Raw genomic sequence first — 57,671 nt, forward strand, 5'->3', positions numbered from 1 at the left:
AGGAGCTAGAAAAAAAAGAAAACAATCATCAATTCCTAGAGTTATTTGGTCAAACCAAACTTTCAGGAAAAAGAAAACTTGCTGGATATATTCATCGGCAAACTGGCGTATTAGTTGATCCTTCAAGCTTATTTGATGTCCAAGTTAAACGAATCCATCAATACAAACGTCAACACCTCAATGCATTGCAAGTAATAACCCAATATCTTCGAATTAAAAATGGATTAGATGAAAATATTGCACCTAGAACTGTAATTTTTGGAGGCAAAGCTGCGCCTGGGTATTTCATGGCAAAGTTGATGATTCGTTTTATTAATGGCATTGCTGAAGTTGTTAATGCTGACCCTGATATGGATGGTCGGTTAAGAGTAGTATTTTTGCCCGATTACAATGTGAAGCTTGGAGAACAAGTTTATTCAGCAACTGATCTATCAGAACAAATTTCTACTGCTGGAAAAGAAGCCTCAGGAACAGGGAATATGAAATTTGCAATGAATGGTGCTCTAACCATTGGGACACTTGATGGTGCCAACATTGAAATTAGAGATCGTGTAGGTGCAGAAAATTTCTTCTTATTTGGTAAAACTGAAAGTGAAATAATGAAATTAAGAAAAACGGGATATGACCCTAACAGATATATTAAAAACTGCCCAGAATTATCAGAAGCTTTGCGATTAGTTGAGGTTGGACACTTTAGTAATGGTGACAATGAGTTATTTCTACCATTAATCGATAGTCTAACTGGAGATGATCCATTCTTTGTCATGGCTGATTTTGAAGATTATCTTCGTGCACAAGATAAAGTTAACCAAGCCTGGAAAAATCCACAGGAATGGAATCGTATGGCACTATTAAACACTGCAAGATCAGGTTTTTTCTCTTCTGATAGATCTATTCGCGAATATTGCAAATCTATTTGGAAGGTAAATCCTTTAAACGTTGAGATCTCTTGCGATATAAATTAATTAAGTCTGATTTTTGTCGGGCAAATCAGGGGTTTGATGCAAAAGACGATTAAGTCTTAAGCGATCAGGGTTTAAAGGGTCAGGTGCCAACTCTCCAGCCAACTCTTTAAACTTGTCTTCTATAGTTTCAGGCACTCTTACATCAAATATTTTCTCCATCAATACTTCAATTGAAAAAAGATGAGCATTTATATTCTCTAAATCCGTTAAAGCTTGTTGCAATTCTTCAGAGGCTGGTTGATCAGTAGACAAATCATCTTTGCTCATTTCAAGAGCTAATTGATTAGATTTCAACCCATATTGCTTCTGAAAATCATCTAAGACTCTTCCTGCCAATGTTCTAAAAGACTGTAAAGCTGCCCAATTAAGCTCTTGCTGCTGACGGAGAGTAGGGAACTCTCGCACCATACGATCATGTTCTCTATAGAACCTTTGACAGTCAGGGCATTGGCATGGATCGTCTGACACTATTATCTATCCCAATATCTAATCTCTATAATGGCATCTTAAAGGGCATTAATTACAAAAAGTCCGAGAAATTCTCAAGCCTCTTCTAATTCAGCTCTATTTTCGGGTATTGGAACTTCAATACTCGTTACAACTTGAATCACATCTCTCAATCTCATTGAATCTGCAAACCAACCCATAGCTTGTTCTGTATCACCTCTAGTTTCTGCTTCACTTGCTTGATCTTCATGTGCTTCTGCCAATAATGCCAACCAGCAAAGACATCTTGCTTGGACTACAGAAAGATCTAAATCTGTTGGCTGAGATTTAGCAATTTGCTCACTCTCCTGCTGTACCAGGAGTTGAAGCCTTAAATCGTGAAGCTGAGTCATCTAACCTCGTTTCATAACAACACGCTAGCGAGAGAGTGGTGGTTTTGGCCACCCACTACATATAGGTTATCAACTATTTTTAGCAATTACGGGGCTGGCGGGATTCGAACCCACGACCTACGGTTTAGGAAACCGTCGCTCTATCCGACTGAGCTACAGCCCCACTGGAAGAATTGAACTCTTCAAGGCATTATGGAATATGAAAGCAGGAGAGGTGATCGCAATCGAGAATTGTCGAAATTCGACAATAAATACTCGGTTGAGGAAAGTCCGGGCTCCCATATGGTCGAACTTGCTGGGTAATTCCCAGTGCGGGTGACCGTGAGGATAGTGCCACAGAAACACACCGCCGATGACTTTTATGAAGAGCAATGCTCTGAAAAGAGGACAGGCAAGGGTGCAAAGGTGCGGTAAGAGCGCACCAGCAGTATCGAGAGGTGCTGGCTTGGTAAACCCCGGTTGGGTGCAAGGCAAAGGTTTTAGGATGACCATTTTACCTATCTCCTAATTGAAAGCCGCTAGAGGTTGTTGGAAACAACAATCCCAGATAGATGATCACCCACCATCAAACTTGATAGTGAACAGAACCCGGCTTACGACCTGCTTTCCCATAATTACTTTGTAAAAGACCAATAAAAACTATTGAAAAAGAAGCAAATGACCAGGAAGAAAACCCCCGTAATTAGTTCAGAAAGGGCCGAAAATATTTATAGATTGCTAATAAGAAGTAAATTAGAAGCTTCAGACCTTACAATCATTAAAAATAATGAATCTCAATACCTAGAAATATTAAATGAAGCCTTAACACATACTTCCAAAAGCTTATCAATTAATCATGAACGATTGGAATTTCATGGTGATGCAGTATTAAGACTTGCTGCAACTGAATACATTCAAGCTAATTTCCCATCATTAAAAGTCGGAGAAAGATCAGCTTTAAGAGCGCAGTTGGTAAGTGACGAATGGCTTGCAAAAATTGGAAAAAGAATTGGTATTACTGAAAGTATGCTTATAGCTCCAAAGTCTTTAAAGGATATAGCGGCAAAGGAAACAATTTGTGCAGAAGGCACTGAAGCATTAATAGGAGCACTATATGAATGTCTGAAAAGCATCGAATCCATTCATTTGTGGCTGAAAACATATTGGGATAAGGAAAGCAAAGAAATTCTCGCTGATCCATATAAACAAAATGCAAAATCAGCACTACAAGAATGGAGCCAAAGCCAAGGGTTTAATCAGCCTATTTACGAAGTAGAAGAAATTTCAAAGCAACATGGAGACACAAAAAGGTTCTATTGCAAAGTAATCATTCAAAACGATTCTTTTGGGGAAGGATGGGGAAGTTCAAGAAAAAAAGCGGAAAAAGAAGCTGCCAAAACTGCACTAAATAATTTAAAAACTAAATTATCTCAAGATCTTTTATAGGGATAGTCAATAACTTATCCCAATTGCCTCCTTCAAACAGAACAGCAGCTTTATTTTCAGTAATTCGCTGAACAAACCCTTTGTATCCATTGTAAATAGAACTTGGATTAGCAACTATGACGGATGAGCCAGGAAGGATAATACATTCTGAAGTATTCAAGATTAAAACCAACTCATTTAATTATTTTAAGTCTCTCCTAACTAAACATGTGTGAAAAAATTATTTGGTTAACCATTGGGAAGATTGTTGCACCTCAAGGCCTTAATGGTGCAGTAAGAATCAATCCTAGTAGCGATTTCCCCGAGCGATTTCTTAACCCTGGCAGAAGATGGCTACAAAAAGAAAATGAAGAACCTACAAAAATTGAATTAGCCTCTGGCAGACAAATACCTGGGAAATCTATTTATGTAGTTTCTTTTAAAGGAATAAACAATAGAGAAGAAGCGAAGTCATTAGTAGGCAAAAGCTTATTAATCAATTCAAACCAACGTCCTAAACTCAAAGAAGGCGAATTCCACCTTTTGGATCTAGTAGGGCTAAAAGTAAAACTTGCAGAGGACGGAAAAGAAATTGGTGAGATAACAAATCTAACAAGTGCGGGGAATGACTTATTAGAAGTAGAGTTATTAACAGGGAAAAAAATTTTAGTGCCCTTTGTAAAAGAAATTGTTCCAGAGATAAAGCTAAAGGAAGGCTGGGCGATAGTCTCGCCACCTCCAGGCCTATTAGATCTATAACTAAAAAAATGAACTTCTTAAAACAAAGAAATTTATGACTGAGGAAAACCAGTGATTAAAAGTTCATTAATTCCAGTAATCCTCTGCGGTGGATCAGGTACAAGGCTGTGGCCCTTATCTAGAGAAAGTTATCCAAAACAGTTTTGGGCACTGCATCATGAAAGCAATCTCACATTGCTTCAACAAACTCAAAAACGTATAGAAAACATTAAAGGACTGCAAAACCCTTTTTTAATCTGCAACGAAGAACATAGATTCATAGTTGCGGAACAAATGCGAGAGATAAATATCAAAGCAAAAGCCATTTTTCTGGAGCCTATAGGGAGAAATACAGCGCCAGCAATAACAATTGCCGCACTAAAAGCACTAGAAGAAGGCCAAGATCCCTTGCTTCTTGTTCTATCAGCTGATCATATTATCTCTAAACCTAAAAACTTTTTAGAAGCTATAAATGCTGGTATAAATGCTGCTGAAAAAGGAAAACTTGTAACTTTTGGGATTAAACCTACCTCTCCAGAAACTGGTTATGGCTATATAGAGTCAAGCGAAAAAGCAGGTGAATCTGCTAAAGAATCTGATATCAAAAGGTTTATAGAAAAACCTAATAAAGAAACTGCTGAGCAATTTCTAAACGACAGTCGCTTTACTTGGAATAGCGGGATATTTCTTTTTAAAGCAAGTGCAATTATTGCTGAATTAGAAAAGTTCTCTCCTAAAATCATTAGTTGCTGTAAAAAAGCTCTTAAAGGAAATAAAGAAGATCTTGATTTTCTAAGACTTGATAGTCATTCATTTCGTCAATGTCCAAGCATCTCAATTGATGTAGCAGTAATGGAAAGAACAAAGCTAGGTGCAGTAATTGCAATGAATGCTGGGTGGAATGATATAGGCAACTGGCAATCCATTTGGGAAGAAGAAAAAAAAGATTGTGATGGCAATGTATTGCATGGAAAAGTCATGGTAGAAAATAGTTTGAGCTGCTACTTCCGAAGTGAGCACCGTCTAGTAGTTGGACTTGGATTAAAAGATTTAATTGTTGTAGAAACGGATGATGCTGTTCTCATTGCAGATAAAAACGAATGTCAAAACGTAAAAACAATCGTTGAAAAGCTAAAGCAAGCAAAAAGAGAAGAAGCTAAATCACATAAAAAAATTCACCGGCCTTGGGGACATTACACATCTATAGTTCAAGGGAAAAAATGGCAAGTCAAAAAAATTGAAGTGAAGCCAGGTGCAAGTCTTTCTCTACAAATGCACCAACATCGAGCAGAACATTGGGTTGTTGTAAAAGGGATTGCTTTAGTAGAACGTGATTCAGAAAAAGAATTACTAAAAGAAAATCAAAGTACTTATATACCTCTTCGATCAAAACATCGGCTTAGTAATCCAGGTGAAATACCTTTAGAATTAATAGAAATACAAAGTGGAGAATACATTGGAGAAGATGATATTATAAGACTTGATGATAAATATGGGCGGCAAAAATAACTCAAATAATCTGAAATATCACTTACTCTACTGTTACACTTTTTGCTAAATTTCTTGGTTGATCTACATCTAAACCTCTTCTAGCAGCAATGTGATAACTCAATAATTGCAAGGGAATCACTGTTAATAATGGGCTAATCAATTCATTAACTTCAGGGATAGGTAACAAGTGATCGAAGATTTTTGTATCTGTTGATATTGGTGCTACGCCAATTAAAGATGCATCTCTAGCTTTAGCTTCTTGGGCATTACTTAATACTTTATCAAAAACAATACCTTTAGTTGCGATTGAGATAACTGGAACTTGCTTGTCCAATAAAGCAATCGGACCATGCTTCAACTCTCCAGCAGGGTAACCTTCAGCATGAATATAACTAATCTCTTTTAATTTCAAGGCAGCCTCCAGTGCTATCGGATAATTAATCCCTCTACCCAGAAAAATTACATCTTTTGTTTCAGAAAATTGTTGTGATAATTTTTCACTTAATTGATCATGGGTATTAATAAGATCCTTAATTTGATTTGGGATTAATCTTAATTGGCTACACAAATCAACTATTTCTTCTGTGGAACGACTTTTCCTACGGGCTGCAAACATTAAAGCTAAACCATAAAAAGTCAATAATTGTCCAAGAAAAGTTTTAGTAGCCGCAACTCCAACTTCCATCCCTGCTCCTATATCAATAACATTAGAAACTTGTCTTGATAAAGAACTTTCTGGCCGATTAGTTATCCCTAATTGTAAAGGAGCAGAGTTATCTTGATCACTAGAACATCGTCTTTGATATTCCATAGCTAATGCTGCAAGAGTATCTGCTGTCTCACCAGATTGAGTAACTCCAATGGTCAAAATATTTTTAGCCAAAGGTGGTGGAGCATAGCGAAATTCACTTGCAAAATAAACTGTTGATGGAATGCCAGAAAACTGTTCTAAAAGGTAAGCACCAACCATTGCTGCATGACGACTAGTTCCACAAGCTAAAATTTGAATTTTTTCGACAGAGTCATAAATTGAATCTTCAAACGGAAACGCAACTGGTGCTGAAGGTGGCAATTCATGCGGTAAATATCTTGCTATCCATTCGGCTGCAGTATCTGATTGTTCAAATATCTCTTTAAGCATGAAATGTCTAAATTGACCTTTATCAATATCACTTTCATATCCAGTAATTATTGAAGGTGTTCTATGTTGACGCTCTCCTAAAGAGTTATAGATTTCTACACCCAATGGAGTAAGTAAAGCCACCTCTTTATCTTCCAAAGACAATACTGTTCTAGAAAAACCTGCAAAAGCTGGGGTATCACTAGCACAGAGAAATTCCCCTTCTCCAAAACCTATCAATAAAGGTGCTTTACGCTTTGCAACTATCAAAGTATCTGGCGTTTCAGCCCATATCACAGCAAGTGCATATGACCCCTCCAATACATCTAAAACCTGCTGGACTGCTGAAAGAAGAAGTGAGCCACTAGATTGATGTCCATCTTTCTTTAATCGTTTTAAGTTTTGAGAAATTAAATGAGGAATAACCTCAGTGTCAGTATCAGATCTAAATTGGACACCCTTCTTCTCAAGTTCCTCTCTCAATGAAGTGTGATTTTCAATAATTCCATTTTGAACAACAGCTACTTTTTCTAAAGAATCAAGATGCGGATGCGCATTATGAACCTCAGGTTTTCCATGTGTAGCCCATCGAGTATGGCCAATCCCTACATTTCCTGGGGCTCCATCTTTTTCAATCAAACGCAAAAGGTTAAATAATTTCCCTTTCGCCCTTTTACAACTAATAACAGCATCTTTGACGCCTGGGGAGGGGCTAACTGTTGCTAAGCCAGCTGAGTCATAGCCCCTATATTCAAGCTTTTTAAGGCCATCTAAAAGAATTGGAGATGCTTCTCGAGAGCCAACTAACGCAACTATTCCACACATATATAAAAGTATGAACTTAAATCCATGGATTTTTAGGCTCTTTAGAACCTAACTCAAAACCTAATACTACAAAAGATTCAGTAAGCCAATCCCATACTTCTAGTAGTTTCATCCCCTAAATAAACCCTAATACTTAAGAAATCTGTAGGACATGCAGTCTCACAGCGCTTACATCCAACACAGTCTTCTGTTCGTGGAGAAGACGCAATCTGACCGGCTTTACAGCCATCCCATGGAACCATCTCGAGCACATCCAGTGGACAGGCTCGTACACATTGAGTACATCCAATGCATGTGTCGTAGATCTTTACTGCGTGGGACATAAAGCCCTATGGATAACGTTGCATGTAAAAAACTTTACTCAATTTGGTTCAACAAAAAGAAATTAATGCATCTGGCTTCACTCTTGTTAACTCGCGGGCATGAGCCGTAGGATAAGAACAAATATCCAGAATTATGTCTCAGGAAGCAATTCTCGAAAAAGTTCGTTCTATCGTTGCTGAGCAACTTAGCGTTGACGCAGGCGAAATTAAACCAGATTCGAACTTCCAGAACGACCTTGGAGCAGACTCTCTTGACACAGTTGAGTTAGTTATGGCTCTTGAAGAAGCATTCGACATCGAGATTCCAGACGAGGCAGCCGAAGGCATAGCCACCGTGGGAGATGCCGTGAAATACATAGAAGAAAAATCCTGAGGACCTAATGATGGAGCACCTCCATCGAGTTGTAATAACTGGTCTTGGCGCTATTACCCCAATCGGCAATACCGTCGAAGATTATTTCGTTGGATTAAAGTCTGGCCTAAATGGGGTTGGACCTATTTCCCTGTTTGATGCTTCAAATCACGCTTGTAGGTTCGCTGCGGAAGTATCAGATTTTGATCCAACTGGAATCCTCGAACCAAAAGAATCCAAAAGATGGGATCGTTTCTCAAAATTTGGAGTAGTTGCTGCAAAAGAAGCACTTAGAGATTCAGGCCTAATTATTGATGAAACCAATTCTCAACGTGTTGGCGTGATTATTGGCTCTGGTGTTGGTGGACTACTGACCATGGAAACTCAAGCGCAAGTTCTAAACAACAGAGGACCAGGAAGAGTTAGTCCTTTTACTGTTCCAATGATGATTCCAAATATGGCAACTGGCCTTACAGCTATTGCTCTTGGTGCGAAAGGACCCAGCTCAGCAGTTGCAACAGCATGTGCTGCCGGCTCAAATGCAATCGGCGATTCATTTAGATTGCTTCAACTTGGAAAAGCTGATGCAATGATATGCGGTGGGGCAGAGGCAAGCATTACTCCTCTTGGAGTAGCAGGTTTTTCTAGTGCGAAAGCACTTTCATTTCGCAATGAAGATCCTTCTAAAGCAAGCAGACCTTTTGATGCAGAGCGTGATGGTTTCGTAATTGGAGAAGGTTCAGGGGTACTAATACTTGAAACACTTGAACATGCTAAAAAACGTAATGCAGAAATTTATGCAGAATTAATTGGCTATGGAGCAACATGTGATGCTCACCACATAACAGCACCATCTCCAGGAGGTATAGGAGGGGCAAAAGCAATCAGAGAAACTATTGACGATGGAGCAATCGATATACAAAAAGTTGATTACATTAATGCTCACGGAACAAGTACAGCTGCCAATGACAAAAATGAAACTTCTGCCATAAAGACTGCCCTTGGGGAACGAGCTAACAAAATCCCTGTAAGCTCAACTAAATCAATGACAGGTCACCTTCTAGGAGGATCTGGAGGCATTGAAGCAGTAGCATGTGTGCTTTCTATCAAGCATGGGGTAATTCCACCAACAATTAATTACGCAAACCCAGATCCTGACTGTGATCTGGATTATGTACCTAACACTGCTAGAGAAAGTAAGTTAAATATTGTGCTTTCAAACTCCTTTGGTTTTGGGGGTCACAATGTTTGTCTCGCATTCCGAAAGATGACCTAAAGGTCCTTCTCTCCCCTCCATCAGTCATAATCTTTTAATCACCAACAAATAAAATGGTCGCTGCGCCCGCTTCCCTTGAATCACTTTGCATCAATAGCATCAGAATGCTTGCGGTTGATGCAGTAAATAAATCTAATAGTGGTCATCCTGGTCTGCCAATGGGATGCGCGCCTATGGGCTACACACTATGGGACAAATTCCTTAGTCATAATCCTAAAAATCCAAAATGGTTTAATCGAGATCGTTTTGTTCTATCTGCCGGTCATGGTTGCATGCTCCTTTATGCACTTTTACACCTAACTGGTTACGACTCAGTAACAATTGAAGATATTAAGCAATTCAGGCAATGGGGAGCTAAAACACCTGGTCACCCAGAAACTTTCGAAACTCCAGGAGTTGAGGTTACAGCTGGGCCTTTAGGTGCAGGAATATCAAATGCAGTTGGGCTTGCGATAGCAGAAGCTCATTTAGGAGCAAAATTCAATAAACCAGATTCCAAAATTATTGATCACTTTACTTATGTGATCATGGGCGATGGTTGTAATCAAGAAGGAGTTGCATCAGAAGCATGTTCTCTTGCTGGACACCTAAAACTTGGAAAACTTATTGCTCTCTATGATGATAATCACATAACAATTGATGGAAGAACCGATGTATCTTTCACTGAGGATGTTTTAAAAAGATATGAAGCATATGGTTGGCATGTTCAACATGTTCCTAATGGGAATACTGATGTAAATGCTATTGCCAAAGCAATCGAGTTAGCCAAAGCAGTTGAAGACAAACCATCAATAATTAAAATCACTACAACTATTGGCTATGGTTCTCCAAATAAATCTGATACGGCCGGTGTTCACGGTGCGCCTCTAGGAGAAGATGAAGCAAAGTTAACAAGAGAATCACTCAATTGGTCATACGGTCCTTTCGAAATTCCTCATGAAGCCTATGAGCAGTTCAGGCAAGCTATTGATAGAGGGGCAAAACTAGAAAGTGATTGGAATGAGCAATTAAAGATTTATCGAGCAAAATATCCAAAAGAAGCTGCAGAACTTGAACGTTCATTAAGAGGAGAGCTTCCAGAAAACTGGGATAAAGATTTACCAGCATATACATCTGATGACAAAGGATTAGCTACAAGAAAACATTCCCAAATCTGTTTAGGAGCACTAGGTCCAAATCTACCTGAGTTAATTGGTGGTTCAGCCGATTTAACGCATTCCAACTACACCGACATCAAGGGAGAAGTAGGATCCTTCCAACCCGAAACACCTGAAAAAAGGTATTTGCATTTCGGAGTAAGAGAACATGCAATGGCCGCGATACTGAATGGAATCGCTTATCACGACAGTGGATTAATTCCATATGGAGGTACATTTCTTGTCTTTGCTGACTACATGAGAGGGTCAATGAGGTTATCGGCCTTAAGTGAACTCGGAGTAATTTATGTACTAACACATGACTCAATTGGCGTTGGAGAAGATGGACCAACTCATCAACCAATAGAAACTATTCCTTCATTAAGAGCAATGCCAAATATGCTTGTTTTCAGGCCAGGTGATGGCAATGAGACAAGTGGGGCATATAAGCTTGCCATACAAAATCGCAAACGTCCTAGCTCTCTTTGTTTAAGTAGGCAAGGCATGCCTAATCAGGCAAATTCTTCAATAGAAAAAGTATCTTTTGGTGGATATATACTTGAAGATTGTTCAGGAACCCCTGAATTAATTTTCATAGGTACTGGTAGCGAGCTGAATTTATGTGTAGAAGCAGCCAAAGCGTTAACGAAACAAGGTAAAAACGTCAGAGTCGTTTCCATGCCATGTGTAGAACTTTTTGAAGAGCAAAGTGATTCTTATAAAGAAGAAGTGCTACCTTCTGCTGTTAGGAAACGCCTTGTTGTCGAAGCTGCAGAAACATTTGGGTGGCACAAATATATAGGTCTGGATGGAGATAGTGTAACTATGAATAGCTTTGGAGCATCTGCACCTGGAGGAACTTGTATGGATAAATTTGGGTTTACAGTGGAAAACGTTTTGAATAAAGCAAACAATCTACTTAAATCTGCATAAACATAAGTTGTAAATAAAAAACAAATAAAAGAACAATGGTTTAATTTAGCTTTTGTGAGCTATTTGAGAAGATTTTCCTTGTGAAGAAAGAACATCTTCTAATTGCTCTAGTTCTTTTTCAGTGATTTTTGTTTGCATTGGGCAATGCTTTGGACCACACATTGAACAAAATTCTGCTTGCTTATAAATATCTGCAGGAAGAGTTTCATCATGATATTCCCTTGCTCTCTCAGGATCCAAAGACAATTCAAACTGCTTATTCCAATCAAAAGCATATCTAGCTTTACTCAACTCATCATCTCTATCTCTTGAACCAGAGCGATGCCTAGCTACATCTGCCGCATGAGCAGCAATCTTATAGGCAATTAATCCTTCTCGAACATCCTCCGGATTAGGTAAGCCTAAATGCTCTTTTGGGGTGACATAGCAAAGCATTGCTGTTCCATACCAACCAGCCATTGCAGCACCAATAGCACTAGTAATATGGTCATAACCCGGAGCAATATCTGTAACTAATGGACCTAAAACATAAAAAGGCGCTTCTGAACAATCTTCCATTTGCTTGCGAACATTGAATTCAATCTGATCCATAGGAACATGCCCAGGCCCTTCAACCATTACCTGCACATCATGCTTCCAAGCACGTTTTGTAAGTTCTCCTAATGTTTTCAATTCTGCTAATTGAGCCTCATCTGATGCATCATGTAAACAGCCAGGTCTCAAAGAATCGCCTAAAGAAAAACTGCAATCATAACGTTTGAAGATTTCACAAATATCATCAAAACGAGTAAATAAAGGGTTCTGTTTATGGTGATAAAGCATCCACTGAGCAAGTATCCCGCCTCCTCTACTAACAATGCCCGTTAATCTCCCTTTAACTTTTGGCAAATGCTCAATCAATAAACCAGCATGTATCGTCTGATAATCGACTCCTTGCTGACAATGCTTTTCAATGATGTGCAGAAAATCATCTTCTGATAATTTCTCTATAGATCCATGAACACTTTCTAAAGCTTGATAGACAGGAACTGTCCCTATTGGAACAGGAGAGTCCTTGATAATCGCAATTCGAACATCATCTAGATTTACTCCACCTGTAGAAAGGTCCATGACAGTATCTGCACCATATTTGACAGCAAGCTGTAATTTCTTCAGCTCTTCATTAACATCACTTGCATTAGGGGAAGCACCAATATTTGCATTCACTTTGCACCTAGAGGCAATGCCAATTGCCATAGGTTCAAGATTAAGGTGATTAATATTTGCAGGAATAATCATTCTTCCTCTTGCCACTTCTTCCATAATTAAAGATTCAGGAAGGTTTTCCCTCTTGGCCACAAAAGCCATTTCTTCTGTTATCACTTCCTTTCGAGCAAAATACATTTGAGAAACATTGCTCAAACCACTTCTAGAAGCAACCCATGAAGTTCGCATAACCACAAAAAGTATGAAGAAACTGGGGAAATTTATGCCACGTAAGATCACTCTCTTTCACTTTCCTTCACCGGTACAAACCGTATCAGGTTCAGAGGGTGTGATCTCAGCCAAAAGCAATAGCTTTTTATGGCACCCCTAGTGATATTTATAAAATAGCTATCTTTCGACTAATAAGCTTTTATCTATTAAATCAAATTATTGATTCAAGCGATTATTTTTGCCACGAATTCCATCTAATAGTGTTTTCCTGCGAAGATTTCTAGATACAGAATTGGAAATAATGAGCCCCATACCAACACAAAAGGCAGGTATGGATTGAACACGGTCATTATCTTTGCGAGAAAAAAATCCCAAAATTGCAACCATGATCAATAATGGTGCAGCAAATGAAATTAATAAATTCTTATAGCTCTTCATCAATTTTTGTGCGAAGAAATACTGCTATTACTTTTCATCCAGCTCAACAGAGTATGGAAAATCACACTAATGCCTATTTCAAGAGAATTTTCATCAGGTGCAAAATGACCGTTGTGTAAAGGTGCACATCCGTCAGAAGCTGCTACACCTAGACGAAACATTGTCCCTGGAACATCCTCTAAAAACTCAGCAAAATCCTCTGCTCCTAATGAAGGCAATTCTAATCTCTTGACCTTTTCATCCCCGAGTAAGAATTTTGCAGACTGTTCAACCAAGTTGGTTAGGTCAAAATCATTAAAGACTGGAGGTGCAATAGGTATATAACGAACAACAGCCTTTCCACCGAGGCTTGAAGCAATTGCTTTTATTTGTCTCTCCAACCAATTAGGAAGTGTTTGATTTAATTGTGGATCTAAACAACGGACTGTCCCCAAAAGCCTTACCCGGTCTGGTATGACATTAAATGCATTTCCTCCTTCAATTTTACCGAAACTAATTACAACGGGTAAAAGAGAATCAAGCTGCCTACTAATAGCTTCTTGAACCCCACTAATAATCTTTGCTGCTATCCAGATTGAATCAACTGTCTGATGTGGTCTAGCTCCATGCCCACCGTCACCAATGATCTCTATTTCCAATTTCCCAGCTGCTGCAGTTAAAGTACCATTTCTAACGCCAATAAAACCAACTGGCAGTTCTGGATAAACATGCACACCAAAAAGAGCGTCTAAGCCTTTCGTCGCTCCATCTTGTTTCATCCATCTTGCACCAGATGCAATTTCCTCAGCCGGTTGAAATAAAAGTCTAATTCCTGTAAATGCACTATCGTTTTCAGCAAAAAGCCTTGCAACTCCTAGACCTATACAAGTATGAAGATCATGCCCACATGCATGCATAACACCTTGAACAAGGGAAGCATATGAAAGGCCTGTCTTTTCCTCTACTGGCAAAGCATCCATATCAACTCTAAATCCAACCAAAGGACCATTTGTATTGCCTAGTTCTGCAATTAAACCTGTCTTTCCAACAGATTCGGTAACAGTCCATCCATATTCCTTTAATTGACCAGCAACTAAAGCAGCAGTTTGATGTTCCTCTCCACTCAATTCTGGGTGTGCATGTAAATGCCGTCTAAGTTCAATGAGATCAGGCAAGAAAGACTGCAAACTTAAAATAGGTTTCTTTAACAAGCTCATTTGTTTTGCAGATCTAAAAATGCCATAAGGTCCTTACTTGGACTTGGCGGCCAATGTCTTACGTATAAAAGCCAATCTTGATCGCTATATCTACTGTCAAGTCCAGCAACTGCTGCCCAGTGACTTTCTGCTTCTCCTATTGAGCCTTCTTTCCATAAAAGAGCAGTCAAAGCTGCTCTTCCATCAACAAACATTGGATATTTTCTAATTAGTGAGCGAAGGGCTTTTTCGGCTTGATCAAATTGATTCAATTGATAACAAGCCAAAGCTTCACCAGATAACGCCATAGTAAAACTTGAATCTGCTAAAGATGCTTTATGAAATAAGGTTTTTGACTGTAACCAATCACCATGAGCAGCGCCCATTACATTTCCTAAATTATATAAAGCAGATGGATTATCAGGCTCCTTCTCGAGCACCCATAGATAGTCATCTATCGCGGCATCCCATTCTTCTAAGGCTTCTTCAGCAATTCCCCTATTTAGATGAGGGTCTATTTCCAAAGGTAAAAGTTCTATAGCTCGTGTTTGATCAAGAATTGCACCTTTAATATCTCCTAATATTAAACGTACGTTACCTCTATTACTTAATGCAGAAGCATTTTCTGGAAATGAAGAAAGAAAGCTATCCCAACTTTTTAATGCATTTATGAAGTCCCCTTTATGAGTTTGACTTAACGCTTTTTCAAAAACTAATGGACTTGAATCTTTTACTAAAGCCTCGCAAGGTGAAGTTAAAAGAAAGACAAGAGATAAAATGATTGAAAAAGACCAATATTTTTTCATTGGATTATTGATAATTTTTCTTTATTTAAATGTTTAGGTGCTCTTTAGCAGCTGAGGTAACAATTCTGCCCCTAGCAGTTCTTTTGAGAAAACCAATCTGTAAAAGGAAAGGTTCTACAACAGATTCCAATGTTGCAGTTTCTTCACCTAGTGCTGCAGCTAAAGTCTCCAAGCCAACAGGGCCACCATTATGCTCATTTGATATAAATAAAAGCAAGCGTCTATCTGTTTGATCCAAACCTCGCTCATCGACTTGATGCAACCTTAAAGATTCATCAACTACCATTTTATCTATAAGTTTCATTTTCATGTGCACAGTTGCAAAGTCTCTCACTCGACGCAGCAATCTATTGGCAATGCGAGGTGTTCCCCTGCATCTTCGAGCTATTTCATAACTACCTTCTATAGTCAATGGCAAGTTAAAAAGCTCTGCTGCTCTTCTAATAATCATTTGCAATTCCTCAAGATTATAAAAATTTAGTCTTTGACTGATACCAAATCTATCTCTTAATGGTGAACTTATAGCAGCAGGCTTGGTAGTAGCACCAACCAAAGTAAATCGCGGTAATTGTATCTCTCTCGTTCTTGCTGTTGTCCCTTTACCAACAGTTAAATCGAGTCGGAAATCTTCTAAAGCTGGGTACAAAAGCTCCTCAGCAACCTTCGAAAGTCTATGAATCTCATCAACAAATAATAAGTCATTAGGTTGCAAATTTAGAAGTAAGCCAATAATGTCTCGAGGCCTCTCTAGTGCAGGAGCACTAGTAATACGACATTTCACACCAAGCTCATTAGCTAAGACCAAGGCCATTGTGGTTTTACCTAATCCAGGAGGGCCATACAGCAAAACATGATCTAAAGCTTCCTTTCTTGATAAAGATGCTTTAACAGAAATAGAGAGAACTTCTTTTAATTCTGTTTGACCAATAAATTCCTTCCACGACTTTGGCCTGAATGTATCTTCTTTAATAGACTTACTTTCTTCCAACTTTTCTTCCAACATCACAATCGGATCTAACAACCTTGTCTTACGATTACGGTTGCTAGAGGAAGATTTCTCAGAGCCAGAAGACACAATTGCCATATTGGAAGGATAAGGAAACTTGTGTACTCTCAAAAGACTAATTACAGAAAATGTCTAAAGCGAGTAACAAAAGAAAATCCAAAGGAATGCAAAATAAGGCCAATAGGCACTTGGCTGAAAATCGCTATGCAAGATACCAATATGAAATTCTAGAAACACTAGAAACAGGAATAGAACTTCTTGGGACAGAAGTAAAATCCATAAGAGGCGGGAACACAAATTTAAGAGACGGCTTTTGTCTTATTCGCGATGGAAATCTTCTTTTACATAATGTGCATATTTCCACATTTAATAATGCTGGGAATTTTTTCAATCATGAACCATTAAGGGTCCGCAGATTATTAGCTCATCGAAAAGAAATTAATAAGCTAGAAATTCAAATTAATAGAAAAGGACTGACGATCATCCCATTGAAGCTATATCTCAGTGGGTCGTGGATCAAACTTTCTATAGGGCTTGGCAAAGGCAAAAAACTTCACGACAAAAGAGAAAGTGAAAAAAGAAAGCAAGTTGATAAAGAAACCAAATCAGCCATTGCTCGCTATTAAGATATTCAGGACAGCAAGCAAATTTTTATAATGGACAAAATAGAAAAAAGATTAAGGCTAAAAATGCAAAGAGAAAAGCTTATAAAGTCATTAGAAGAGGTCTATAAAAATGCATTTGATCAACTTACGCGACTAGAAATTGAGGATCAATCTATAGCAAAGCTTTCTCAAGCATTCCTTTTATCTCGACAAGCAGCTTTAAATCACTTGAAAATAGAAATAGAGAGGCCAATCATTACAACACCACCTTGCATTGATTCAATTCAGGAAAATGTCAGCGATCCCTAGCAAAGCGAGGCCGTCTATAGGCTGCAAAAAAACACAAATCAATTAAATCTATTGTTAATTGAATAGCAAGTTACATATCAATCTGCATCTAAATTGGCTAATTATTTTGCGGAGAAGGTGGCTCTAAACTCACATTTTCTGGAGGTGGCGTTGGATCAGGATCTGCGATCAACATATGTTGTAAAACGATTTCAGGACGCTCACTATCCCTCCATCTGATGCGATAGGCAGGCATTTTCGTGCCACGACTGGTTGTTTGTTCAACAGGTTCCATAACCCAACCCCGCCTAGAACGGCCTTGAGGATTGCGCTTAACCACAGCATCGGTGTGCTTAAACCTGAAACCAACGCGCTCACCACTCATCCGTAAGACGACTTCATACTGGATCTATTATCCACTTTGAAGGTACCCTTATCCTATTACTGAGAACCGGACTCTGGGCGAAGTAACGGAAAAGCAATCACATCACGTATAGATGGACTATCTGTTAAAAGCATTGCCAAACGATCTATTCCAATACCAAGTCCACCTGTTGGGGGCATACCAATCTCCAAAGCATTAAGAAAGTCCTCATCTATTGCATGTGCTTCTAGATCACCATCATTTTTTCGATTCTGCTGTTTCACAAGACGTTCTCTTTGATCAATTGGATCAATTAATTCACTAAAAGCATTAGCAATTTCACGACCAGAAATGAATAATTCAAATCTCTCAACAATTCCAGGCTTATTTCTATGTTTTCTAGCTAAAGGTGAAATATCAATAGGGTAATCCGTGACAAAAGTTGGTTGAATAAGCTTTGGTTCTACCTTTTGTTCAAAAGCTTCATTCATCAATCGACCAACTGTATTAGCTTCATCAGGCACACCTAAACCAGCATTGAGCATTGCAGAGGAAGCCTTATCTCTATTATTTCCAAAACCATCAAAGTCTAAACCTGTTTCCTGAAAAACTAGCTCCTGCATAGTCTCTCTTCGCCAAGGAGGCGTTAGGTCAAGAGATACTCCTTGATAAGAAATTTTTGTAGAGTTACATATTTGCATACAAATTGACACAACAAGTTCCTCAGTTAAATCCATCATTTGCTTGTAATCTGCAAATGCTTGATATATCTCAACCGAAGTAAATTCAGGATTATGCCTTGAACTAACACCTTCATTCCTAAAGATTCGGCCTATCTCATATACACGCTCAAAACCTCCTACTACAAGTCTCTTTAAATGGAGTTCAGTAGCAATTCTTAGAAAAAGTGGAACATCAAACGTATTGTGATGAGTAATAAAAGGCCTTGCATCAGCACCACCAGATTCAGCCTGAAGAACTGGTGTTTCAATTTCTAGGAATCCATGATTATCCAACCATCGACGAATAGAGCTAACCATCAAAGCTCTTTTTTGAAAGGTTTTACGTGAATCTGGATTAACAATTAAATCAAGGTAGCGCTGTCTATATCTCTTCTCTACATCAGCTAAACCATGCCATTTATCAGGTAATGGTTGCAATGATTTGCATAGCATTTTCCATGAATAAACTTTTATAGATAACTCACCTCGATCAGTTCGTCTCAAAATTCCCGAGACACCAATCCAATCTCCTGAATCAACAAAATCTGTTATTTGTTTGAATGGGCCAGGATCTGCTTGAGCAGTATTAAATTTTTCCAGAGTCAGCTTCTCGAGAAAAAGCTGAATCGTTCCACTATCATCAGACAACTTAAAGAAAGCAAGCTTTCCCATAACTCTGCGAGCTAGAACTCTTCCTGCAATAGAAACCTCAAGATCCCTCTCTTGACCATTTGGCAAATCAAGATGATCTTGCTGCAATTGAACAGTTTTATGTGTTGGTTGAAAATTAACTGCATACGGCTCTATACCCATTTCGCGCATGGAATTAGCCTTAGTTAAACGTGTTTCTCTTAAATCAGACAAAGTAGAATCAAATCATTTATTTCTACTGAGAGTAGATAGATTAGCTAAGAAAAAAAAGTGTTTCTTTGTATTTAAGAGTTAACTGTTTGGAACTCCCCTAACCTCTGGGAAGAATAGCCAATACCTCTGACAGTCAGAATTAATTCGGGGTTACGTGGGTCTGGCTCAAGTTTTCCTCTTAATCTGGCAACATAAACATCAACAACTCTCAAATCAGCTGCTCTTCTAGGGGGGTATCCCCATAGTTGCTCCAGAATCTCTGCCCTTGGAACAACTTTACCTGGATCGCGGAAAAGCAATTCAAGCAAACTAAATTCTGTATAAGTCAAACCGATTCTTTCTCCACCTCTACTTACCTGACGTCTATTTGTATCAACTACTAATTCCCCTAATTTCATTACTCCTTGACCAGCAGGAATCTCTCTTGGCTCTGCAACAGATGCTCCAGGACCCATCCTCCGCAAGATAGTGGCTATTCTGGCCTCTAATTCTTTCGGACTAAAGGGCTTTGACAAATAATCATCAGCCCCTAAATCAAGTCCAGCAACCCTCTCAGAAATAGCCTCAAGAGCACTAAGAAAAATTATTGGAACTATCGATTCAGCCCTTATTCTTCTGCAAACAGCAAATCCATCAAGCTTGGGAAGCATTACATCTAAAACAACAAGATCTGGAACTTCCTGATGAAAAATATCTAATGCCTCTTCTCCATCCTTAGCAGAAACAACATTATATCCAGCAAGCTCAAGCCTTGTAACTAAAACTTTCAACACTGCTGGCTCATCATCGACAACCAAAATTGTTGCGTTTGGAGATGCAACTGGCTTCGAAGCGGGCCCATCGTTGCTTTTATGAAGCATGGATGAACCTTCATCATGCATGTTGAATCCTCATTTAGCCATGTAAACATAGCCTTCCACCCCCAACCCAAGGCAATTCCTATAAGGCTAAATATTATATTTTTCCAAAAAATTTAACATTTCGAGAGTATTTACCCTTAGGCAATAATGCCTATTATTAACACTCGCCAAGATATTTGAAACTCTATTATCAGTGATTTCTGAACGTACTTCTTTGTGAAAAATCCATTTATCAGCTTGATCTTTCAGCTTTTCCTTTGAAAAAGAAATTAAGTATTGATGAACAAAGAAATGGGGAAATCAATCCGCTTATGATTGATCCAGCCAAAATGGTATAAAAAGCCCATAGATTGAAAAAACTTCCCTTAAAAGCAAATATTTGTTGAAACCATATACTCAGACCACTTAGAAATGAACCAATCCAAATCAAAAAGCCAAGTGCGAAAATGTTGTCAGTCAATTTTTCTTTAATTCCCAATCTTCCCCACCAATAACCTAAAAGCATCAAGGCTGGGATTTCAGTAACTCCGTCAAGATTCATTCCATCTAAAATGATTCCTAAACATAAACCAGCGAATAGTCCAAGAACAGGTCCTTCTTCTAAAGCCCAGGGTAATAACCATATTAGAGCCCACCTAGGACCTACACCAGAGATAGCAAGCCATGAAGGAGATAAAAACGTGAAAAAAGGAACTGTTAACCCTAAAAATTGATACAAAATTCTTTTGTTTTCTCTTTTCATTGACGGCTTTGAACTTTCACCCAATCAATAGCCTCTGGCGAAGCAATTAATTGAATTACAGCATTAGGGGAAGGCATGGTTTCTTCGTTTATAAACTGAATAACCCCAACAGGAATATTAGGCGGAAGAAGAGTGCTCGCAGGCGAAGTGCTAACAACATCGCCTAATCGCGCATTAGGAATTTTATTCAAAAATTCTAACTGAGGACGATTTGTTCCAACTCCCAACAAGACTCCGTGAACTTTTGAACGTTCTATCCAAACACCTAAGTTCATCCCAGGAGATGTAAGCAGTCTTACTCTTGAAGTCGTTGGCGTAACACTATCTATTAGACCAAGTAATCCTCCTGGACCCAATACAGCATCTCCAATAGAAATACCATCAATAGAGCCTTTATTTAGATCTAATTGCTGCCAAAAATCTCTAGATCTTCGAGAAATTACAGCCGCAGAAATTTGATTTTTATTATTAGAGTTTTTTAATTCTAATAACTGTCTTAAACGCAGATTATCTTTTTCCAGTAAATCAAGTTTGATTTTTTGTTCTATATCAATACCATTTGTTATCCATTCTTTTTGAGCTGTTCCAGGCCAAAAAGGTCTAGTCAGAAAGGAGAATGCATCAAGCATTAACGAACCTTTTGAAAACCTAACAAAAATAAAAAATAAAGTTAGGAAAAACCATGTCCAAATACTTCTGTTCAACCACCAACGAAAAGCAACTTTTCGTCGAGTATTTACCATTTAATTAATCCCTTACAGCATTTCTTGCAAATTCGGGTGTATCGACAACTCTTTTGAGACGCCTAAAGTCATCAAGAACCTGACCGCAGCCATTCACTACGCATAAAAGAGGCTCCTCAGCCACATGCGTGAATATCCCTGTTTCATGGCTTACAAGATCACTTATTCCTCTAACTAGCGCGCCACCACCTGCGAGCATTATTCCTCTATCAACAATATCTGCAGCCAATTCAGGTGGTGTTCTTTCTAAAACTCTTTTTACTGCATCAACAATTTTATTTAAAGGTTCAGACATTGCTTCTCGAAGATCACCTGCCTGCAAAGAAATTGATCGAGGCAAACCAGAAAGCAAATGAAGACCACGAACATCCATAGACTCCAAGTCAAACTCATTATTGGGAAAAGCAGATCCAACTCGAATCTTGATTTCTTCTGCAGTTCGTTCTCCAACCACAAGATTATGTACCTTCTTTAAATATGTAGCGATTGCATCATTAATCTCATCACCAGCCACACGAACTGATTCACTTAAAACGGTTCCTCCCAAGCTAAGAACTGCTACTTCTGTTGTCCCACCACCAATATCTACAATCATCGTTCCTATTGGCTCTGTAACAGGAAGATGAGCACCAATGGCTGCTGCAACAGGTTCATCAATTAAATGGACTTCTCTAGCACCTGCCAAGCCAGCCTCTCGAACTGCTCTACGTTCAACACTAGTTACACCACTTGGTATTCCCACAACTAATCTTGGGGCTATAATTCCTCTCCCTTCATTGCACTTCTGAATAAACGTTTTTAGCATTTGCTCTGCTGCATCAAAATCTGCAATAACTCCATCCCTCAATGGTCGGACTGCACGAATATTTCCAGGGGTACGCCCCAACATCATCTTGGCATCATCACCAACAGCTAAAGGCTCACCTTCCTCTAAATCCATAGCAACAACAGAAGGTTCTTCAAGAACTATCCCTTTGCCCTGTACATAAATTAGAGTATTGGCTGTGCCAAGATCTATTCCTATATCGCGAGAAAGTCTAAAACGTCGAAAGAACACGGGATTAATTTAGAGAGAGTTTAGTAAGATCGTTTTATAAGACTAATAAAGGAGTCTTCAAAAAACAAAAAGTCGTTTTCAAAAAAAAACTTTTCAAACAACTATAATTAAATGGAGCTATATTCAATTTACAAAATAATTTAGATAAATAATGAGTTTAAATGCAGTAAATCTAGTGGGAAGAGCTGGAAGAGATCCTGAAGTGCGATACTTCGAATCAGGAAGCATTGTTGCAAATTTTACACTTGCTGTAAACAGAAGAAGTAGAAATGACGAACCTGATTGGTTTAATTTAGAAATATGGGGTAAGCAAGCTCAAGTCGCAGCAGATTATGTAAGAAAAGGCTCACTAATAGGAATTACAGGAAGCTTAAAACTAGATCAGTGGAAAGATAAAACAACTGGAGAAAATAAATCTAAGCCAATTATTAGAGTTGACCGACTAAATCTTCTAGGCTCAAGAAAAGATTCTGCAAATAATGAAATAACAAATAATCCATCATCATTTACCAAGGGAAGTAATCAAGATATTCCTTTTTAATTCTACTTTTTTGAAGAAAATAAACGGATAAATAACCATAAAATTCCACTAATTAATCCAAAAACCAAAATCAATTTAATAATTTTTGAAAAAGGTTCAATCCAAACCTCCACTAAAGGATAACTTTCACCTAAGAAGATTCCCATAGAGGTTAAAAACAAAACCCAAATCAAGCTGCCTGCTGTTGTCCAAATAACAAAAGGTAGTAAAGGCATTAACTCAATCCCAGCTGGTACAGAAATCAATGTTCTAATACCAGGTACTAATCTTCCCCAAAACACCAATGCTTTTCCATATCTTCCAAACCAATCACGACTTTTATATAACTCTCTTGGACTAATTCCAATCCATTTGCCATATTTCTTCAACCAATTTTCAAGCTTTTTCTCACTTACTAATCTACCAATTCCATACCATGGAAATGCTCCTAAAACAGTTCCAATTAATCCTGCTATAACTACTGGAAGAAAATTTAACTGGCCTTGTGAAACATAAAATCCACCAAGAGGCATAATTAACTCTGAAGGGATTGGCGGAAATAAATTTTCTAAGAACATTGCTAATAATATTGATGCATAACCAATCCACTGATTAGTTGCAACCGCATCACCAATAAAATCAGGTAAAGATGTAAGAAATTCAACAATGCTCATTAAAATATTATTAGAAGGTATTAAATCAAATTAATATCTATATTGTTCAGATTTATATGGACCGTTAATAGGAACATTTATATAGTTTGCTTGCTCTTTAGTTAATTCAGTTAATTGAGCCCCTATTTTATCCAAATGTAAACGCGCTACCATTTCATCTAGATGTTTAGGTAATACATAAACATTTTTTTGATATTCATTTCCTTTAGTAAATAATTCAATCTGCGCCAATACTTGATTAGTAAATGAATTACTCATAACAAAACTTGGATGACCAGTAGCACATCCCAAGTTCACTAAGCGACCTTCAGCCAGAAGAATAATCTTATTTCCATTTGGAAGTGTAATGTGATCAACTTGAGGTTTAATATTTTCCCAATGATATGACTTCAAAGAAGCAACATCAATCTCATTATCAAAGTGACCAATATTGGAAACAATAGCCTCATCTTTCATTCGAATAAGATGTTCATGACAAATAACTTGATAATTTCCTGTAGCAGTAACAAAAATATCAATATCTTCAACCACATCATCTAAACGAACAACTCTATAACCTTCCATTGCAGCCTGAAGTGCACAGATTGGATCAATCTCAGCAATCATGACCGTTGCACCAAGCCCTCTTAATGACTGAGCTGATCCTTTTCCCACATCACCATATCCAATAACTAGAGCGACTTTCCCTGCAACCATTACGTCAGTTGCCCGTTTAATTCCATCCACAAGTGATTCACGACATCCATACAGGTTGTCAAATTTGCTCTTAGTAACTGAGTCATTCACATTTATAGCTGGGAAAGGAAGTTCTCCATTTTTCTGCATCTGGTAAAGCCTTGCCACACCAGTAGTTGTTTCTTCTGTTACCCCCTTAATGTTTCTTCTAATTCGTGAATAAAAAGATTTGTCCTCTAATAATTTCTGCCGAATGGAAGCAAAAAGTGCAATCTCTTCCTCATTCGAAGGGTTGTCTAATATTGCAATATCTTTTTCTGCCTTTTCGCCCAGTATTACTAAACCTGTTGCATCTCCACCATCATCCAAAATCATATTGGGTCCTTCAAAATCGCCCCATTCAAGTATGGAATGTGTATAAGACCAGTATTCAGATAATGTCTCACCTTTTTTTGCAAATACAGGGATTCCTTCTTTTGCAATAGCTGCAGCAGCATGGTCTTGTGTAGAGAAAATATTGCATGATGCCCATCGAACTTTGGCTCCCAAAGCAACCAAAGTCTCAATCAATACAGCTGTCTGAATAGTCATATGAAGACTCCCTGCAATTCTTGCCCCATCCAAGGGTTTCTCCATCCCAAACTTTTCTCTCAAAGAAATTAATCCAGGCATCTCTTTCTCAGCTATAGAAATCTCTTTGCGGCCAAACTCAGCAAGATTTATATCAGCCACTAGGTAAGCTGAATCTGAAGTCAAGTGTGATGCTGTTGATGAAACCATGATTACTTTTTAATCCAAAGCGAAGTAAGGTGATTCATAAAATAGAAATTAACACCATAATCAAAGAACATTCTAACCAATCAAACTGGGTACTTAGAGATCATGACGAGACAATTCTGTTTGGCCAGTCATTAGCCGATACTCTTAAAAAAACAAATATACTCTTCCTAGAAGGACCATTAGGAGCGGGAAAAACCTCATTAGTGAAAGGCATAGCGAAAGGTTTAAATATCAAAGAACCAATTACAAGTCCTACTTTTGCTTTATCACATCATTACCTGCATGGAAGTAGAGCCCTAATTCATTTAGATCTGTATAGATTAGAAAAAGCTCAAGCAGCTAATGAATTATTTCTTCAAGAAGAAGAAACAGCAACGATGTTGAATGGTCTGATAGTAATAGAATGGCCTTCCCGATTAAGCCTAAAAGTTGATGATGCCTATCAAATATCGATTAAATATTTACCACATGGGGCACAAGGACGAAAAATTCAATTAATACCTTCAACTTAATGATGATAAAAAATCTTGTACAGACCGATTTGATGGCTGCGGATCAATTGCACCCATACCAGCACAAACCAAAGCCCCACATCCTGCAGCAAAGCGAATCATTGAATCTGCCTCAATGTAACTTTTAGGATTAACAGAATGAACAGCTATTTGAGATATCACTCCTGCCATAAATGAATCTCCGGCTCCAGTTGTATCTATTACTGAAGGAGGTGAAAATGATTGAGTTTCTCCACGGTAATCTCCCAATAACCATCTAATGGATTCAGCTCCATCAGTAATGATCACACTTGGGTGCAAAGGTAACGACTCAGAAATCTCTCTTGGATCTTGACTATTGAAAAACAAAATAGCCTCTTCCTTAGCAAGCTTTAGCAAAGATACTTTAGCCAAAAATGACTTAACTAAAAAGCGAGTTTCATTACTTGGAGGACTGTCTGGACGAGAATGTACATCCCAAAAAGTAGGTCGCCAATTCAAATCCATTGCTATGTTCATACCATCTAATTTTGCCTGATCAAGAGCCCAAGCAACTACCTTTCTAGAGCCCTCTTGAGCCAATAAAATAGTTCCCAATAGAAGCCATTTTGCATCTTTTGCAACCGAAGGCCATGCCATTTTCAACTTGTCTAAATCCAAAGCCTGATCTGCAAAAATATTTACTTTTTCACCAGCAAAACCACGAAAACTTCTTTCCCCATGAGAATCTCTATGAACCAGAACAACCCTAGTAGGTAGAGTTGGATGAACCTGTAAACCAGAGATATTGACACCACGAGAATTAAATAAATTAAAGAATTGCTGACCTATAGAGTCATCACCTAAACAACCAACAAAAGCTACATCTATATCCAACCTAGCTAAAGCACAAGCAACATTGGCAGGAGCACCACCTAAACAATCCTTGCTTCCTATCTCAAGAGTAGGGTCTCCACCCAAAGGGCCTAAGCGATCTACTAAAGCTTCACCTAAACAAATCACCTCGGAGCTTTTCATTGATCTACTCCAAAAAAATTACACATTTTATTCAAAATACTTAGAAACTCAACAAATTACTTTTCTTTAGATGGAACTATATAATCCTGTAAAGCTTTAATCATATATTTATTTGCTGCAGGGAAAGGATAATTAATTAAATCATCAGGTTTAACCCATTTAGTTTGCAAACTTGATAAAGGCTTAGGTATTCCTGAGCTTAACTTACAAATATAAACAACAAAATGAAGTTTCTTATGTGAATAACAATGATCAAATTCTATAAGGTTTTGAAGAACTTTAATGTGAACTCCTAATTCTTCATGAATTTCTCTAATTACTGTATCTTCGATTAATTCACCTTTTTCTTGTTTACCACCTGGAAACTCCCACATACTTCCCATGGTTTGGTCAGGTTTCCTTTGATCAATAAGAATTTCACCAAAATCATTAAAAACTATACCAATACCAATTACCAAGTTAGGCAAGGCTTTTTTAGGAGCCTTCATAGGGAATTTTGATGGATCACCTTGATAATAAGCACAACAGTATGATTTCCAAGGACAACAAAAACATTTTGGATTCTTTGGTAAACAAACGGTGGCACCAAGATCCATCAGTGCCTGATTAAAATTCCTTGGTGAGTCATAATCAAGCAGATCATTACTTAGTGACCAAAGCTTTGAAGAAGATCTAGAAAGTGATTGCTCATTACCAATTAATCTTGAAAGAATTCTTTTTACATTGCCATCAAGCAATGCTTCAGGAAGATCAAATGCTGAAGAAATAATACTTGCAGCAGTTGTTCTACCAATACCAGGCAAATCAACCCAAGTAGATATGCTCACCGGCCAAGCTAATGGATTTAAGCTGTTATTCGATCCAATAATTTCAAGCAACTTTTTAGCCGACTGATGTGTCCTTTTTGCTCGCGAATAATAACCAAGGCCCTGCCAAAGAAGCAAAACCTCATGATCACCTGCATGAGCCAGATCAACTAAAGTTGGAAAAGCTTTCATCCAATTCTTCCAATAAGGTAAAACAACCTTTAATTGTGTTTGCTGGAGCATGACCTCAGCAATCCAGATGGGATAAACAGGTAATTTTTCTAATTTTTCTGGCAAAGCACCATTAGGTTTAAGCTTCCAAGGGATCCAATGACGACCATGTAATGCAAACCAATTTAATAAAACTGCTTGCATATCTTCTATCTTGTCAATACTCCACAAATCTTTTATAGAGTCATCATCGTGTATACAGCTGGCACACATATTCTCAACTGGAATGGATTAAAAGTCGCATGGAAAAAAGAATGCCAATCAACGCAATCTGAAGTGGCTACCTTGTTGATTCATGGTTTTGGAGCGAATAAAAATCATTGGAGACATAACCAAACTGTTCTTGGAACAATAGCGCCATCTTATTCAATAGATTTAATAGGGTTTGGAGAAAGCAGCCAGCCTATTTCAAGACTTAATGGGGAAGAGCAAAACGAAAATAATTATTGTTATAACTTTGAAAATTGGGGGAACCAAATTGCAGATTTCTCAAAATTAGTTATTAAGAAACCCGTTGTATTAATTGGAAATTCTATTGGTGGCGTGATTGCATTAAAAGCAGCACAAATACTGAAAGAAAAGTGTAAAAGAGTAATTTTAATCAATTGTGCCCAAAGGTTAATGGATGACAAACAACTCAGTAAAAAATCAACCTTGCAAAAAATATTAAGACCTGGACTTAAGTTCATTACGAAACAAAGATGGTTAAGCAGAAGCTTATTTAAAAATGCTGCAAAGCCTTCATTTATAAAGAAGGTTTTGCAAAAAGCTTATCCAAGTGGATCCAATATTGATGATGGTTTAATTAACCTTCTTCATCAACCAACTAAAGGATTGGGAGCCCCTGAAGCATTTCATGGCTTTATAAATATATTCAATGATTCCTTAGCACCAGAATTAATGGAAGAATTGGATTTACCGGTGGATATGATCTGGGGTGAAGATGATCCTTGGGAATCATGCACTGAAGCGAAAAATTGGTTCTTAACAATTCCATGTATAAAGTCTCTTGAAATTATTAAGCATTCAGGTCATTGCCCTCACGATGAAAGCCCTGAAAAAGTTAACCCTATTTTGGTAAAACTAGTTCAGCAAGCAACGTAAGCTTCAACGGTATTTCCATACTTGCGTAATCCTCGCAGAGCATCTCTTTCAAGATTTCTCACTCGATCTCTACTTATACCAAGAATCCTACCAATACCAGTCAGAGTCATAGGCTCTTCACCATTCATGCCATACCTCATTCTTAAAACTCTATGCTGCATTTGAGGTAACTTTTGCAATATTACGTCTAAATCTCCCTTCATACATTCCATCTCAATCTCTTGATTAGGTAAATCTGTATCAGAAGCTATCAAATCTAATAGCGCTGTATCATCTCCATCTCCCACTTTTGATTCTAGGCTAATAGGCTGACTAGCCCTGAACATTAATTCTTTCACTTCCTCGATTGGAATATCTAAAAAATTAGCTAGTTCTTGCATAGATGGAGTTCTAGCTAACTGCTGACTCAACTCTCTCTGACCTTTTTTTAACTTGTTTAATATTTCAGTAATATGAATTGGTAATCTTATTAATCGACTTTTTTCAGCAATAGCTCTTGTAATACCTTGTCTAATCCACCAATATGCATATGTAGAAAACTTATAACCTCTTGCAGGATCAAACTTCTCAACGCCTCTTACCAAACCAATTGTTCCTTCTTGGATTAAATCCAAAAGTTCCATATTCCTCTTTGTATATTTTTTGGCAACACTAACTACTAAACGCAAATTTGAAGCAACCATTCTCTCTTTTGCTCGATTACCTCGAATTAAACGTTTTTTTAACTGTGCAATTTTAATTCCAGCTTCTTTAGCTAGCTCTTCTTGGGTCGGCTTCGTTCCATTGATACTTTCAAGTTCTGATTCCAATTTTTCTAAAGAGTTCAAATCTTGAACTTGACGACCTAATGTTATTTCCTGCTCGTTTGTTAGTAGTGGAACTCTCCCAATATCCCTTAAATATGAGCGAACTAGATCAACCTCAGCTACAACTTTATTAGTTGATCCACTTACATATGACTTGGTAGAAATACTCTGAGCAGAAGTCACGACGAAAATCTATTGCGTTTTGTAAAGAATATCATTAAGAACTGTAAAGTTGTGAAAATCAACTCAAATTCCAGGGAATTTAGGTAAAAATACCTATGCAGAGCTGTCTACTGAATTATCTTGGTTAGAAGCCACGAAGCAGTTCGTAAATAAATCCAAACTCCAACCACATCAGTTGCTGTGGTGATAAAAGGAGCTGACATTAAAGCTGGGTCCAGTCCCATCCTATGAAACAACAAAGGCAAAGAAGCCCCTGCCGTGGCTGCCAAAGTAGTTATAGCCAATAAACTAATACCAACAGCAGCGCCCACTAAAGGACCTTCTCCTTGCCACCATGCAAAAGGAACTACAAATAAAAGCATAAGCAATCCAAGCAATGCACCTGCAATCGTTTCCCGGAAAATCGCTTTTAAAAAACCTAAAGCTTGAATTCTTTGAGTACTTAACCCTCTAATAACAACTGTAGAACTTTGTGCCCCAATATTTCCACCAGTCCCTATCAATAAAGGAATAAAAGCTGCTAATAAAACTACTTGTCGTAATACATCACCATTAGATGCAATAACCTTTGTAGTTAATCCATTAGCAAAAACCAAAACAATCAACCAAACCACTCTCCTTCTAGCAACTGCAAACAAATTACTTTGAAAATAATCATCTTCATCTCCTGCCTGAACAGCTCCAGCTGCATAAATATCCCTAGTAGCTTCTTGTTCTATAACGTCAATAACATCATCAACAGTGACTATCCCAACTAATCGCTTTTCTCGATCAACGACTGGTAAGGCCAGAAAGTCATACCTTTGAATTGCCCTTGCAACTTCTTCTTGATCAGTATCTGTACGAACATTAACTACCTCTCTTGTCATTACGTCACCAATTGTTGTATCAGGATCTGCCGTCACCAAATCCCTTAAAGATAAAATTCCAGTTAAATGTCTCTCGCGATCTGTAACGTAAAGGCTATAAATTGTCTCAGTATAAGGTGCTTGCCTTCTAACAATATTTAAAGCATCAAAAGCAGTATGAAATTCCTTTAAATCAATAAATTCATTAGTCATTAATCTCCCAGCCGTTTCAGCCTCATATCCCAACATTTGAGCAGTTACTCGCCTTTCTTCAGGACTTAATTCAGCCAACAATCTTCTAACTACCTTAGCAGGCAATTCATCAAATAATCTCACCCGGTCATCTGGTGACATCCTTTCAACTAATTCCAAAACCTCATTGGAGCGAAGTCGATCCAGAAGACTTTGTTGTACAGCAGCATCTAAATATTCGTAAACTTCTATAGCCTCATTCTTATTTAATAATCTAAAAGCCAAAGCTTGCAAAATCAAAGGCAAACTGCCTATTGATTCCGCAATATCTACAGGCTGAACAGGCTCCAATAAAGTCTTAACGCCATCATAATTACCAGCAGCAAGCATTGCCTCAAGCTGTTGAGAAACCACCTCGGCTAAGTGAGGTCCATTTACAGATGAATCATTACTAATAGATGTACCTATCTGTTCATTCATAGGCACACTGAAAGACCTCAAACATATTATGTCTATAAGGACGAAAATAATCGCCTAATTCTTTGACCGATTAAAAAACCTAACGTTAAAGACAAAAAACCCGCAAGCATGGTGATGCAGATCAAACCTATTGCTTGAAACAATAAACCGCTATTAATCATTAAAAATGCATCCAAAATCAGACCACTGAAAGTAGTTAAAGATGCACAAAAACCTAGTACCAAGAAAACTTGAAACCTAGAACTAATTGTGAATCCTGAAATCAAACCAAGAAAACCAGATCCAAAAACATTAGCTATAAAATCATTGTTAACTTTAAAACGAAGCAAAGCACCTGAAATTGAGCCTATGCAAATCAAGAAAAATTGATCCCTTCTCAGAACAAAATCATAGAAGCTCCTAAGCATTTACACAATAAAAACCGAATAAAGCCATAATGATACCAATGAATATAGACACAAACAAAGAAAGAGATAGATCCATCCATCTATGGTTTAAATAATAGTGATGAAACTCAAAAATCAAAGAAGAGAAAGTACTAAAGCTTCCAAGCAAGCCTATGCTTAACAATAAATAGAGAGGCTCATTATCTAATAAAAAATATGTTTTTTGTTGGAGTCCAAGTAAGATACCAAGCAAAAATGTGGCAATTGAATTGACTAACAAAACCCCATATAGATCTGATTTTGTATGTATAAAAATCTTTTTAGAAATTTGCATTCTTAAAATTGCACCTGGAGCAGCCCCAATTGCCACAAACAAAGAAGATCGATGATCTCCTAAGAAATTAAACATTTATCCATCCACGTCTAGTTGACAAAGAAGGTCTATCAATCAATCCCAAGTTAGGTAATTGAACCTGCAACCAACTGTTACCCTCTTCAGGGTGCCAAAGACGTATTACTCTAAGATGAGTCCCTAATTCTAATGTAAATAAAGAAGGCGCAGAGATATGAGGACTAGTACGCAAAACACAAGAGTTACCAACAATAAAAAATTCCATTTCTTTAGAATTAGAAATTTCTAACTTGCTTCTAGTAGCTCCTCCGGCTGGTAAAGCAATAGGTGCAAATAACGCAAGGCTTAACAAGCATCCCCAATGAAAACAGAATTTCATATTTATCATTAAATATCTAATGAAGCCATATCTAGTTCAAGGCTATGAGTCTCTATAAATTCCCTTCGAGGAGCAACTTTGTCACCCATAAGAATGGTAAAAATTCGATCGGCTTCCAAAGCATCTTCAATCTCAACTCTCTTCATCGTCCTAGTTGAAGGATCCATAGTGGTTTCCCATAATTGTTTTGGCATCATTTCCCCTAAACCCTTAAACCGCTGAATAGTGTAATTTGCTTTTTCACCAAAACCAGCAATAGTTTTCTTCAAGTCTCCCTCTGTATAACAATATTTGTGATTCTTTCCTCTTTCAATTTTATATAGAGGTGGGCAAGCAATGTAAACATAACCACCCTCAACTAATTCTTTCTGGTAGCGATAAAAAAATGTAAGCAAAAGGGTACGGATATGAGCTCCATCAACATCAGCATCAGTCATTATTACAACACGGTGATATCTAAGATTTTTCAAAGAGAACTCTTCTCCTTTAATTCCCAAACCAAGACCAGTAATAAGAGCCTGGATTTCTGTGTTTTTATAGATCTTTGCATCATCAGTTTTTTCAATATTTAATATCTTTCCTCTCAAAGGAAGAATTGCTTGAAACCTTCTATCCCGGCCTTGTTTTGCTGAACCGCCAGCTGAATCCCCCTCAACTATGTAAATCTCTGATTCTGATGGATCTCGAGAACTACAGTCAGCTAATTTACCTGGGAGAGTGGTGCTCTCTAGGACACTTTTTCTTCGAACCAGTTCACGTGCTCGCCTAGCTGCTTCAGCTGCATTAAAAGCTTGAATGGCTTTCTCTAGAATTAAATCAATTACAGATGGATTGAATTCTAGATATTGTCCTAAGGATTCTCCAACCAGACTATCTACTATTCCTCTAACCTCAGTATTCCCTAATTTAGTTTTTGTCTGCCCCTCAAATTCAGGTTCAGGCACTTTCACAGAAAGAACAACAGTTAAACCTTCTCTAATATTTTCGCCCGCCAGATTTGAATCACCTTCCTTACGTTTCCCTCGTTTTCGAGCAAAAGAATTAAGTGTCCGCGTTAATACTGTTTTTAATCCCTCTATATGAGTACCTCCATCAACAGTACGAATATTATTTGCAAAACCAAGAATGCTATCCGAATAAGCATCAATACACCATTGCAGTGCAGCTTCTACCTGAACTCCATCTTTTTCAGCATTTACATAAATAATTTCTGGATGCAATGCATCTTTTTCAGAGTTCATATAAGCAACATATTCTTTTATTCCTCCCTCATAAAAATAAACTTCTTCATAGCTATTTTCTTTTATCTCAGAAGTCCTTTTCCTTTCATCACGAAAAACGATACGAACTCCTCCATTTAGATAAGCAAGCTCTCTTAATCTTGATGATAAAACTGAATAATCAAAAACAATTCCATTAGTAAATATTTCAGTATCAGGTTTAAAATTAACTTTTGTTCCTGTATCTTTTTGATCTGATAGTTGTTTCTCAGAACGAAGATTTCCTATAGGAGCTCCTCTTTCGAATCTTTGAGTATGAACTTTACCTTGCCTTTTCACGGTAACTTCTACCCATTCACTTAGTGCATTTACTACCGAAACACCAACCCCATGCAAACCTCCAGAAACCTTGTAACCTCCACTACCAAACTTGCCACCAGCATGAAGAACAGTAAGCACAGTCTCTAATGCACTTTTGCCAGTTTTAGGATGTATATCAGTTGGGATTCCTCTTCCATTATCGCTAATAGATGCAGAACCATCGGCACAAAGAACCACAACAATCTCATTACAATGCCCTGCAAGAGCTTCATCTACAGCATTATCAACAACCTCATAAACAAGATGATGCAAACCCCTAGGACCAGTAGAACCTATATACATCCCTGGTCTTTTCCTTACAGGTTCCAAGCCTTCAAGAACTTGAATCTGTTCAGCGCCATAGGCGGCTTGAATCTTTTTAACCTTGGAGTCTTCGCTCATTCGCCTAAAAAATGCCCAGGAAAGGTGTTTTTACAAAATTCATTTACCAAGAAACCTTATTCAACCTGGAAAATTCAATCTACCACTGGTAACCAAGAAAGGCTTGCAAGAAATTACTAAAAGAACAAAAATCCTTTCTAAATAGAGAATTATGACCATCTACTAAGCAGCCTTTATGCCCAAGTCAAAACCAGTTGTCATAGTGTTACTTGGGCCAACAGCAAGTGGGAAAACTGAACTTGCCATTCAAATAGCAAAGCAAATAAAAGTCAGTATTCATAATATTGATTCCCGCCAGTTATATAAAGGGATGGATATTGGTACTGCAAAACCAACTTTAGAACAGCAAAAAGAAATAAAGCATCATTTATTAGATCTAAAGGAACCTAACAATCCAATCACATTAAAAGAATTCAAAAAAGAAGCTGAATCTAATCTCACAAAAATCATTGGAAAAGAAAAAATTGGATTTCTGGTAGGTGGTAGTGGTCTTTATTTAAAAGCTTTGACCAGTGGACTATGTCCACCTGCAGTACCTCCCCAGAAGCAGTTGAGGAAATATCTTACTGAAATTGGGCAAAAGGAATGTCACCAATTGCTTGAGAAATGTGATCCTTGTGCATCCAGAAAAATTGCGCCAAAAGACACCACTAGAACAATCAGAGCATTAGAAGTATTTTATGCAACTGGTAAAAGAATAAGCTCTTTGCAATCTTCCCAACCTCCAGATTGGAACTTAATTGAACTGGGACTGAACCCAAGCAACCTTCATCAAAGAATTGCTAAAAGAACAATAAAATTATTTAACAATGGTCTAATTGAAGAAACAAAACAATTAATCCACAAATATGGGGAGAAACTGCCTTTGCTGCAAACAATTGGTTATGAGGAAGCTCTAAAAGTCGTTAAAGGATCTTATTCATTATCTGAAGCAATAGAAAAAACAACAGTCAGAACTAATCAATTTGCCAAGAGACAAAGGACTTGGTTCCGAAAGCAACATAACCCAAAATGGCTAAATGAAAAAAACTCTCTTGAAGAAGCTCTCTCTTTTATCCAAAACGGTATAGGGTGAAGTAAGTAGATGCAAAATTGGGCTAATTCCTCATTTCTTCTGCTTTGTTCCATCAACACATTGAATGCCACCACGTCCCCGGTTTGATCGTCGAGCTCCTGTTCGAGAGCTCCCAAACATTAATGAAAGGATTAAATATCCAAACCTCAGGGTAGTTGATGCTGACGGAGCTCAGCTTGGAGTTATTAGTCGTGAAGAAGCATTAGAGGTAGCTCAAGATAGAGAGCTTGATCTTGTTTTAGTTAGTGAAAAGGCTGATCCTCCCGTTTGCAGGATCATGAACTATGGGAAATTTAAATTCGAACAAGAGAAGAAAGCAAAAGAAGCAAAGAAGAAATCTCATCAAACTGAGGTTAAGGAAGTAAAAATGCGCTACAAAATTGATCAGCATGATTATCAAGTTCGTATTGGCCAAGCAACGCGCTTTCTTAAGGCAGGAGATAAAGTTAAATGCACAGTAATTTTTAGAGGTAGAGAGATTCAACATACAAATCTTGCAGAATCACTTCTTGCCCGAATGGCTAAAGACTTAGAAGAGCAGGCTGAAATTCAGCAAGCAGCAAAAAGAGAAGGTAGAAATATGATTATGTTTTTAACACCGAGAAAAACCCCTCTTATAAAAAAAGAAAAAGAAGAGGAAGTTAATTCCAAAGCAAAAAGAACTATTGAATAAGCGCTCCCAGAATTATTTGATATAGCTAGAGAAAAAATAATATTTCATTAAAATCTTTTTATTGCTCAAATGAATTGAGAACCTGTCACATAAGCTTAGGACAAACATTTAATTGTCCCCCAAGCATTATTTGAGTATCGTGGCCTCATTGAAACTTGACATAAAGGTGTGAAATACCATATTCAGCAGGAGAGTGACATCCCTGCATCAACGCAACTTTATAATCAAATTTGTTTTGCTATAGCTGCAAGACACTATCCTCCAGCTCATAGACTACCTAGTACAAGACAATTAGCTATGCAGACGGGATTGCATAGAAATACAATCAGCAAAGTATATCGTCAGTTAGAAACTGATGGAGTTGTAGAAGCAATAGCTGGATCAGGGATTTATGTTAGGGACCAAAAAAAACGAGAATCACAAAACTCTAATAATTTTAGGAAAAAAGCAATTACTGATTTAGACCATGAAGTAAGAAAAAGTGTTGATGAACTTCTTAATTCTGGATGCACGCTACAACAAACAAGAGAACTGTTTACTCAAGAGATCGACTGGAGGCTGCGTTGCGGAGCAAGGGTATTAGTTAGTACTCCTAGAGAGGACCTAGGTGCATCAATGTTAATAGCAGAAGAATTAGAACCGAATCTTGATGTACCCATAGAAGTAGTACCAATGGAAGAATTAGAAGGAGTACTTGAAAGTTCGAACATTGGGACAGTCGTCACTAGCCGCTATTTTCTTCAACCATTAGAAGAAGTAGCAAAAAGGCATGGTGTCCGAGCAATTGCTGTAGACCTAAGTGATTTTGACAAAGAGCTTGCAATGCTTAAAGAATTACGGTCCGGTAGTTGTGTAGGCATTGTGAGCATTAGCCCAGGAATACTTCGTGCAGCAGAAGTGATCTTGCACAGTATGCGAGGTAATGAATTATTACTGATGACTGCAAATCCTGATGTAGGGAGTCGTTTATTAGCACTTCTAAGAGCAGCTAATTACGTTCTATGCGATAGTCCTAGTCTTCCTTTAGTAGAACACACCATTCGTCAAAACCGATCACAACTAATTCGTATGCCACAAGTGCATTGTGCTGAAAAGTATCTCAGTGAATCCACTTTAGAACGACTAAAAAAAGAAATCGGTCTTCTTAAATAACACACTTCTTTCTTTGAGCAAATGCTTAAAGCTTTTTCTTCAGATCTAGCAATTATCCGTGAAAGAGATCCTGCAGCAAGGGGTCTTTTGGAAATAATACTTTGTTACCCAGGTTTTCAAGCTTTAGTACTTCACCGTATTAGCCATAAACTTTGGAAGCTAGGGCTACCGCTTATCCCAAGAATTATTAGTCAAATCAATAGAACTTTTACTGGTATTGAAATCCATCCTGGAGCGAAAATCGGTAAAGGAGTCTTTATAGACCATGGGATGGGTGTTGTTATAGGGGAAACAACTGAAATAGGAAATAATTGCCTGTTATATCAAGGAGTAACACTAGGTGGGACAGGGAAAAGCCATGGCAAAAGACATCCAACCCTCTCAGCAAATGTAGTAGTAGGCGCTGGAGCAAAAGTTCTAGGAGCTATAACAGTTGGTGCAAATACAAGGATTGGAGCAGGATCAGTGGTGGTAAGAGATGTTGCTGAAGACAGCACGGTAGTAGGAGTTCCTGGACGAATTATTCACCAAAGTGGTGTTCGTATTAACCCTCTAGCGCATTCAGCTCTTCCAGATGCTGAAGCGTCAGTAATTAGAAATTTAATGGAAAGAATTGATCATTTAGAAAGTCAAGTGCAAATTCTAAATAACAATCTCAATGAAATCAGCAATGGCAATTTACCCGATAATATATCACCAGGAAAATCGCAAAGTCTTAAAGATCGAGAAATTATTGAATTTCTAGGAGATAAACTAGATGAAGAATAGTCAACTTTCTGCTTGATTTGATGGGGGTGCAGGTTGAAACATGAACATAGAATAGATAACATTTCTTCTCATATTTGTCATCATTTCAAGAAACATATCATAACCTTCATTCTTATATTCAATTAAAGGGTCTTTTTGTCCATAGCCCCTCAAGCCAACAGATTCTCTTAATGCATCCATGGCTTGCAAATGCTCGCGCCATAATGTATCAATTTGCTGAAGAATAAAAAATCTTTCAGCCTCTCTCATTAGTCCTGGTCTTTGCTCTTCAATTTGAGACTCTTTTAAATCATAAGCATTACGTAGTTGCTCTTGAAGAAATGATTGAAGTTCATCTATATTTAAACCTTGAAGTTCTTGTGCTTTTAAATCACTCAATAAATAAACAAATTCTTGAACTTTACTCACTAATTGTTGTAAATCCCACTCTTCAGACGGTAGATCAGAGTTAACATAAGCATAAACAATTTCTTGCATTGTTCTTTCCCCATATCCAATAACTTGCTTCTTTAAGCCTATTCCTTCTAACACTCTTCTTCTTTCAGAATATACAGCTCTTCTTTGGTTATTCATTACTTCATCATATTCAAAAACCTGTTTTCTGATGTCAAAGTAATAGGTTTCTACCTTCTTTTGTGCACTTTCTAATGATCTAGTAAGCATCCCAGACTCAATTGGCATATCTTCATCAACTCTAAAAGCATTCATTAATGCAGCAACTCTTTCACCTCCAAATATTCTAAGCAAGTTATCACCTAAAGACAAAAAGAATCTTGTACTACCTAAGTCTCCTTGACGACCAGATCTACCTCTTAATTGATTATCAACTCGTCTAGATTCATGACGCTCTGTACCTATAACATGCAAACCACCTGCTTCACGAACATGAGTTTCTTCTTGTTTCACAACAACATCGTATTCTGACTTTACTAATGAAATAGCTTCCCTTAAAGATTGAATTAAAACATCATTAGTTGGAGCTTTTTCTGCAGCAGTAGATATGCGATCCTCTAACTCGATTGAAGATAGAGCTCGATCACCCCATTCTTTAATTAGTTCACGCTCTAATTTAATGAGAACCTCTTGTGTTTCCTCTGTCAAAGCACAAGGGTAAAGGTTACCAACTGAACTCATCTCAATAAATTCTTTTTCTTTTTTAGAATTGGAAGTATCACTTCCCTCTCCAAACCCAGAAGCAGATTCTTGTTGGCGTTGCAATGGAATAGGAGGCTTATGTCCTTCCTCAGGTTTAACTAATTTTAAAAACAAAGCCTCTCTCACCTTTAAACGAGCCATATAGTCGCTATTACCGCCAAGAATTATGTCAGTCCCTCTACCAGCCATGTTCGTTGCAATAGTTACAGCACCAGCACGACCAGCTTGAGCAATAATCTCAGCTTCTCGCTCTACATTCTCTGGTTTTGCATTCAAAAGATTATGAGGTACTTCTTGCTCGGTCAATAAAGAACTTAAAACCTCACTTTTCTCTACACTGGTTGTACCAACTAAAACAGGTCTACCTTGGTTATGAATATCTACTGTTTCATTGGCTACAGCTCTCCATTTAGCCGATTCAGTTTTAAAGACCTGATCAACCCAATCATTTCTGGAACGTGGGCGATTAGTTGGAATGACTGTTGTCTCAAGTTTATAAGTTTTCTCAAATTCAACTTCTTCTGTTTTGGCAGTTCCTGTCATGCCTGCAAGACGAGGATATAAAAGAAAGAAATTCTGATAAGTAATAGAAGCAAGTGTTTGAGTTTCAGGCTGAATTGCTAATGCTTCTTTCGCTTCTATTGCCTGGTGCTGTCCATCACTCCATCTCCTACCAGGCATAACACGACCAGTAAATTCATCAACAATCACGGCCTCATTATTTCTTACAATGTAATTAACATCCTTAACAAACAACTCTTTAGCTTTTAAAGCATTAGTTATATAATGAGCCCAAGGATCTTTAGGATCAAAAAGATCATTTACTTGCAATAATTTCTCAGATTTAGCAAATCCTTCATCAGTGAGGGTACATGTTCTTTGCTTTTCATCAACCTCATAATCCCCTTCAGGGTCAATTCCATCTTTACCAACCTCAGCTGCTCTTTTTAAAGTAGAAACAACTTCGGATGCTTTCTTATATTTTTCCTGGGGTCGTTCAACTTGTCCAGAAATAATCAAAGGTGTTCTAGCCTCATCAATTAGAATTGAATCAACCTCATCAATTATACAGAATTGAAAATTTCTTTGAACAATTTCATTAATATCACTAGCCATATTATCTCTTAAATAATCAAAACCGAGCTCGGAATTTGTTGCATAAGTAATATCACATGCATAATTTTTACGCCTTTCAATAGGATTCATATCTTGCTGAATTAATCCGACAGATAAGCCTAAAAATCTATGTACTTGCCCCATCCACTCTGCATCGCGTCGTGCCAAATAATCATTCACAGTCACAACATGTACGCCTCTACCTGTCAAAGCATTTAAAAAACTTGGCAAAGTTGCCACCAAAGTTTTACCTTCTCCGGTTTTCATCTCAGCAATTTGACCCTCATGCAAAACCATTCCGCCTATTAATTGCACATCAAAATGACGCATACCCAAAACTCTTTTACTTGCTTCTCTAACTACTGCAAAAGCTTCAGGGAGAAGTTCATCTAAACAATCTCGCAGCATATTATCTGAAGCATTCTCTAAACGACTTCGGAAATCAGCTGTTTTAGATCTCAACTCATCATCAGTCAGAGAAGTTATCTCCTCTTCAAGAAGGTTGATATCAGTCAAAATTGGCTGATAACGCTTCAGCTTGCGGGCATTTGGATCTCCCAGCAAAAGCTTGAGCATAATTACAGCAAGTAAAAAGACTTCTTCAGCCTAACTACCAATACACCAAGACGTCACTAAACAATTACGCGCTATAAAAGAAATATGCAATTTCTCTCAAAATTCAAGATTGGCATTCAAATGATGGAGTGGTCCAAATGCAAAAATTAATACTTGTAAAACATGCCAGAGGAGCACCTGGTCTAAGGATATTGGGATTAGGTCCAAATCTTTTACCTGCCAGAGGGTTATCCAAACTAAGAGATTTGCTTAATCAACATACTTTTTGGGCAAATGATCGAAACATCAAAAGCATTCGAAAATTATTAGCAGGCAGTTCAGTCGTCATAAGCATATGGAGAAATAGAAAAATCATTGGGTTTGGACGAGCAACAAGTGATGGAATATATCGAGCTGTTTTATGGGACATAGTTGTTGCTGGTGAATTGCAAGGCCAAGGGGTAGGAAAACAAGTAGTGAAAGCACTTTTATCCCATCACGCAATTAAAGGTGTAGAAAAAATTTATTTAATGACAACTAATAGTTCCAATTTCTATGAACAAATGGGTTTTTCAACTTGCCACAATCAAATATTGCTCTTGAAAGCAAGCAATTCACAAACCTGAAGGCAGTAGTTTGATTTCAAAAGCGGATGAAGAGATTCGAACTCTCGACCCTCTCCTTGGCAAGGAGATGCTCTACCACTGAGCTACATCCGCATTCAGAAAAAAAAAATTTGTTCTTATAAAGCATGCCCTAAAAAAGGGGATATGGTCAATGGATTCTTTTAATTGACACTCGTTGATTAATTCAAAGCACTCATTAGAGATCCCATTTCAATAGCTTGTAATGCATAATTCCAACCAAGATTGCTTTTGACACCTGATCTTTCCAATGCTTGTTGCATAGTATCCGTGGTTAATACTCCAAACACAATAGGAACACCCGTTTCTCTTGAAACTGCTGCTATACCCTTGCTAGATTCATTAATGACAACATCAAAATGAGGTGTATCTCCTCTAATTACAGCTCCTAGTGTGATTAGCACTTGATAACGGCCACTTTTAGCTAAAGATTGGCAAACTAATGGTAATTCAAACGATCCTGGCACCCAAGCTACATCTAACTGGGAACTATTTTCAGATATATCAATACCATGCCTACTTAAGCAATCAAGACATCCGCTTAAAAGCTTATTAGTAATCAAATCGTTAAAACGAGCTGCAACAATTGCAACCTTTAAATTAGAAGCATTGGTGAAACGTCCTTCAATTGTTACCATGTCTTGCTATGAAAAATCCCGATATACCCACTACCATCGCATGCTACGTGTTCAAATTCAAACAAAGAAATCAAGTAAGCCATTAATCAAAACTAGGTGAAACCAGACACCCCCTATGATTTCTATCTTTTTGATCTCTCCATTACGACGATCTTGAGGATCTGATTGTGTCATATAAAGCACTGGGACACCAATAACTAATAAAAGTGACGCAAAAAGAAGGGCGTTAATAGCAACTGAACTAAGTACCTGCATGGGGAATGGAGCGATGGAGCAAAAGCTCTCTTCATTTCAATAATTGTCACATGAGAAGGGACATTTTTTACAAAGATGACAAGGGTTGTCGCGAGGCTTCACATCCAAAACCCCAAAATCGCCTTACCATGCCAACAACAACATTGGCAGAAAATAATCTATGACTGCCGAAAACATGCCTTTACAAGGTAATTTTTTCGTTAAATCTGAAGAAACTGCCACAGAGTCCAACTCTTTACAAAGCAAGAATAAGAGCAATGATTCTGCACTAAGTGAAGATGAATTGATTAAAGATGGTCAACTAAGACCTCGAACAAGACAAAAAACTTTAAGAGAAAACAATGGATTAGAAGAAAATCCCTCTTCCCCAGAAGAAGATGGCCCTAACTGGTCTCATCACAACCTTGTTAAAAAAACAGAACTGACACCTGTTCTGAGACACTACGTTGAGCTAAAAGTTCAAAACCCAGGGCGAATTTTGTTATATAGACTTGGGGATTTTTTTGAATGTTTTTTTGAAGATGCAATTCTTCTTTCTGAAATCCTAGAACTTACTCTTACAGGCAAAGAAGGTGGAAAAACTATTGGGAGAGTGCCAATGGCTGGTATACCTCATCATGCTGCAGAACGCTATTGCTCAATATTGATTCAAAAAGGTCTATCTGTAGCAATATGCGATCAACTGGAAAGTATTCATAACAAAGAAGGGAAACTTATTAAAAGGGGAATAACACGAGTCCTGACACCTGGGACAGTCATTGAAGAGGGAATGCTCCCAGCGAAAAGAAATAATTGGTTAGCAGCTATTTCAGTTGAATCAAATCAAAATAATTCAGATTATAAATGGGGTTTAGCTAGTGCTGATATAAGTACTGGCGAATTTAAAGTTCAAGAAGGGGAAGGTATAAGCAATCTTGAACAAGAACTATTAAATATTGAAGCATCAGAAATTATTTGCGAAGAAGTAGGAAATAAAGTTTTTGAAACATGGAACTCAAAAAATATAAATTTAAATCAACAATCGAAAACCTCTTTTAGTGTTGCAGAGTCCAAAGCAATACTAAGAAAGCATTACAAACTAAAAACAATAGCTGGGCTTGGGCTAGAAGAGTTGGAGTTAGCTCTTAGAGCATCTGGTGGTTTAATAAGTTATTTAAATGAAACTAACCCGCTTATAAAAACAGAAAAGAAGCCTATTAGCTCTAAAGTTCAACTTGAATTTCCAAGAATAAAATCTTCTGGAGAATCATTACTTATAGATGCTCAAACTCGAAGAAATCTTGAAATAACAAAAACTCAAAGAGATGGCCAATTTCAAGGTTCATTTTTATGGGCAATTGATCGTACACTTACATCAATGGGAGGAAGATGTTTACGCCAATGGATCGACAATCCACTCATTACTGCTAGTGAAATACTTAATCGACAAAATGTAATTACTGTATTAGTTAAAGAAAGAGCATTAAGAAAAAACTTACGTAATCTATTAAGAACAATGGGAGACCTTGAGCGTCTTTCAGGAAGAGCTAGTGCAGGACATGCAGGTGCAAGAGAGATTATGGCTATTGCAGATAGTCTTCGAAAACTACCAAGGCTATCTGCAAATATAAAAAATATATCCACAACTCTACCTGAATGGTTTGCCGAACTAGAAAAAATTGATCCAAAACTAATAAACTTATCTAATAACATTAAGAATATATTAATAGATAATCCACCACTAAGCATTACTGAGGGAAATATAATTCATGATGGTATAGATCTAGTATTAGATGGGCTTAGAAATCAACTTGATGACCAAGAAAAATGGCTTTCAAATCAAGAGTTAAAAGAACGGAGGATTAGCGGCAATAATAATCTGCGCTTACAGCACCATAGAACTTTTGGTTACTTTCTATCAGTTAGTAAATCAAAGTCGGCGGAAGTTCCATCTCACTGGATTAGGCGGCAAACTCTATCCAATGAAGAAAGATTTGTTACTCCTGATCTAAAATCAAGAGAAGGAAAGATCTTTCAATTAAAATTAAAATCAGCAAATCGTGAATATGAGTTATTCTGTAATCTGCGAGATAATGTAGGCAAATCAGCAAATATTATTCGTAAGATTGCAAAATCGATCGCAGGCCTTGATGTGCTTTTAGGACTAGCAGATCTAGCTGCGACAAATAACTATTGTGCACCAACTATTTTAGATAATACTTTATCAAGACAAATAAAAATAAAGGGCTCAAGGCATCCAGTAGTCGAGCAAATGTTAGTTGAAGAAGATTTCGAGCCAAATGATATTAATCTAGGTCAAAATCAAGACTTAATAATACTTACAGGACCTAATGCAAGTGGTAAAAGTTGTTACTTAAGGCAAATTGGTCTAATACAATTACTCTCTCAAATTGGAAGTTGGATTCCAGCAGAAGAAGCCTACATCAGTATTGCAGATAGAATTTTTACACGAGTTGGAGCTGTAGATGATTTGGCAGCAGGTCAATCAACTTTCATCGTGGAAATGACAGAAACCGCATATATATTAAATCAAGCAACTGAAAAGTCTCTAGTTCTTCTAGATGAAATTGGAAGAGGAACATCTACATTTGATGGATTATCTATCGCCTGGTCAGTAAGTGAATTCCTAGCGGATGATATTAAAAGCAGAACAATATTTGCAACTCATTATCACGAGTTAAATGATCTCTCAAACAAGATGGGAAATGTAGCTAATTTTCAAGTTCTTGTGAAAGAAACGCCAGAAAAACTGACTTTTCTACATAAAGTTGTCCCTGGTGGTTCAGACAAAAGTTATGGGATTGAAGCTGCTCGTTTAGCAGGAATCCCTTCAAATGTAATTACAAAAGCAAGAGCAGTCCTAAATAAACTTGAAGAGAGAAAGAAATTCTAAGTCTTTGAAAACTGATTTAAACAGATGCTCTTAATAAAGCATTAATCGTTGCTGCTGCCATCGCAGCACCTCCTCTATTTCCATCTATTCGTATTTGTGGTAAATCACAATTTGATAGCAATCTCTTACTCTCAATAACGCTTATAAAACCAACAGGCATTCCAATAATCAAACTAGGAGACATTGCCCCCTGGGTGACTAAGTTCAATAAAACTTCCAAAGCTTTTGGTGCACTCCCAAATAAAACTAAAGGTGATCTACTATTGGAAAATTGATTTGAAAGATCACTCCAAGCTCTCTCTACACCAATTGCAGTACGAGGAGTAGAAGCAGTGGTATTCAATGGAGTCCAATCTAAAACACAATAAACTTGAGATTGCAATGTCCTCATTGCCATTGGTGAAATAGCCGCTGCAGCCATATATGTATCAGTCAAAATAGGTGCTCCTGCTTGCAATGCAGATACGCCTATATGACAAGCATTAGGAGAGAATCTCAAGTAATCCTGGATAGAAAAGTCACCCGTAGAGTGAATTAGTCTCTCAAGAACTTGTTGCTCTAAAGAATCCACAAATGAGGTTTTAAGCCTTGAACGAATATATCGAAGGCTTTCGAGGAAAATCGGATGGTCAATTGTCGTCACTTTTGTTTGCTCAAAAAGAATTTTTTAAGGCATGATTTATAAAGAAATACCAATCAGCTACTCTCATGCCAATACATTTGATCTGGGGAGATGATTGTGGCGGTATTAATAGATCAATAAATAAATTCATTGAACAAGCAATAGAGCCTCAATGGACAAGTATTAACTTAAGTCGGCTAGATGGACAAAATCCAGCACACGCTCATCAGTCGCTTGAGGAAGCCAGAACTCCACCCTTTGGCACAGGTAAAAGGATTGTACTAGTCAATAGAAGTCCATTTTGCAATGGGTGTTCAACTGAATTAGCAACTCATTTTGAAAGCGTAATCAATTTAGTCCCTAAAAACACATATCTAATCCTAATCAATCAAAACAAGCCAGATGGTCGATTAAAAACTACTAAATTATTAAATAAATTAATTAAATCAAATCAAGCATTTGAGAAAAGTTTTGTTCTTCCTGCAATCTGGGATGGAGTAGGTCAAAAACAACTAGTAGAGCGAACAGCTAAAGAAATGAATATAGAGTTGAAGGAAGAAGCAATATTTTCTCTTGTGGAAGCATTAGGAAACGATAGTCAAAGACTGATTTTAGAGCTAGAGAAATTAGTTCTCTTACAAGAAGCAAAAACGATGAAGACAACAATGCAAAAAGTAGTAATTACTAAAGAAACAGTTGATGAGCTAATACATACCATTTCAGCAAACTCTCTTCAAATTTGTGATTACCTTCTCACAGAAAAATGGGGAGATGCTCTTTCAAGAGTGGATTACCTTCTTAATCAAGGTGAAGCAGCTTTAAGGATATTAGCTACAATTACAACACAAATAAGAGGTTGGCTCTGGGTCAGTCTACTTGAACAAAATGAGCCAAAAGAGGTCAGTTTTATTGCTAAGCAAGCAGGAATTGCAAATCCAAAAAGGATTTATGTGATACGTAAACAAATTAAAGGTAAATCCCCTGTATTTTTTATTGGCTTACTTAGCAAAGCATTGGAAATAGAAGAATTATTAAAAAAAGGAATCCCTGCGAAAAATGCATTTCGAGATTGTCTACTAATAAGATAGTGATCTAAATTTAAACTTCTCTAAAAGAATCAAACCTTCACAACAAAGTAAATGACTTTTCTGGTGCAAAAATTTGGTGGCACCTCTGTTGGCAGTGTGGAGCGAATTAAAGCAGTTGCAAAACGAATTGCATCATGTAAAGAAGCTGGGAATGACCTGGTAATTGTTGTTTCGGCAATGGGCAACAGCACTGATGAACTAACTAATCTCGCTTTAGCAATAAGTAGCAATCCGCCTGCAAGAGAAATGGATATGCTTCTTTCTACTGGAGAACAAGTCACAATATCTTTATTATCAATTGCTCTAAATCAACTTGGCATCGCAGCAACATCAATGACTGGTTCCCAAGTCGGGATTATTACTGAATCAGCTTATGGTAAAGCTCGAATCCTAGAAATTAAAACAGAAAGAATTAAAGAACTTTTAAAAGCAGGGCATGTTGTGGTTGTAGCTGGTTTTCAAGGTACAAGTCTTAGTAGTAGCAAAACAGCAGAAATAACAACTCTAGGAAGAGGTGGGTCTGATACATCTGCGGTAGCACTTGCAAAAGCTTTAAAGGCAGATGCATGTGAAATCTATACAGACGTTTCAGGTGTTCTCACTACTGATCCACGTACAGTTCCAGACGCGCAACTCATGAAAAGTGTTAGCTGTGATGAGATGCTTGAATTGGCAAGTCTTGGTGCATCAGTATTACATCCAAGAGCAGTTGAAATCGCAAGAAATTATGGGGTAAAAGTAGTAGTACGTTCTAGTTGGGATGATCAGCCAGGGACAACACTTACAAGCAAAGGTGAGTATTCTCTAGCAAAAGAAGGCTTAGAGCTAAGCCGACCAGTCAATGGGATTGAATTAGTTGAGAACCAAGCAGTCATAGGTCTTTCACATATTCCCGACAAGCCAGGAATTGCAGCAGAATTATTTGAATCACTATCTAAAGGAGGAATAAATGTAGATTTAATTATACAATCTACCCATGAAGAGAATAGTAATGATATCACTTTTACTATTTCAGAGAAGGATTTAAAAGAAGCAAAGGCTGTAACTCAAAAAGTAATTAAAAAATTAGGAGGTGAAGTTACTGTTCAAAACAAAATGGCAAAATTAAGTATAAGTGGGGCAGGCATTATGGGGAGACCAGGAATTGCAGCAAAATTCTTCGAAACACTTTCACAATCTGGAATTAATTTAAGACTAATAGCAACTAGTGAGGTCAAAGTTAGCTGTGTTCTTAATTCTGACTTAGGAACAAAAGGGCTTAAAGTTGTTAGTGAGATTTTTAATCTCAAAAACAAACAAATAAGAATTAATCCTAAATATACTTACATTGGCGAACCTGAAGTTAGCGGTGTTGCTTTAGATCCAAATCAAGTTCAAGTAAGTGTTATAAATATTCCAGATATACCTGGATCAGCAGCAACTATTTGTCGCTCATTTGCTGATGCAGGAATCTGTTTGGAAACGATTGTACAATCAGAAAGAAAGCATAAATTTAATGGTAAAACTATAAGCTTTACTTTGAAAAAATCTGACCGCAAAAATGCAGATAATGCTTTAACTCCCCTATTGAAAATGTGGCCTAATTCCTATATGGAAGATGGTAAAGCAATTGCAAGGGTTAGCGCAGTTGGAGCAGGAATGCCAACAAGTGTAGGAACAGCTGGGAAAATGTTTAGGGCACTTGCAAACGCAAATATTAATATCATGATGATTGCAACAAGTGAAATTAGAACCACCTGCGTTGTAGCAGAAAAAGATGGAATTATTGCTCTACAAAAAGTACATAGCTTCTTTAATTTAAATTCTATTTAAAACTTTTACCTTACCAATTTTTTCCTTAGCTCATGAATTTTATCTCTTAATTTTGTAGCTTGTTCAAAATCTAGATCTTTTGCTGATTGCTTCATCTTCATCTCCAATTCATCAATAATATTAGGGAGTTCCTCAATTGAAATATCAATAGTATTTGATTTCAATTTATCCACAACATCACCTGCAATTTCAACCAAGTCACTATCTAAACCATCTTTTCTTAATTTTCTAGAAAGTTCTAAGAAAGAAAGTATAGAATTATTAGCTTTTTTACCAGCTGGCATAGGTATTATATTATTTTTCTGGTTATAAGTATCTTGAAGAAGTCTCCTTCGTTCTGTTTCTGAAATTGCTCGTTTCATAGAATCTGTCAAATTATCTGCATACAGCAATGCTGTTCCTTCCACATGACGAGCAGCTCTACCTATGGTTTGAATTAAAGACCTTTCTGCACGAAGAAAACCTTCCTTGTCAGCATCAAGAATAACAACTAGAGAAACCTCTGGTAAATCTAAACCCTCTCTAAGTAAATTTACACCAACTAATACATCATATTCTCCAATGCGAAGATCCTGAATAATTTCAATTCTTTCTATGGAATGAATTTCAGAATGAAGATAACGAACTTTAATATTACTTTCAGATAAATAATCTGTTAAATCTTCTGCCATCCTTTTGGTTAATGTAGTTATTAGAACCCTCTGCTTCTTATCAACCCTAACTTTAATCTCATCAATAAGATCCTCTACCTGACCTTTTGTAGGACGAACCTCAATAATTGGATCTAATACACCTGTAGGCCTTATAACTTGTTCAACAATTGAATTACTACTAAGTTCCAATTCCCAAGTACCTGGTGTTGCACTAACAAAAATCGTTTGATTAGCCTTACCCCAAAATTCTTCGGATTTCAATGGTCTATTATCTGCAGCACTAGGCAATCGAAATCCATGCTCAATTAAAACCTTTTTTCTTGATTGATCGCCATTATACATTGCAAGTAATTGGGAACAAGTTACATGGCTTTCATCTACAATCAATAGCCAATTCTTAGGAAAATAATCAATTAAACATTCAGGCGGAGTTCCAGGCTTTCTTCCAGACAAATGAAGTGCATAATTCTCTACACCATTACAATAACCAACTTCTCTTAGCATTTCTAAATCATATTTTGTTCTTTGTTCAAGTCTTTGTGCTTCGAGTAGTTTACCTTGAGTATTAAAAAAATCTATTTGTTCATTTAGTTCTGTTTTAATAGAATTAATTGCTAGCAAAAGTCTTTCCTTAGGGGTCACAAAATGCTTGGCTGGATAGATACATATGGAGTCTAAATTATCTAAAATCTCACCAGTAATTGGATCAATATATTTTATAGCCTCAATTTCTTCTCCAAAAAGTTCTATTCTAACTAATCTATCATCATAAGCTGGTCCAATTTCAAGCACATCACCTTTCACTCTAAATTTACCGCGAGAAACATCAATGTCATTACGAAAATATTGATTACCAACCAACTCTCTTAATGCAGAACGAAGGTTAATATCCTCGCCTACTTTAAATCTTATAGCTGCCTTTAAATATTCACTAGGTATCCCTAATCCATAAATACAACTTATTGAAGCAACAACTATTACATCATTCCGTTCAAATAAAGATCTTGTAGCTGAATGCCTTAACATGTCTATTTCTTCATTTATAGAAGAAGTCTTAGCTATATAGGTATCACTGACTGGAACATAAGCTTCAGGTTGATAGTAGTCGTAGTAAGAAATAAAATACTCAACAGCATTATCAGGAAAAAATTCTCTCAGTTCATTGCAAAGTTGAGCTGCTAAAGTTTTATTATGAGCCAAAACTAAAGCAGGTCTAGCAGTATTAGCAATTACATTTGCAATCGTAAAAGTTTTACCAGTACCTGTTGCTCCTAAAAGAGTCTGATATTTCTTGCCGTTATTAAGTCCATCGACTAAACTCATAATTGCCTTTGGCTGATCTCCTTTAGGAGAATAAGGAGCATTCAAATGATACTTAGACATATAAAGTGAAAGCCTCCAGCAAAACCATTACGTGATATCTCTGATATAAATATAAAAATAATCTTATTTTAAAAGATAAACTAACTTTCCAATATTCATTTATTTAAGAGCAGTTGAAACAAGCGATTGTGGAGAATAAGTAACTTGTCGAATGCTTCGAACCATCGCTACCATTTCCAATTCATTATCCAGACGATTAATAGCTGAACCAATACCAACACCACTAGCTCCACTAACTAAAGCCATTGGAACAGTTACATCTGACAAACCTGATGCACATAACAAAGGTGCTGTACAACCTATCTCTGCAAAACTTTTAGAAAAACTATGTAAAGAAGCTAATGTTGGTGCAGCCTTCTCAATAAGACCTAGGACACCGGAGTGGGAAGGCTTAGAGCTTGTCCCTCCTTCTGTTTGAATTAAATCAGCACCAACTTCTATTAGATCTAAAGCTAATTGAGACTGTTTATCAAGCGACAAGGTATGAGGAACAGTTACAGATAAGACGACATCAGGAAGAAGTTTTCTGGTTTCAAGAGTTAGAGAAAGAACTTCATCTGCATCAAACACTCTCCCTTGTGAATAAAACGAATCAAAATTACCTATTTCAATCATTGTTGCACCAGCCTGAATTGCTGGTGGGAAAAGCTTAGGCTCTACAGCGCTAACACAAATTGGCAGACCAGAAACCTCTAAAGCCGCTTTAACTAAATCTGGAGAACAAGCAATATCCAACAAATCAGCCTTCCCTATAGAAGCAGCTCTTGCAATTTTCTGAACAGAAGATTTATTAAAATTGTTTAACCCAGAAATGACTTTTAGAACTGTATGATTCAAAAAACTCTTATGAAGTTCATAAGGGAGACTCTGAAGACGCGACATTAATTTAAGAACGAATAACCTAATTGTGATATTAGTTCCTGATCAAGAACTAAACCAAGTCAATTTGGTGACTTAACCTAAAAAAATGTCACTATTCTCAAAACCAGAGAAACCTTGGAGCCTTTGGCATGAAAGGCTCCACAAATCACTAAAACACAAAAGCAATCTCCTCCCAAGTGGATCCTCTCTTTTAATATCGATTTCAGGAGGCCAAGACTCGATGGCACTTTTGAGATTAATTCTTGATCTCAAAAGAATTTATCAATGGGAGTTACATGTTTGGCATGGAGACCATGGTTGGCACAAGGGATCTACAAAAATATCCAACCAACTAAAAAAATGGTGCGCCAATCAAGATGTTCCATTCTTTTTTAAAAAGACTAACAAAAAAAATGTGCTTACTGAAAAAGATGCCAGAGAGTGGCGTTATACAAACCTGATAAAGCAAGCAGAGCTACTATCCAAAGCAAATCCTTCATTACCATGCAAACATGTTTTAACAGGACATACTGGCAGTGATCGAACAGAAACTTTTCTGATGAATCTTGCTAGAGGATCACATTTAAAGGGTTTGAGCAGTTTAAAAGAATGTCGAAAATTAGAAAAGGATATTGAACTCATTAGACCAATGTTGATATTTAGCAGAAAAGAAACCAAACAAATATGTAATGAACTGGATATTCCTATTTGGATTGATCCATCAAATTCAAATTTGAATTTTAGTCGAAACAGAATTAGGGAAGAAGTAATACCTGTTCTAGAAGATCTTCACCCCGGAAGCAGTATTCGAATAGCACAACTTGCAGATAATCTTTCAAAATTAGATCGTGATCAATATCAACTAACGAAATTTGCAATTAAAGCAATAAGCTATGGGCAAGGATTGTGCAGAGAAAAAGTCGGCAAGCTTTCTCTGACAGCAAGAGCAATGATCTTAACTCATTGGATCAGAGAAAATAATGGCCCTATTTTATCGACTAAACAACTTCAAGAATTTAGTAGAAAAATTTCACCAGGCAAGCCTCCTGGAACGATCCATTTATCAGATGGATTACAAATTAGCTGGAACAAGCACTCAATATTGATAATTAAATAATCGCTTTTTTCAAAAAATATCAACCCACTGCAGAACGACGTCGTCTTGTCCTGCCAATAGGTTCTTCATTCTTAGTAGCATCATCTAAATTAGTTTTTGCATCAATCTTAGTTTTCGCGATATGAGATTGATCTGGTTGACTATGTTGATTAGACGCTTGGTTTCTAGAAGGATTTACCTTTTTTTGAATGCCTTGAGAATGATTAGGTTCCTCATCAAGTCTCCCTTTATAAGCTGGGGTACCACTAGGTGCAGGCTGCACTAAACAAAGTATTAAGGGCTCTACTTGAAACTCTCTACGCATTCTTCTTGCTAAACCAGATTCAACTTCTCTTTGAAATCCAATCCAATCTACTTCAACAGAATTTGAACTGACCTGCCTAGACAATTGTTTCCATCTATTCTGCAAAACCCATACAATTTCCTTTTCTGTCCACAAAGACATCTTTCGTGGTTCAGCAGTTGTCACTACTCCTCTTAAATTGACACGAGGCGGGGCAACCATCACCCCATCAGTACTAACCGCTACCAAAAGAGTAATTACACCATCTTCAGCAAGTTGTTGCCGTTCTTTTAAAACACGTGCATCTACAATCCCATTTCTAGATGCATCTAGAAGCTCGATCCCAGCTTTGACTGGTTGACCTCTACTAATTGAATTAGAAGTTAGTTGGACTACATCTCCATTCTCAAGAAGCAAAATATTGTTCTCTGGAACCCCCATAGACTGAGCACTCTTACTATGACAAACAAGCATTCTGTGCTCTCCATGAACTGGTACAAAATACTTTGGTTTTGTTAATGCCAACATCAACTTCTGATCTTCTTGAAAACCATGTCCAGAAACATGGATTCCTTCTCCCTTTCCATAGACGACTTTTGCGCCAAGTTGCATTAAACGATCAATAGTATTCACTACAGATATTGTGTTTCCTGGAATTGGACTAGCTGAAAAAATAATTGTATCTGTTGTTTTGACTTGAACATGTTGATGCTCTCCTCTTGATATACGACTTAAAGCTGCCAATGGTTCTCCCTGACTTCCTGTCATTAGCAACAATGTCTCTCGATCTGGCATATCTCTAATTTGTTTTATAGGAACAAATAACTCATCAGGAGCCTTCATGTAGCCGATTTCCCTTGCTTTAGCTATTACATTCAACATTGATCTACCAAGTAATCCAACTTTTCGTCCATGCTTAAGAGCTAGTTCCAAAATCATCGCAACACGATGAATTGAACTTGCAAAAGTGGTAATAATTACTCTCCCCTCTGCTTCAGAAACATGACGTTCTAAAGAAGGAAAGACTGTTCTTTCAGATGGACACCAACCTGGAACTTCTGCATTAGTTGAATCACTAAAAAGGCACAAAACACCTTGTTCTCCATGATGAGCAAGACGAGCAAGATCAAAATGCTCACCATCTACAGGGGTATGATCAAACTTAAAGTCACCAGTAAATATTACTGTTCCAACTGGTGTTTTAATAGCTAACGAGAAACTGTCAGCCATAGAATGAGTATTTCTAATAAATTCAACAGAAAAAGATTGACCTACTTTCACCACGTCTCTAGGGCCAACTGTTTGAATTGTTGTTCTATCTGTTACCCCCGCTTCTTCCATTTTTCCCTGCAACATTGACATTGCCAAGCGCGGTCCATATATGACAGGAATATTGAAATGCTTTAAGTGATGTGAAATTCCCCCTATGTGATCTTCATGCCCATGGGTAACAATCATTCCTCTAATTCTTCTCTGATTCTCACGCAAATAGCTTGTATCAGGCATAACAACATTTACACCATGCATTCCATCACTTGGAAAAGCTAAGCCTGCATCCACAAGCATTAATTCATCTCCATATTCAAAAACGCATGTATTCTTGCCAATCTCATGCAATCCACCAAGAGGGATCACCTTTAGGGTTGGTTCTTTAGAATTAGGATCTTTAGAAGAGTTAATAGGAGAATTCTTAGCACTGATAGTCATGAGAAAAGCATAATAAACGACTTGGATTTACTAATGAGATTAAGGCTCTCAAAAAGGCAATTGCAAAAACCCTTTTAGGTTTCTCGCAAGGCTGTGAGGGTTTTGAAGAGTTCTTTTTTCATTTGATCACTTAAAGGAGATAATGGACTGCGTGGTTCGCCTACAGGCCATCCAACAAGTTCAAGGGCTGCTTTCACAGGGATGGGGTTAGTTGTAGCAAATAAAGCTGAAAAAAGCGGTTGCAACTGTTCGTGATATCCAAGAGCAAGCCTACATTGGCCTGAGCAATATGATTCAATCATTGCTTTTAGACTCGGACCAACTAGATGACTCGCTACACTAACAACTCCAACAGCACCAACAGATAACATTGGAAGAATGAGACTATCATCTCCACTATAAATTGCCAATGAAGAACCACATCTCATTCTCAATTCAGTAACTTCTGTTGTATTACCACTAGCAGCTTTGAAACTAATAATATTTGGAGAATCCATAAGTTTTTCAACAGTCTCTGGCAGGATTGAACAACCAGTCCTTCCAGGAATGTTGTAAAGCATTAGAGGCAAGTCTGGCGCAGCTTTGGCAACAGCTCGAAAATGTTCTTCTAAGCCCTCTTGAGGAGGCTTATTGTAATAGGGAACTACGACTAAGGCACCATCTGCACCTGCTGCGGCTGCATGAGCAGTTGCATTAATAGCTTCAGAAGTACTATTACTACCAGTACCAGCCAAAACCTTGATTTTTTCATCAACTGCATTCCTAACAGTGTCGAGTAATTGATACTGTTCTTTCCAAGTAAGAGTTGGTGATTCTCCAGTAGTTCCACACACAACAATTCCATCAGAACCCTGTGCAGCCAAGTGTTTTGCAAGTTTCGCTGCTACAGCAAAATCTACAGATCCATCTTGAGCAAATGGAGTAACCATTGCCGTAAGCAAACGTCCAAATGGAGCAGGTGATAATTCGGCGAGATTACTCATGATCCTTTAAACAAAAGTTCAGCAATTTGAATGGCATTTAATGCAGCACCTTTTCGAATTTGATCGCCACACAACCACAATTCCAAAGCATTTGGATTACTGAAATCTTTTCTAATTCTTCCTACTGCAATATCATCTTTTCCATTGACATCACTTGGCATTGGGAATCTATTAACTTTAATATCTTCTAATAATTTAACACCTGGTGCATTACTTAATATCTCCCTAGCCTCATCTAAAGGAAATGGCTCGTTAAACTCAATATTTACTGATTCAGAATGTGCTCTTAGAACAGGAACTCTTACACAAGTAGAAGTTATTGAAAGATTAGGTTCACTCATAATCTTTCTTGTTTCATTGATCATTTTCATTTCCTCTTCACAATAATTGTTTTCTTGAAGAGGGGAATTATGAAGAAACAAATTAAATGCAAGAGAATATGGCAAAACTTTACTTTGAGGAGTCTTTCCATTTAAAACATCCTGAGTAAGTTGTTTTAACTCCTCCATAGCCTTAGCTCCTGCACCACTGGCAGACTGGTAAGTCGAAACAACAACTCTTTTAATTGGAAGCCTAGATGCTAGAGGCGCTAAAACTAAAGATAAAAGAATGGTGGTGCAATTGGGATTAGAAATTACTCCTTTATGGGTAAACACTGCATCTGGGTTAACTTCTGGGACAACCAAAGGAACATCAGGTTCCATTCTGAATGCATTGGAATTATCTACCATTACTGCACCTAAAGAATTGATAATCGGTCTCCATTGTTTAGAAATAGAGCTCCCTGCTGAAGCCAAAACTAAATCAACATTTTCAAATTTTTCTTTAGAAACCTTTTCTATCAAAAGATTCTGTCCTTTCCAAAATTGTTTTTGACCAGCAGATCTTTCCGACGCCAATAATCTCAATTCCTTGATTGGAAACATTCGTTCTTCAAGTATTTTCAAAATTTCAACACCAACTGCTCCGGTTGAACCAAGAACAGCAATAGTTGGAGGCCGATCCGATAAGAAGTGATTAAAAGTCAAACCATCAAAAGCAAAAGGTAATTCTTAAAGAATCAATGCTATCCAAATTTGCAAAATCAAAACAGACTAATGTCCAAAAATCGATAAAAGAATAATAGTTTTTGATAGATGGTCTTACTCTTCCATAAAGTAATAGGCCAATGAGGTCTGATCCTAAGCAAACCAATGAGCATTCCCCAATTAAAAATTAAAACCAAATCTCTTCCTAAAAGTCGCCTAGCAATTGAGTTTGAAGTCCCAGCTCAACAATGCAATGCAAGTTTTGAAGATGCCATATCTACTTTGTGCAAATCTGCAAATCTTCCTGGTTTTAGAAAAGGTAAAGTTCCTAAAGCAGTTATTTTGCAGCAAATTGGATCCAAAAGAATTCAAGCTTCAGCATTAGAAAAATTGTTAGAGAAAGTTTGGAAAGAAGCACTAAAAGATCAAACAATAGAACCTCTTTGCGAACCAGAGTTAACAGGAGGGTTCGAATCATTACTCGAAACTTTCAATCCAGACAAATCATTAAAACTAACCTTAGAAACAGACATAACACCTACTCCCAAACTCAAAGCTTCAAAAGGTCTGACTGCTGAGGCAGAATCAATCTCATTTGATAAAAGCAAAGTGGATGAACTAATAGAGCAGTCTCGGAAACAACTTGCCACGATCATCCCAGTAGAAAACAGGCCAGCATCGCAAGGGGATATTGCTGTAGTAAGTTTCAGCGGAACTTTTGCTGATGATGGAACTGAGATAGATGGAGGTAGTGGAGAATCAATGGACATAGAACTCGATAAAGGTCGCATGATCCCAGGGTTCATTGAAGGAATT

The 57,671-nt window shown here is 37.4% G+C and carries 57 protein-coding genes, 2 tRNA genes, 1 other RNA gene and 1 riboswitch (2 of these 61 only partly in view); of the genes, 23 read left to right on the top strand and 37 right to left on the bottom strand.

The features are described 5' to 3' along the window. On the top strand, positions 1-965 hold the 3' portion of the coding sequence (locus EV07_RS08485) for a glycogen/starch/alpha-glucan phosphorylase (RefSeq protein WP_036919453.1). The gene continues 1,558 nt to the left of window position 1, outside the view; 965 of the gene's 2,523 nt are visible here — the last part of the coding sequence; its start codon lies beyond the left edge, outside the window; it ends in the stop codon at positions 963-965. Here EV07_RS08485 and EV07_RS08490 read toward each other — a convergent pair whose 3' ends face one another. From EV07_RS08490 to EV07_RS08500, 3 genes are all read right to left on the bottom strand, one after another. Then, positions 966-1,433 carry a hypothetical protein gene (locus EV07_RS08490; RefSeq protein WP_036919456.1) on the bottom strand — a complete coding sequence of 156 codons (468 nt, stop codon included), beginning with the start codon at positions 1,431-1,433 and terminating at the stop codon, positions 966-968. It abuts the gene before it with no gap. Positions 1,434-1,507: 74 nt separating this feature from the next. Next, positions 1,508-1,804 carry a hypothetical protein gene (locus EV07_RS08495; protein ID WP_036919458.1) on the bottom strand — a complete coding sequence of 99 codons (297 nt, stop codon included), beginning with the start codon at positions 1,802-1,804 and terminating at the stop codon, positions 1,508-1,510. An 89-nt stretch (positions 1,805-1,893) separates the two neighbouring features. Further along, a tRNA-Arg gene (locus EV07_RS08500) sits at positions 1,894-1,967 on the bottom strand. A gap of 38 nt (positions 1,968-2,005) precedes the next feature. Between EV07_RS08500 and rnpB the strand changes: the two genes are divergently transcribed. Then, positions 2,006-2,416: RNase P RNA component class A (rnpB, locus tag EV07_RS09295), an RNA gene on the top strand. A gap of 45 nt (positions 2,417-2,461) precedes the next feature. Further along, positions 2,462-3,229 carry a ribonuclease III gene (rnc, locus tag EV07_RS08505; protein ID WP_036919459.1) on the top strand — a complete coding sequence of 256 codons (768 nt, stop codon included), beginning with the start codon at positions 2,462-2,464 and terminating at the stop codon, positions 3,227-3,229. Here the strand turns inward: rnc and EV07_RS08510 are convergent. Then, positions 3,204-3,389 (bottom strand): NAD(P)H dehydrogenase subunit NdhS, encoded by a 186-nt coding sequence (locus tag EV07_RS08510; RefSeq protein ID WP_036919803.1) that lies wholly within the window; start codon positions 3,387-3,389, stop codon positions 3,204-3,206. The genes rnc and EV07_RS08510 overlap by 26 nt on opposite strands. Positions 3,390-3,436: 47 nt before the next feature. Here EV07_RS08510 and rimM point away from each other — a divergent pair, with 47 nt between their 5' ends. Both rimM and EV07_RS08520 read left to right on the top strand, forming a co-directional pair. Beyond that, positions 3,437-3,967, top strand: coding sequence for a ribosome maturation factor RimM (gene rimM, locus EV07_RS08515; RefSeq protein WP_036919461.1), 531 nt, complete (start codon positions 3,437-3,439; stop codon positions 3,965-3,967). A 51-nt stretch (positions 3,968-4,018) separates the two neighbouring features. Further along, positions 4,019-5,455 carry a mannose-1-phosphate guanylyltransferase/mannose-6-phosphate isomerase gene (locus EV07_RS08520; RefSeq protein ID WP_036919463.1) on the top strand — a complete coding sequence of 479 codons (1,437 nt, stop codon included), beginning with the start codon at positions 4,019-4,021 and terminating at the stop codon, positions 5,453-5,455. 22 nt (positions 5,456-5,477) lie between these two features. On the opposite strand, the gene glmS is transcribed toward EV07_RS08520, so the two are convergent. Further along, positions 5,478-7,382, bottom strand: a complete 1,905-nt coding sequence (glmS, locus tag EV07_RS08525) for a glutamine--fructose-6-phosphate transaminase (isomerizing) (RefSeq protein WP_036919465.1) — start codon at positions 7,380-7,382, stop codon at positions 5,478-5,480. Positions 7,383-7,459: 77 nt separating this feature from the next. Beyond that, the gene (gene psaC, locus EV07_RS09490) at positions 7,460-7,705 is read right to left on the bottom strand and encodes a photosystem I iron-sulfur center protein PsaC (RefSeq protein WP_006850103.1); all 246 of its coding nucleotides are present in this window, start codon (positions 7,703-7,705) and stop codon (positions 7,460-7,462) included. A 133-nt stretch (positions 7,706-7,838) separates the two neighbouring features. Here psaC and acpP point away from each other — a divergent pair, with 133 nt between their 5' ends. From acpP to tkt, 3 genes are read left to right on the top strand one after another with little or no spacing between them, the layout of a single operon-like run. Further along, the gene (gene acpP / locus EV07_RS08530) at positions 7,839-8,078 is read left to right on the top strand and encodes an acyl carrier protein (protein WP_036919468.1); all 240 of its coding nucleotides are present in this window, start codon (positions 7,839-7,841) and stop codon (positions 8,076-8,078) included. A 7-nt stretch (positions 8,079-8,085) separates the two neighbouring features. Then, positions 8,086-9,333, top strand: a complete 1,248-nt coding sequence (gene fabF, locus EV07_RS08535) for a beta-ketoacyl-ACP synthase II (RefSeq protein WP_036919472.1) — start codon at positions 8,086-8,088, stop codon at positions 9,331-9,333. A gap of 53 nt (positions 9,334-9,386) precedes the next feature. Then, on the top strand, positions 9,387-11,402 hold the full coding sequence (tkt, locus tag EV07_RS08540; protein WP_036919474.1) for a transketolase: 2,016 nt from the start codon (positions 9,387-9,389) through the stop codon (positions 11,400-11,402). A 45-nt stretch (positions 11,403-11,447) separates the two neighbouring features. Here the strand turns inward: tkt and thiC are convergent, their stop codons facing one another. The 5 genes from thiC to ruvB all read right to left on the bottom strand — a co-directional run bounded on the left by thiC (position 11,448) and on the right by ruvB (position 16,321). Beyond that, entirely contained in the window at positions 11,448-12,836 is a 1,389-nt protein-coding gene (thiC, locus tag EV07_RS08545; RefSeq protein WP_036919476.1) for a phosphomethylpyrimidine synthase ThiC, read from the bottom strand. A gap of 45 nt (positions 12,837-12,881) precedes the next feature. After that, positions 12,882-12,986: riboswitch (TPP riboswitch) on the bottom strand. Positions 12,987-13,034: 48 nt separating this feature from the next. After that, positions 13,035-13,256, bottom strand: a complete 222-nt coding sequence (locus tag EV07_RS08550; protein WP_036919479.1) for a DUF3188 domain-containing protein — start codon at positions 13,254-13,256, stop codon at positions 13,035-13,037. Beyond that, complete coding sequence (locus EV07_RS08555; RefSeq protein WP_036919480.1) at positions 13,256-14,452, bottom strand: M20 metallopeptidase family protein; 1,197 nt, start codon at positions 14,450-14,452, stop codon at positions 13,256-13,258. Before EV07_RS08555 ends, EV07_RS08550 begins: the two co-directional genes overlap by 1 nt. After that, positions 14,449-15,237 carry a tetratricopeptide repeat protein gene (locus EV07_RS08560; protein ID WP_036919484.1) on the bottom strand — a complete coding sequence of 263 codons (789 nt, stop codon included), beginning with the start codon at positions 15,235-15,237 and terminating at the stop codon, positions 14,449-14,451. Before EV07_RS08560 ends, EV07_RS08555 begins: the two co-directional genes overlap by 4 nt. Positions 15,238-15,262: 25 nt before the next feature. Then, the gene (gene ruvB, locus EV07_RS08565; RefSeq protein ID WP_036919486.1) at positions 15,263-16,321 is read right to left on the bottom strand and encodes a Holliday junction branch migration DNA helicase RuvB; all 1,059 of its coding nucleotides are present in this window, start codon (positions 16,319-16,321) and stop codon (positions 15,263-15,265) included. A gap of 50 nt (positions 16,322-16,371) precedes the next feature. Between ruvB and smpB the strand changes: the two genes are divergently transcribed. Further along, positions 16,372-16,869: an SsrA-binding protein SmpB gene (gene smpB / locus EV07_RS08570; RefSeq protein ID WP_036919488.1), complete on the top strand. Its 498-nt coding sequence runs from the start codon at positions 16,372-16,374 to the stop codon at positions 16,867-16,869. Positions 16,870-16,899: 30 nt separating this feature from the next. Continuing rightward, the gene (locus EV07_RS08575) at positions 16,900-17,157 is read left to right on the top strand and encodes a hercynine metabolism small protein (protein ID WP_036919490.1); all 258 of its coding nucleotides are present in this window, start codon (positions 16,900-16,902) and stop codon (positions 17,155-17,157) included. A 97-nt stretch (positions 17,158-17,254) separates the two neighbouring features. Here EV07_RS08575 and EV07_RS08580 read toward each other — a convergent pair whose 3' ends face one another. The 6 genes from EV07_RS08580 to EV07_RS08605 form a co-directional block, all read right to left on the bottom strand. After that, a complete protein-coding gene (locus tag EV07_RS08580; protein ID WP_036919492.1) occupies positions 17,255-17,521 on the bottom strand; it encodes a hypothetical protein in 267 nt (88 codons plus the stop codon). 56 nt (positions 17,522-17,577) lie between these two features. Beyond that, entirely contained in the window at positions 17,578-19,086 is a 1,509-nt protein-coding gene (gene lysS, locus EV07_RS08585) for a lysine--tRNA ligase (RefSeq protein WP_036919494.1), read from the bottom strand. A 71-nt stretch (positions 19,087-19,157) separates the two neighbouring features. After that, a complete protein-coding gene (gene rpaB / locus EV07_RS08590; RefSeq protein ID WP_052043954.1) occupies positions 19,158-19,946 on the bottom strand; it encodes a response regulator transcription factor RpaB in 789 nt (262 codons plus the stop codon). A 232-nt stretch (positions 19,947-20,178) separates the two neighbouring features. Further along, positions 20,179-20,688, bottom strand: coding sequence for a hypothetical protein (locus EV07_RS08595; protein WP_036919497.1), 510 nt, complete (start codon positions 20,686-20,688; stop codon positions 20,179-20,181). Continuing rightward, positions 20,685-21,431, bottom strand: coding sequence for a rod shape-determining protein MreC (gene mreC, locus EV07_RS08600; RefSeq protein ID WP_036919499.1), 747 nt, complete (start codon positions 21,429-21,431; stop codon positions 20,685-20,687). The genes EV07_RS08595 and mreC overlap by 4 nt, the downstream gene beginning before the upstream one ends. A 4-nt stretch (positions 21,432-21,435) precedes the next feature. Then, positions 21,436-22,488 carry a rod shape-determining protein gene (locus EV07_RS08605; RefSeq protein ID WP_036919502.1) on the bottom strand — a complete coding sequence of 351 codons (1,053 nt, stop codon included), beginning with the start codon at positions 22,486-22,488 and terminating at the stop codon, positions 21,436-21,438. A gap of 151 nt (positions 22,489-22,639) precedes the next feature. On the opposite strand from EV07_RS08605, the gene EV07_RS08610 reads away from it, so the two are divergent. Beyond that, on the top strand, positions 22,640-23,029 hold the full coding sequence (locus tag EV07_RS08610) for a single-stranded DNA-binding protein (RefSeq protein ID WP_036919504.1): 390 nt from the start codon (positions 22,640-22,642) through the stop codon (positions 23,027-23,029). Positions 23,030-23,031: 2 nt separating this feature from the next. Here the strand turns inward: EV07_RS08610 and EV07_RS08615 are convergent, their stop codons facing one another. Both EV07_RS08615 and ahcY read right to left on the bottom strand, forming a co-directional pair. Then, positions 23,032-23,682: a DedA family protein gene (locus tag EV07_RS08615; RefSeq protein ID WP_036919506.1), complete on the bottom strand. Its 651-nt coding sequence runs from the start codon at positions 23,680-23,682 to the stop codon at positions 23,032-23,034. A gap of 30 nt (positions 23,683-23,712) precedes the next feature. After that, positions 23,713-25,137 (bottom strand): adenosylhomocysteinase, encoded by a 1,425-nt coding sequence (gene ahcY / locus EV07_RS08620; RefSeq protein WP_036919508.1) that lies wholly within the window; start codon positions 25,135-25,137, stop codon positions 23,713-23,715. Between the two features lie 29 nt (positions 25,138-25,166). On the opposite strand from ahcY, the gene tsaE reads away from it, so the two are divergent. Further along, positions 25,167-25,649, top strand: coding sequence for a tRNA (adenosine(37)-N6)-threonylcarbamoyltransferase complex ATPase subunit type 1 TsaE (gene tsaE, locus EV07_RS08625; protein ID WP_152557594.1), 483 nt, complete (start codon positions 25,167-25,169; stop codon positions 25,647-25,649). Here tsaE and EV07_RS08630 read toward each other — a convergent pair. Both EV07_RS08630 and mutT read right to left on the bottom strand, forming a co-directional pair. Then, the gene (locus tag EV07_RS08630; protein ID WP_036919511.1) at positions 25,641-26,645 is read right to left on the bottom strand and encodes a carbohydrate kinase family protein; all 1,005 of its coding nucleotides are present in this window, start codon (positions 26,643-26,645) and stop codon (positions 25,641-25,643) included. The two genes, tsaE and EV07_RS08630, sit on opposite strands and share 9 nt — an antisense overlap. A gap of 56 nt (positions 26,646-26,701) precedes the next feature. Next, the gene (gene mutT / locus EV07_RS08635) at positions 26,702-27,895 is read right to left on the bottom strand and encodes an 8-oxo-dGTP diphosphatase MutT (protein WP_081936976.1); all 1,194 of its coding nucleotides are present in this window, start codon (positions 27,893-27,895) and stop codon (positions 26,702-26,704) included. Between mutT and EV07_RS08640 the strand changes: the two genes are divergently transcribed. Further along, a complete protein-coding gene (locus EV07_RS08640) occupies positions 27,875-28,786 on the top strand; it encodes an alpha/beta fold hydrolase (RefSeq protein ID WP_052043938.1) in 912 nt (303 codons plus the stop codon). The genes mutT and EV07_RS08640 overlap by 21 nt on opposite strands. On the opposite strand, the gene EV07_RS08645 is transcribed toward EV07_RS08640, so the two are convergent. The 6 genes from EV07_RS08645 to gyrB all read right to left on the bottom strand — a co-directional run bounded on the left by EV07_RS08645 (position 28,771) and on the right by gyrB (position 34,394). Continuing rightward, positions 28,771-29,757 (bottom strand): RpoD/SigA family RNA polymerase sigma factor, encoded by a 987-nt coding sequence (locus EV07_RS08645; protein WP_036919817.1) that lies wholly within the window; start codon positions 29,755-29,757, stop codon positions 28,771-28,773. The two genes, EV07_RS08640 and EV07_RS08645, sit on opposite strands and share 16 nt — an antisense overlap. A 125-nt stretch (positions 29,758-29,882) precedes the next feature. Beyond that, a complete protein-coding gene (gene mgtE, locus EV07_RS08650; RefSeq protein ID WP_036919512.1) occupies positions 29,883-31,295 on the bottom strand; it encodes a magnesium transporter in 1,413 nt (470 codons plus the stop codon). Positions 31,296-31,327: 32 nt separating this feature from the next. Next, positions 31,328-31,654: a fluoride efflux transporter FluC gene (locus EV07_RS08655; protein ID WP_206537155.1), complete on the bottom strand. Its 327-nt coding sequence runs from the start codon at positions 31,652-31,654 to the stop codon at positions 31,328-31,330. 40 nt (positions 31,655-31,694) lie between these two features. After that, on the bottom strand, positions 31,695-32,090 hold the full coding sequence (locus tag EV07_RS09290; protein ID WP_052043935.1) for a FluC/FEX family fluoride channel: 396 nt from the start codon (positions 32,088-32,090) through the stop codon (positions 31,695-31,697). Next, positions 32,083-32,412: an SH3 domain-containing protein gene (locus EV07_RS08665; RefSeq protein WP_036919823.1), complete on the bottom strand. Its 330-nt coding sequence runs from the start codon at positions 32,410-32,412 to the stop codon at positions 32,083-32,085. Before EV07_RS08665 ends, EV07_RS09290 begins: the two co-directional genes overlap by 8 nt. An 8-nt stretch (positions 32,413-32,420) precedes the next feature. Beyond that, complete coding sequence (gene gyrB, locus EV07_RS08670) at positions 32,421-34,394, bottom strand: DNA topoisomerase (ATP-hydrolyzing) subunit B (RefSeq protein ID WP_036919515.1); 1,974 nt, start codon at positions 34,392-34,394, stop codon at positions 32,421-32,423. A gap of 175 nt (positions 34,395-34,569) precedes the next feature. On the opposite strand from gyrB, the gene miaA reads away from it, so the two are divergent. The 4 genes from miaA to cysE all read left to right on the top strand — a co-directional run bounded on the left by miaA (position 34,570) and on the right by cysE (position 38,062). Further along, on the top strand, positions 34,570-35,469 hold the full coding sequence (gene miaA, locus EV07_RS08675) for a tRNA (adenosine(37)-N6)-dimethylallyltransferase MiaA (RefSeq protein WP_036919517.1): 900 nt from the start codon (positions 34,570-34,572) through the stop codon (positions 35,467-35,469). Positions 35,470-35,533: 64 nt separating this feature from the next. Beyond that, positions 35,534-36,142, top strand: coding sequence for a translation initiation factor IF-3 (gene infC, locus EV07_RS08680; RefSeq protein ID WP_036919519.1), 609 nt, complete (start codon positions 35,534-35,536; stop codon positions 36,140-36,142). A gap of 168 nt (positions 36,143-36,310) precedes the next feature. Beyond that, a complete protein-coding gene (locus EV07_RS08685) occupies positions 36,311-37,294 on the top strand; it encodes a GntR family transcriptional regulator (RefSeq protein ID WP_036919522.1) in 984 nt (327 codons plus the stop codon). A gap of 21 nt (positions 37,295-37,315) precedes the next feature. Next, positions 37,316-38,062 (top strand): serine O-acetyltransferase, encoded by a 747-nt coding sequence (cysE, locus tag EV07_RS08690; RefSeq protein WP_036919526.1) that lies wholly within the window; start codon positions 37,316-37,318, stop codon positions 38,060-38,062. Here the strand turns inward: cysE and secA are convergent, their stop codons facing one another. Further along, a complete protein-coding gene (gene secA, locus EV07_RS08695; protein WP_036919530.1) occupies positions 38,063-40,909 on the bottom strand; it encodes a preprotein translocase subunit SecA in 2,847 nt (948 codons plus the stop codon). A 137-nt stretch (positions 40,910-41,046) separates the two neighbouring features. Here secA and EV07_RS08700 point away from each other — a divergent pair, with 137 nt between their 5' ends. Further along, entirely contained in the window at positions 41,047-41,514 is a 468-nt protein-coding gene (locus EV07_RS08700; RefSeq protein WP_036919533.1) for a GNAT family N-acetyltransferase, read from the top strand. A gap of 21 nt (positions 41,515-41,535) precedes the next feature. Here the strand turns inward: EV07_RS08700 and EV07_RS08705 are convergent. The 3 genes from EV07_RS08705 to psbZ form a co-directional block, all read right to left on the bottom strand. Beyond that, positions 41,536-41,607 (bottom strand) — tRNA-Gly (locus EV07_RS08705). Positions 41,608-41,693: 86 nt separating this feature from the next. Beyond that, positions 41,694-42,170 (bottom strand): 6,7-dimethyl-8-ribityllumazine synthase, encoded by a 477-nt coding sequence (ribH, locus tag EV07_RS08710; protein WP_036919536.1) that lies wholly within the window; start codon positions 42,168-42,170, stop codon positions 41,694-41,696. 57 nt (positions 42,171-42,227) lie between these two features. After that, on the bottom strand, positions 42,228-42,425 hold the full coding sequence (psbZ, locus tag EV07_RS08715; RefSeq protein WP_036919538.1) for a photosystem II reaction center protein PsbZ: 198 nt from the start codon (positions 42,423-42,425) through the stop codon (positions 42,228-42,230). 160 nt (positions 42,426-42,585) lie between these two features. Between psbZ and mutS the strand changes: the two genes are divergently transcribed. Next, entirely contained in the window at positions 42,586-45,318 is a 2,733-nt protein-coding gene (mutS, locus tag EV07_RS08720; RefSeq protein ID WP_036919540.1) for a DNA mismatch repair protein MutS, read from the top strand. A 16-nt stretch (positions 45,319-45,334) separates the two neighbouring features. Here the strand turns inward: mutS and EV07_RS08725 are convergent, their stop codons facing one another. Beyond that, complete coding sequence (locus EV07_RS08725; protein WP_036919542.1) at positions 45,335-45,961, bottom strand: precorrin-8X methylmutase; 627 nt, start codon at positions 45,959-45,961, stop codon at positions 45,335-45,337. A 65-nt stretch (positions 45,962-46,026) separates the two neighbouring features. Between EV07_RS08725 and holA the strand changes: the two genes are divergently transcribed. Together holA and EV07_RS08735 are read left to right on the top strand one after the other, a co-directional pair. Beyond that, positions 46,027-47,028: a DNA polymerase III subunit delta gene (gene holA / locus EV07_RS08730; RefSeq protein WP_036919544.1), complete on the top strand. Its 1,002-nt coding sequence runs from the start codon at positions 46,027-46,029 to the stop codon at positions 47,026-47,028. A gap of 51 nt (positions 47,029-47,079) precedes the next feature. After that, the gene (locus EV07_RS08735; RefSeq protein ID WP_036919546.1) at positions 47,080-48,840 is read left to right on the top strand and encodes an aspartate kinase; all 1,761 of its coding nucleotides are present in this window, start codon (positions 47,080-47,082) and stop codon (positions 48,838-48,840) included. 5 nt (positions 48,841-48,845) lie between these two features. Here the strand turns inward: EV07_RS08735 and uvrB are convergent, their stop codons facing one another. Continuing rightward, the gene (uvrB, locus tag EV07_RS08740) at positions 48,846-50,876 is read right to left on the bottom strand and encodes an excinuclease ABC subunit UvrB (RefSeq protein WP_036919547.1); all 2,031 of its coding nucleotides are present in this window, start codon (positions 50,874-50,876) and stop codon (positions 48,846-48,848) included. A 99-nt stretch (positions 50,877-50,975) separates the two neighbouring features. Then, positions 50,976-51,758 (bottom strand): DUF561 domain-containing protein, encoded by a 783-nt coding sequence (locus tag EV07_RS08745; protein ID WP_036919549.1) that lies wholly within the window; start codon positions 51,756-51,758, stop codon positions 50,976-50,978. Positions 51,759-51,843: 85 nt separating this feature from the next. Here EV07_RS08745 and tilS point away from each other — a divergent pair, with 85 nt between their 5' ends. Beyond that, positions 51,844-52,854, top strand: coding sequence for a tRNA lysidine(34) synthetase TilS (tilS, locus tag EV07_RS08750; RefSeq protein WP_036919550.1), 1,011 nt, complete (start codon positions 51,844-51,846; stop codon positions 52,852-52,854). Between the two features lie 19 nt (positions 52,855-52,873). On the opposite strand, the gene EV07_RS08755 is transcribed toward tilS, so the two are convergent. The 3 genes from EV07_RS08755 to EV07_RS08765 form a co-directional block, all read right to left on the bottom strand. Further along, complete coding sequence (locus EV07_RS08755) at positions 52,874-54,844, bottom strand: ribonuclease J (RefSeq protein WP_036919552.1); 1,971 nt, start codon at positions 54,842-54,844, stop codon at positions 52,874-52,876. A gap of 74 nt (positions 54,845-54,918) precedes the next feature. Further along, positions 54,919-55,827: a 4-hydroxy-tetrahydrodipicolinate synthase gene (gene dapA / locus EV07_RS08760; RefSeq protein ID WP_036919554.1), complete on the bottom strand. Its 909-nt coding sequence runs from the start codon at positions 55,825-55,827 to the stop codon at positions 54,919-54,921. Further along, a complete protein-coding gene (locus EV07_RS08765; protein ID WP_036919557.1) occupies positions 55,824-56,855 on the bottom strand; it encodes an aspartate-semialdehyde dehydrogenase in 1,032 nt (343 codons plus the stop codon). Before EV07_RS08765 ends, dapA begins: the two co-directional genes overlap by 4 nt. A gap of 165 nt (positions 56,856-57,020) precedes the next feature. On the opposite strand from EV07_RS08765, the gene tig reads away from it, so the two are divergent. After that, a protein-coding gene (gene tig / locus EV07_RS08770; protein WP_036919559.1) for a trigger factor crosses the window boundary here: on the top strand, positions 57,021-57,671 show its start. The gene runs 750 nt beyond the window's last position; the window shows 651 of its 1,401 coding nt (coding positions 1-651); it begins with the start codon at positions 57,021-57,023; the stop codon falls past the right edge of the window.

This window comes from Prochlorococcus sp. MIT 0603, from assembly GCF_000760215.1.
In the GTDB taxonomy this organism is placed as follows: Bacteria; Cyanobacteriota; Cyanobacteriia; order PCC-6307; family Cyanobiaceae; genus Prochlorococcus_E.

Coding starts and splice junctions, on each gene's coding strand:
- psbZ (WP_036919538.1), bottom strand. CDS start 42,425: ATGCAGGTACTTAGTTCAGTTGCTATTAACGCCCTTCTTTTTGCGTCA.
- EV07_RS09290 (WP_052043935.1), bottom strand. CDS start 32,090: ATGTTTAATTTCTTAGGAGATCATCGATCTTCTTTGTTTGTGGCAATT.
- EV07_RS08575 (WP_036919490.1), top strand. CDS start 16,900: ATGGACAAAATAGAAAAAAGATTAAGGCTAAAAATGCAAAGAGAAAAG.
- tkt (WP_036919474.1), top strand. CDS start 9,387: ATGGTCGCTGCGCCCGCTTCCCTTGAATCACTTTGCATCAATAGCATC.
- EV07_RS08550 (WP_036919479.1), bottom strand. CDS start 13,256: ATGAAGAGCTATAAGAATTTATTAATTTCATTTGCTGCACCATTATTG.
- rimM (WP_036919461.1), top strand. CDS start 3,437: ATGTGTGAAAAAATTATTTGGTTAACCATTGGGAAGATTGTTGCACCT.
- mgtE (WP_036919512.1), bottom strand. CDS start 31,295: ATGAATGAACAGATAGGTACATCTATTAGTAATGATTCATCTGTAAAT.
- dapA (WP_036919554.1), bottom strand. CDS start 55,827: ATGAGTAATCTCGCCGAATTATCACCTGCTCCATTTGGACGTTTGCTT.
- EV07_RS08580 (WP_036919492.1), bottom strand. CDS start 17,521: ATGAGTGGTGAGCGCGTTGGTTTCAGGTTTAAGCACACCGATGCTGTG.
- secA (WP_036919530.1), bottom strand. CDS start 40,909: ATGCTCAAGCTTTTGCTGGGAGATCCAAATGCCCGCAAGCTGAAGCGT.
- mutS (WP_036919540.1), top strand. CDS start 42,586: ATGACTGCCGAAAACATGCCTTTACAAGGTAATTTTTTCGTTAAATCT.
- EV07_RS08555 (WP_036919480.1), bottom strand. CDS start 14,452: ATGAGCTTGTTAAAGAAACCTATTTTAAGTTTGCAGTCTTTCTTGCCT.
- rnc (WP_036919459.1), top strand. CDS start 2,462: ATGACCAGGAAGAAAACCCCCGTAATTAGTTCAGAAAGGGCCGAAAAT.
- EV07_RS08745 (WP_036919549.1), bottom strand. CDS start 51,758: ATGTCGCGTCTTCAGAGTCTCCCTTATGAACTTCATAAGAGTTTTTTG.
- psaC (WP_006850103.1), bottom strand. CDS start 7,705: ATGTCCCACGCAGTAAAGATCTACGACACATGCATTGGATGTACTCAA.
- acpP (WP_036919468.1), top strand. CDS start 7,839: ATGTCTCAGGAAGCAATTCTCGAAAAAGTTCGTTCTATCGTTGCTGAG.
- fabF (WP_036919472.1), top strand. CDS start 8,086: ATGATGGAGCACCTCCATCGAGTTGTAATAACTGGTCTTGGCGCTATT.
- ruvB (WP_036919486.1), bottom strand. CDS start 16,321: ATGGCAATTGTGTCTTCTGGCTCTGAGAAATCTTCCTCTAGCAACCGT.
- EV07_RS08610 (WP_036919504.1), top strand. CDS start 22,640: ATGAGTTTAAATGCAGTAAATCTAGTGGGAAGAGCTGGAAGAGATCCT.
- glmS (WP_036919465.1), bottom strand. CDS start 7,382: ATGTGTGGAATAGTTGCGTTAGTTGGCTCTCGAGAAGCATCTCCAATT.
- EV07_RS08755 (WP_036919552.1), bottom strand. CDS start 54,844: ATGACTATCAGTGCTAAGAATTCTCCTATTAACTCTTCTAAAGATCCT.
- miaA (WP_036919517.1), top strand. CDS start 34,570: ATGCCCAAGTCAAAACCAGTTGTCATAGTGTTACTTGGGCCAACAGCA.
- smpB (WP_036919488.1), top strand. CDS start 16,372: ATGTCTAAAGCGAGTAACAAAAGAAAATCCAAAGGAATGCAAAATAAG.
- EV07_RS08735 (WP_036919546.1), top strand. CDS start 47,080: ATGACTTTTCTGGTGCAAAAATTTGGTGGCACCTCTGTTGGCAGTGTG.
- EV07_RS08560 (WP_036919484.1), bottom strand. CDS start 15,237: ATGAAAAAATATTGGTCTTTTTCAATCATTTTATCTCTTGTCTTTCTT.
- mutT (WP_081936976.1), bottom strand. CDS start 27,895: ATGTGTGCCAGCTGTATACACGATGATGACTCTATAAAAGATTTGTGG.
- EV07_RS08700 (WP_036919533.1), top strand. CDS start 41,047: ATGCAAAAATTAATACTTGTAAAACATGCCAGAGGAGCACCTGGTCTA.
- EV07_RS08615 (WP_036919506.1), bottom strand. CDS start 23,682: ATGAGCATTGTTGAATTTCTTACATCTTTACCTGATTTTATTGGTGAT.
- uvrB (WP_036919547.1), bottom strand. CDS start 50,876: ATGTCTAAGTATCATTTGAATGCTCCTTATTCTCCTAAAGGAGATCAG.
- ahcY (WP_036919508.1), bottom strand. CDS start 25,137: ATGGTTTCATCAACAGCATCACACTTGACTTCAGATTCAGCTTACCTA.
- EV07_RS08630 (WP_036919511.1), bottom strand. CDS start 26,645: ATGAAAAGCTCCGAGGTGATTTGTTTAGGTGAAGCTTTAGTAGATCGC.
- EV07_RS08665 (WP_036919823.1), bottom strand. CDS start 32,412: ATGAAATTCTGTTTTCATTGGGGATGCTTGTTAAGCCTTGCGTTATTT.
- rpaB (WP_052043954.1), bottom strand. CDS start 19,946: ATGCTTCATAAAAGCAACGATGGGCCCGCTTCGAAGCCAGTTGCATCT.
- mreC (WP_036919499.1), bottom strand. CDS start 21,431: ATGGTAAATACTCGACGAAAAGTTGCTTTTCGTTGGTGGTTGAACAGA.
- tilS (WP_036919550.1), top strand. CDS start 51,844: ATGTCACTATTCTCAAAACCAGAGAAACCTTGGAGCCTTTGGCATGAA.
- cysE (WP_036919526.1), top strand. CDS start 37,316: ATGCTTAAAGCTTTTTCTTCAGATCTAGCAATTATCCGTGAAAGAGAT.
- EV07_RS08595 (WP_036919497.1), bottom strand. CDS start 20,688: ATGAAAAGAGAAAACAAAAGAATTTTGTATCAATTTTTAGGGTTAACA.
- gyrB (WP_036919515.1), bottom strand. CDS start 34,394: ATGAGCGAAGACTCCAAGGTTAAAAAGATTCAAGCCGCCTATGGCGCT.
- ribH (WP_036919536.1), bottom strand. CDS start 42,170: ATGGTAACAATTGAAGGACGTTTCACCAATGCTTCTAATTTAAAGGTT.
- infC (WP_036919519.1), top strand. CDS start 35,534: ATGCCACCACGTCCCCGGTTTGATCGTCGAGCTCCTGTTCGAGAGCTC.
- thiC (WP_036919476.1), bottom strand. CDS start 12,836: ATGCGAACTTCATGGGTTGCTTCTAGAAGTGGTTTGAGCAATGTTTCT.
- holA (WP_036919544.1), top strand. CDS start 46,027: ATGCCAATACATTTGATCTGGGGAGATGATTGTGGCGGTATTAATAGA.
- EV07_RS08495 (WP_036919458.1), bottom strand. CDS start 1,804: ATGACTCAGCTTCACGATTTAAGGCTTCAACTCCTGGTACAGCAGGAG.